Annotated in this window: 51 protein-coding genes and 1 riboswitch (1 of these 52 only partly in view); of the genes, 22 read left to right on the forward strand and 29 right to left on the reverse strand. The window is 73.0% G+C overall.

The genetic code is table 11. From position 1 onward, the window contains the following. Positions 1-108: 108 nt before the first annotated feature. On the reverse strand, positions 109-1707 hold the full coding sequence (locus tag ACFY0I_RS24015) for an ABC-F family ATP-binding cassette domain-containing protein (protein WP_388899331.1): 1599 nt from the start codon (positions 1705-1707) through the stop codon (positions 109-111). Positions 1708-2011: 304 nt separating this feature from the next. On the opposite strand from ACFY0I_RS24015, the gene ACFY0I_RS24020 reads away from it, so the two are divergent. Together ACFY0I_RS24020 and ACFY0I_RS24025 are read left to right on the forward strand one after the other, a co-directional pair. Continuing rightward, on the forward strand, positions 2012-2902 hold the full coding sequence (locus ACFY0I_RS24020; RefSeq protein WP_388899334.1) for a neutral zinc metallopeptidase: 891 nt from the start codon (positions 2012-2014) through the stop codon (positions 2900-2902). 76 nt (positions 2903-2978) lie between these two features. Then, positions 2979-3374, forward strand: a complete 396-nt coding sequence (locus ACFY0I_RS24025; RefSeq protein WP_388899337.1) for a VOC family protein — start codon at positions 2979-2981, stop codon at positions 3372-3374. 45 nt (positions 3375-3419) lie between these two features. Here ACFY0I_RS24025 and ACFY0I_RS24030 read toward each other — a convergent pair whose 3' ends face one another. Both ACFY0I_RS24030 and ACFY0I_RS24035 read right to left on the reverse strand, forming a co-directional pair. Then, entirely contained in the window at positions 3420-4850 is a 1431-nt protein-coding gene (locus ACFY0I_RS24030) for a hypothetical protein (protein ID WP_388899340.1), read from the reverse strand. A gap of 153 nt (positions 4851-5003) precedes the next feature. Continuing rightward, the gene (locus ACFY0I_RS24035) at positions 5004-6134 is read right to left on the reverse strand and encodes an alpha/beta hydrolase (protein WP_388899343.1); all 1131 of its coding nucleotides are present in this window, start codon (positions 6132-6134) and stop codon (positions 5004-5006) included. 396 nt (positions 6135-6530) lie between these two features. On the opposite strand from ACFY0I_RS24035, the gene ACFY0I_RS24040 reads away from it, so the two are divergent. The 7 genes from ACFY0I_RS24040 to ACFY0I_RS24070 all read left to right on the forward strand — a co-directional run bounded on the left by ACFY0I_RS24040 (position 6531) and on the right by ACFY0I_RS24070 (position 15169). Beyond that, on the forward strand, positions 6531-7802 hold the full coding sequence (locus tag ACFY0I_RS24040; RefSeq protein WP_388899346.1) for an anion permease: 1272 nt from the start codon (positions 6531-6533) through the stop codon (positions 7800-7802). A 28-nt stretch (positions 7803-7830) separates the two neighbouring features. Beyond that, entirely contained in the window at positions 7831-8052 is a 222-nt protein-coding gene (locus tag ACFY0I_RS24045) for a hypothetical protein (RefSeq protein ID WP_388899349.1), read from the forward strand. A 161-nt stretch (positions 8053-8213) separates the two neighbouring features. Next, a riboswitch (cobalamin riboswitch) is annotated at positions 8214-8300 on the forward strand. A 58-nt stretch (positions 8301-8358) separates the two neighbouring features. Beyond that, positions 8359-9321: a cobalamin biosynthesis protein gene (locus ACFY0I_RS24050; RefSeq protein WP_388899352.1), complete on the forward strand. Its 963-nt coding sequence runs from the start codon at positions 8359-8361 to the stop codon at positions 9319-9321. Next, entirely contained in the window at positions 9318-10880 is a 1563-nt protein-coding gene (locus ACFY0I_RS24055; protein ID WP_388899355.1) for a cobyric acid synthase, read from the forward strand. Before ACFY0I_RS24050 ends, ACFY0I_RS24055 begins: the two co-directional genes overlap by 4 nt. 154 nt (positions 10881-11034) lie before the next feature. Next, positions 11035-13185: a putative cobaltochelatase gene (locus ACFY0I_RS24060; protein WP_388899358.1), complete on the forward strand. Its 2151-nt coding sequence runs from the start codon at positions 11035-11037 to the stop codon at positions 13183-13185. Beyond that, positions 13185-13784 carry a cob(I)yrinic acid a,c-diamide adenosyltransferase gene (cobO, locus tag ACFY0I_RS24065; RefSeq protein WP_388899361.1) on the forward strand — a complete coding sequence of 200 codons (600 nt, stop codon included), beginning with the start codon at positions 13185-13187 and terminating at the stop codon, positions 13782-13784. Before ACFY0I_RS24060 ends, cobO begins: the two co-directional genes overlap by 1 nt. Beyond that, positions 13784-15169, forward strand: coding sequence for a cobyrinate a,c-diamide synthase (locus tag ACFY0I_RS24070; protein ID WP_388899364.1), 1386 nt, complete (start codon positions 13784-13786; stop codon positions 15167-15169). The genes cobO and ACFY0I_RS24070 overlap by 1 nt, the downstream gene beginning before the upstream one ends. A 13-nt stretch (positions 15170-15182) precedes the next feature. Here ACFY0I_RS24070 and ACFY0I_RS24075 read toward each other — a convergent pair whose 3' ends face one another. Further along, on the reverse strand, positions 15183-15908 hold the full coding sequence (locus tag ACFY0I_RS24075) for a ZIP family metal transporter (protein ID WP_362878122.1): 726 nt from the start codon (positions 15906-15908) through the stop codon (positions 15183-15185). A 161-nt stretch (positions 15909-16069) separates the two neighbouring features. Between ACFY0I_RS24075 and cobC the strand changes: the two genes are divergently transcribed. Both cobC and ACFY0I_RS24085 read left to right on the forward strand, forming a co-directional pair. After that, a complete protein-coding gene (gene cobC / locus ACFY0I_RS24080) occupies positions 16070-17491 on the forward strand; it encodes an Rv2231c family pyridoxal phosphate-dependent protein CobC (RefSeq protein ID WP_388899367.1) in 1422 nt (473 codons plus the stop codon). A 391-nt stretch (positions 17492-17882) separates the two neighbouring features. After that, positions 17883-19118 carry a CapA family protein gene (locus ACFY0I_RS24085; RefSeq protein WP_388899370.1) on the forward strand — a complete coding sequence of 412 codons (1236 nt, stop codon included), beginning with the start codon at positions 17883-17885 and terminating at the stop codon, positions 19116-19118. A 16-nt stretch (positions 19119-19134) separates the two neighbouring features. On the opposite strand, the gene ACFY0I_RS24090 is transcribed toward ACFY0I_RS24085, so the two are convergent. Next, positions 19135-20079, reverse strand: a complete 945-nt coding sequence (locus tag ACFY0I_RS24090; protein ID WP_388899373.1) for an SCO1860 family LAETG-anchored protein — start codon at positions 20077-20079, stop codon at positions 19135-19137. 301 nt (positions 20080-20380) lie between these two features. Then, positions 20381-21472, reverse strand: a complete 1092-nt coding sequence (locus tag ACFY0I_RS24095) for an amidohydrolase family protein (RefSeq protein WP_388899883.1) — start codon at positions 21470-21472, stop codon at positions 20381-20383. A gap of 82 nt (positions 21473-21554) precedes the next feature. Between ACFY0I_RS24095 and ACFY0I_RS24100 the strand changes: the two genes are divergently transcribed. Beyond that, complete coding sequence (locus ACFY0I_RS24100; RefSeq protein ID WP_388899376.1) at positions 21555-22625, forward strand: pyridoxal-phosphate-dependent aminotransferase family protein; 1071 nt, start codon at positions 21555-21557, stop codon at positions 22623-22625. A 207-nt stretch (positions 22626-22832) separates the two neighbouring features. On the opposite strand, the gene ACFY0I_RS24105 is transcribed toward ACFY0I_RS24100, so the two are convergent. The 7 genes from ACFY0I_RS24105 to ACFY0I_RS24135 form a co-directional block, all read right to left on the reverse strand. Next, positions 22833-23891, reverse strand: a complete 1059-nt coding sequence (locus ACFY0I_RS24105; RefSeq protein WP_388899379.1) for an aminotransferase class V-fold PLP-dependent enzyme — start codon at positions 23889-23891, stop codon at positions 22833-22835. A 126-nt stretch (positions 23892-24017) separates the two neighbouring features. Beyond that, positions 24018-24719: a DsbA family oxidoreductase gene (locus tag ACFY0I_RS24110; RefSeq protein WP_388899381.1), complete on the reverse strand. Its 702-nt coding sequence runs from the start codon at positions 24717-24719 to the stop codon at positions 24018-24020. Between the two features lie 64 nt (positions 24720-24783). Continuing rightward, positions 24784-25275: a GNAT family N-acetyltransferase gene (locus tag ACFY0I_RS24115; protein WP_388899384.1), complete on the reverse strand. Its 492-nt coding sequence runs from the start codon at positions 25273-25275 to the stop codon at positions 24784-24786. Between the two features lie 138 nt (positions 25276-25413). Beyond that, positions 25414-26862 (reverse strand): peptidoglycan D,D-transpeptidase FtsI family protein, encoded by a 1449-nt coding sequence (locus ACFY0I_RS24120; RefSeq protein WP_388899387.1) that lies wholly within the window; start codon positions 26860-26862, stop codon positions 25414-25416. A gap of 62 nt (positions 26863-26924) precedes the next feature. Next, positions 26925-27590, reverse strand: a complete 666-nt coding sequence (locus tag ACFY0I_RS24125; RefSeq protein ID WP_388899390.1) for a response regulator — start codon at positions 27588-27590, stop codon at positions 26925-26927. Continuing rightward, the gene (locus tag ACFY0I_RS24130; protein ID WP_388899393.1) at positions 27587-29008 is read right to left on the reverse strand and encodes a sensor histidine kinase; all 1422 of its coding nucleotides are present in this window, start codon (positions 29006-29008) and stop codon (positions 27587-27589) included. The genes ACFY0I_RS24125 and ACFY0I_RS24130 overlap by 4 nt, the downstream gene beginning before the upstream one ends. A 324-nt stretch (positions 29009-29332) precedes the next feature. Further along, positions 29333-30202, reverse strand: a complete 870-nt coding sequence (locus tag ACFY0I_RS24135) for an IclR family transcriptional regulator (RefSeq protein WP_388899396.1) — start codon at positions 30200-30202, stop codon at positions 29333-29335. Between the two features lie 137 nt (positions 30203-30339). On the opposite strand from ACFY0I_RS24135, the gene ACFY0I_RS24140 reads away from it, so the two are divergent. The 4 genes from ACFY0I_RS24140 (at position 30340) to ACFY0I_RS24155 (ending at position 33864) form a co-directional block, all read left to right on the forward strand. Beyond that, positions 30340-31863 (forward strand): aldehyde dehydrogenase (NADP(+)), encoded by a 1524-nt coding sequence (locus ACFY0I_RS24140; protein ID WP_388899399.1) that lies wholly within the window; start codon positions 30340-30342, stop codon positions 31861-31863. Positions 31864-32065: 202 nt separating this feature from the next. Beyond that, positions 32066-32287 (forward strand): hypothetical protein, encoded by a 222-nt coding sequence (locus tag ACFY0I_RS24145; RefSeq protein WP_388899402.1) that lies wholly within the window; start codon positions 32066-32068, stop codon positions 32285-32287. Between the two features lie 62 nt (positions 32288-32349). Continuing rightward, positions 32350-33588, forward strand: coding sequence for a TerD family protein (locus ACFY0I_RS24150; protein WP_388899404.1), 1239 nt, complete (start codon positions 32350-32352; stop codon positions 33586-33588). Between the two features lie 102 nt (positions 33589-33690). After that, entirely contained in the window at positions 33691-33864 is a 174-nt protein-coding gene (locus tag ACFY0I_RS24155; protein ID WP_388899407.1) for a hypothetical protein, read from the forward strand. A gap of 37 nt (positions 33865-33901) precedes the next feature. Here the strand turns inward: ACFY0I_RS24155 and ACFY0I_RS24160 are convergent, their stop codons facing one another. Beyond that, complete coding sequence (locus ACFY0I_RS24160) at positions 33902-35341, reverse strand: alkaline phosphatase PhoX (RefSeq protein ID WP_388899409.1); 1440 nt, start codon at positions 35339-35341, stop codon at positions 33902-33904. Positions 35342-35647: 306 nt separating this feature from the next. Next, positions 35648-37174, reverse strand: coding sequence for a hypothetical protein (locus ACFY0I_RS24165; RefSeq protein ID WP_388899412.1), 1527 nt, complete (start codon positions 37172-37174; stop codon positions 35648-35650). A 378-nt stretch (positions 37175-37552) separates the two neighbouring features. On the opposite strand from ACFY0I_RS24165, the gene ACFY0I_RS24170 reads away from it, so the two are divergent. Then, positions 37553-39394 (forward strand): endonuclease/exonuclease/phosphatase family protein, encoded by a 1842-nt coding sequence (locus tag ACFY0I_RS24170; protein ID WP_388899414.1) that lies wholly within the window; start codon positions 37553-37555, stop codon positions 39392-39394. Positions 39395-39666: 272 nt separating this feature from the next. Then, positions 39667-39921, forward strand: coding sequence for a hypothetical protein (locus ACFY0I_RS24175; RefSeq protein ID WP_388899417.1), 255 nt, complete (start codon positions 39667-39669; stop codon positions 39919-39921). Positions 39922-40030: 109 nt separating this feature from the next. Here the strand turns inward: ACFY0I_RS24175 and dapD are convergent, their stop codons facing one another. Further along, the gene (gene dapD / locus ACFY0I_RS24180; protein WP_388899420.1) at positions 40031-41011 is read right to left on the reverse strand and encodes a 2,3,4,5-tetrahydropyridine-2,6-dicarboxylate N-succinyltransferase; all 981 of its coding nucleotides are present in this window, start codon (positions 41009-41011) and stop codon (positions 40031-40033) included. 9 nt (positions 41012-41020) lie between these two features. Continuing rightward, the gene (locus ACFY0I_RS24185) at positions 41021-42277 is read right to left on the reverse strand and encodes an MFS transporter (RefSeq protein ID WP_388899423.1); all 1257 of its coding nucleotides are present in this window, start codon (positions 42275-42277) and stop codon (positions 41021-41023) included. A gap of 77 nt (positions 42278-42354) precedes the next feature. Between ACFY0I_RS24185 and ACFY0I_RS24190 the strand changes: the two genes are divergently transcribed. Beyond that, positions 42355-43230 carry a winged helix-turn-helix transcriptional regulator gene (locus ACFY0I_RS24190; protein WP_388899427.1) on the forward strand — a complete coding sequence of 292 codons (876 nt, stop codon included), beginning with the start codon at positions 42355-42357 and terminating at the stop codon, positions 43228-43230. A gap of 39 nt (positions 43231-43269) precedes the next feature. Here ACFY0I_RS24190 and ACFY0I_RS24195 read toward each other — a convergent pair whose 3' ends face one another. The 12 genes from ACFY0I_RS24195 to ACFY0I_RS24250 all read right to left on the reverse strand — a co-directional run bounded on the left by ACFY0I_RS24195 (position 43270) and on the right by ACFY0I_RS24250 (position 53337). Next, the gene (locus tag ACFY0I_RS24195; RefSeq protein ID WP_388899430.1) at positions 43270-43800 is read right to left on the reverse strand and encodes a TetR/AcrR family transcriptional regulator; all 531 of its coding nucleotides are present in this window, start codon (positions 43798-43800) and stop codon (positions 43270-43272) included. After that, a complete protein-coding gene (locus ACFY0I_RS24200) occupies positions 43800-44123 on the reverse strand; it encodes a DMT family transporter (protein ID WP_388899433.1) in 324 nt (107 codons plus the stop codon). Before ACFY0I_RS24200 ends, ACFY0I_RS24195 begins: the two co-directional genes overlap by 1 nt. Positions 44124-44244: 121 nt before the next feature. Next, on the reverse strand, positions 44245-45660 hold the full coding sequence (locus ACFY0I_RS24205; protein WP_388899436.1) for a DUF3616 domain-containing protein: 1416 nt from the start codon (positions 45658-45660) through the stop codon (positions 44245-44247). A 182-nt stretch (positions 45661-45842) separates the two neighbouring features. Beyond that, complete coding sequence (locus tag ACFY0I_RS24210) at positions 45843-46187, reverse strand: metal-sulfur cluster assembly factor (protein ID WP_053681645.1); 345 nt, start codon at positions 46185-46187, stop codon at positions 45843-45845. Beyond that, entirely contained in the window at positions 46184-46645 is a 462-nt protein-coding gene (gene sufU / locus ACFY0I_RS24215; protein ID WP_362878157.1) for a Fe-S cluster assembly sulfur transfer protein SufU, read from the reverse strand. Before sufU ends, ACFY0I_RS24210 begins: the two co-directional genes overlap by 4 nt. 36 nt (positions 46646-46681) lie before the next feature. Beyond that, entirely contained in the window at positions 46682-47938 is a 1257-nt protein-coding gene (locus tag ACFY0I_RS24220; protein WP_281206618.1) for a cysteine desulfurase, read from the reverse strand. Continuing rightward, positions 47935-48699, reverse strand: a complete 765-nt coding sequence (sufC, locus tag ACFY0I_RS24225) for a Fe-S cluster assembly ATPase SufC (RefSeq protein ID WP_388899441.1) — start codon at positions 48697-48699, stop codon at positions 47935-47937. The genes ACFY0I_RS24220 and sufC overlap by 4 nt, the downstream gene beginning before the upstream one ends. Before the next feature lie 7 nt (positions 48700-48706). Next, positions 48707-49036: a bifunctional 3-phenylpropionate/cinnamic acid dioxygenase ferredoxin subunit gene (locus tag ACFY0I_RS24230; protein WP_388899444.1), complete on the reverse strand. Its 330-nt coding sequence runs from the start codon at positions 49034-49036 to the stop codon at positions 48707-48709. Continuing rightward, on the reverse strand, positions 49036-50214 hold the full coding sequence (sufD, locus tag ACFY0I_RS24235) for a Fe-S cluster assembly protein SufD (protein ID WP_388899447.1): 1179 nt from the start codon (positions 50212-50214) through the stop codon (positions 49036-49038). Before sufD ends, ACFY0I_RS24230 begins: the two co-directional genes overlap by 1 nt. Positions 50215-50276: 62 nt before the next feature. After that, complete coding sequence (gene sufB, locus ACFY0I_RS24240; protein ID WP_388899449.1) at positions 50277-51692, reverse strand: Fe-S cluster assembly protein SufB; 1416 nt, start codon at positions 51690-51692, stop codon at positions 50277-50279. After that, a complete protein-coding gene (locus ACFY0I_RS24245; RefSeq protein WP_388899452.1) occupies positions 51689-52444 on the reverse strand; it encodes a helix-turn-helix transcriptional regulator in 756 nt (251 codons plus the stop codon). Before ACFY0I_RS24245 ends, sufB begins: the two co-directional genes overlap by 4 nt. A 101-nt stretch (positions 52445-52545) precedes the next feature. Next, complete coding sequence (locus ACFY0I_RS24250) at positions 52546-53337, reverse strand: formate/nitrite transporter family protein (protein ID WP_388899455.1); 792 nt, start codon at positions 53335-53337, stop codon at positions 52546-52548. A 122-nt stretch (positions 53338-53459) separates the two neighbouring features. Between ACFY0I_RS24250 and ACFY0I_RS24255 the strand changes: the two genes are divergently transcribed. The 3 genes from ACFY0I_RS24255 to ACFY0I_RS24265 all read left to right on the forward strand — a co-directional run. After that, on the forward strand, positions 53460-54386 hold the full coding sequence (locus tag ACFY0I_RS24255) for an ABC transporter ATP-binding protein (protein WP_388899458.1): 927 nt from the start codon (positions 53460-53462) through the stop codon (positions 54384-54386). Next, positions 54383-55165: an ABC transporter permease gene (locus ACFY0I_RS24260; RefSeq protein ID WP_388899461.1), complete on the forward strand. Its 783-nt coding sequence runs from the start codon at positions 54383-54385 to the stop codon at positions 55163-55165. Before ACFY0I_RS24255 ends, ACFY0I_RS24260 begins: the two co-directional genes overlap by 4 nt. Before the next feature lie 84 nt (positions 55166-55249). Further along, positions 55250-56182, forward strand: partial view of a hypothetical protein gene (locus tag ACFY0I_RS24265; RefSeq protein ID WP_388899464.1) — the 5' portion only. The gene runs 204 nt beyond the window's last position; 933 of the gene's 1137 nt are visible here — the first part of the coding sequence; it begins with the start codon at positions 55250-55252; its stop codon lies off the right edge, out of view.

A 56182-nucleotide genomic window follows, 5' to 3' on the forward strand; every position in this document is an offset into this window, starting at 1 on the left:
CCGGGGTCGGCGTACAGCGCGCAACGGTACGAGACCGTCTCACTCAGATGATGGATCACGCCTGAGCCGAATGATCCATAAGGAACTGGATCAACGCTTCTGCGCCGGTCAGGCGAGCGCGACCAGGTCCCGGTAGTCCGGGCCCCACAGGTCCTCGACGCCGTCCGGGAGCAGGATGATGCGCTCCGGTTCCAGCGCCTCCACCGCGCCCTCGTCGTGGGTGACGAGGATGACGGCGCCCTTGTAGGTGCGCAGGGCGCCCAGGATCTCCTCGCGGCTGGCCGGGTCGAGGTTGTTCGTGGGCTCGTCGAGGAGCAGGACGTTCGCCGAGGAGACGACCAGGGTGGCCAGGGCCAGCCGGGTCTTCTCGCCGCCGGAGAGCACGCCCGCCGGCTTGTCGACGTCGTCGCCGGAGAACAGGAACGAACCGAGCGTCTTGCGCACCGCGACCAGGTCCAGGTCGGGCGCGGAGGAACGCATGTTCTCCAGGACGGTGCGCTCGGGGTCGAGCGTCTCGTGCTCCTGCGCGTAGTAGCCGAGCTTGAGGCCGTGACCGGGGACGACGGTGCCGGTGTCCGGCTTCTCCGTGCCCGACAGCAGGCGCAGCAGCGTGGTCTTGCCGGCTCCGTTGAGGCCGAGGATGACGACGCGCGAGCCCTTGTCGATGGCCAGGTCGACGTCGGTGAAGATCTCCAGCGAGCCGTAGGACTTCGACAGGCCCTCGGCGGTCAGCGGGGTCTTGCCGCAGGGCGCCGGGTCCGGGAAGCGCAGCTTGGCGACCTTGTCGGAGACGCGGACGGCGTCCAGGCCGGCGAGCAGCCGGTCGGCGCGCTTGGCCATGTTCTGCGCGGCGACCGTCTTGGTGGCCTTGGCGCGCATCTTGTCGGCCTGGGAGTTCAGGGCCGCGGCCTTCTTCTCGGCGTTCTGGCGCTCGCGCTTGCGGCGCTTCTCGTCGGCCTCGCGCTGCTGCTGGTAGAGCTTCCAGCCCATGTTGTAGACGTCGATCTGGGCGCGGTTGGCGTCCAGGTAGAAGACCTTGTTGACGACGGTCTCGACGAGGTCGACGTCGTGGGAGATGACGATGAAGCCGCCGCGGTAGTTCTTCAGGTAGTCGCGCAACCAGACGATCGAGTCGGCGTCGAGGTGGTTCGTCGGCTCGTCGAGGAGCAGGGTGTCGGCGTCCGAGAAGAGGATCCGGGCGAGCTCGACACGGCGGCGCTGACCACCGGAGAGGGTGTGCAGCGGCTGGCCGAGGACCCGGTCGGGCAGACCGAGGGCGGCCGAGATGGTGGCGGCCTCCGCCTCGGCGGCGTAACCGCCCTTGGTCAGGAACTCGGTCTCCTGGCGCTCGTACTGCTTCATCGCCTTGTCGCGGGTGCCGCCGGAGCCGGAGGCGATGCGCTCCTCGTTCGCGCGCATCTTCTTGATCAGCACGTCGAGTCCGCGCGCGGACAGGATCCGGTCGCGGGCCAGTACGTCGAGGTCGCCGGTGCGCGGGTCCTGCGGCAGGTAGCCGACCTCACCGGACCGGGCGATGGACCCGGCTGCGGGCTGGCCCTCGCCCGCGAGGCACTTGGTGAGGGTGGTCTTGCCCGCTCCGTTGCGGCCGACGAGGCCGATGCGGTCGCCCTTGGCGACGCGGAAGGAAGCGGACTCGATGAGGATGCGGGCGCCGGCACGCAGCTCGATGCCGGTTGCGGTGATCACGGAAATACTCCAGGGCGGTGGGGACGGCGGAAGGGGGGCAGGACGCTCGATGCTTCGACGCCGCTAATCCGCAAGGAGATTTGCCATGCGGACCATTCTACCGGGGGTGCGCAACCACTTTTGGGGGCACCCGACGGTCGGGGACCCCTCGACCGGTACGCCGGGCCGTCCCCCGTTCGGCCCACGGACCGGGCGGGCGCGCCGGGGCGCGTACCAGGATGAACGGGTTGATACTCGCCGCAGGGGCGGATGCGCGGCCCCCTTGGCTGCACGAATGGCTGCACGAAGACAGAGGCGGTGCGGGATGCAGTTCGACGACAACGCCCATCTGGACACGTCCGAGGTGAACGACGTGCGCGGCAGCCGCATCCCCGGCGGGAGGGCCACGATCGGCGGCGGTCTCGTCGGCATCATCGCGCTGATCATGGGGTTGCTGTTCGGTGTGGGGCCGGAGCAGTTGGGGCTGTCCTCGGGCAACGAGGAACCGGCGCCGTCCTCCTCGTCCGTCAACCAGGTGCAGCAGAGCTGCCGGACCGGGCAGGACGCCAACACGCGCGAGGACTGCCGGCTGGTCGCCGTGGTGAACAGCACACAGGACTTCTGGCGGCAGGAGTTCCAGCGGCGCGGCGGCCAGTACAGCCCGGCGCAGACGGTGTTCTTCACCGGCCGGGTGGGGACCGCCTGCGGGGCGGCCACCTCGGCGGTAGGGCCCTTCTACTGCCCGGCCGACCGCAAGGTCTACCTGGACCTGGGCTTCTTCGACGACCTGCGGACGAAGTTCGGGGCGAGCGGCGGCCCCTTCGCCCAGGCGTACGTGGTCGCCCACGAGTACGGGCACCACATCCAGAACCTGACCGGCACCCTCCAGCGGGCCCAGGACGGGCAGCAGGGCGCGAACAGCAACGCCGTCAAGGTCGAGCTCCAGGCCGACTGCTACGCGGGGGTCTGGGCGCACAACGCGACGAGGACCCCGGACGAATCCACGGGACGGCCGCTGATCACCACCCTGACCGACCAGGACATCCAGGACGGGCTGGACGCCGCGGCGGCGGTCGGCGACGACCGGATCCAGGAGAAGTTCCAGGGCCGCGTGACCCCCGAGTCCTGGACGCACGGCTCGGCCGAGCAGCGCCGGCAGTGGTTCTACCAGGGCTACCGGACGGGCGACATGGCCCAGTGCAACACCTTCCGCTGACGGTCGCGGGCGCCTGCCATGCTGTGGTGCGGGTCACATCGACGCACCGGCCCGTCCACGAGAGGGAGTGATCGTCATGGCAGGCGTTCCGTCCATCGTCCCGACCCTGCTCTACCGCGACGCGAAGGCGGCGATCCAGCAGCTGACGGAGGCGTTCGGCTTCACCCGGGTCTCGGTCTACGAGGGGGACGACGGCGCCGTGGTGCACGCCGAGCTGTCGTACGGGAACGGCGCGGTGATGCTCGGCAGCAAGGGTCGCGGCGGCGCCTTCGACAAGGCCATGGAGGGCGCCGGCCCGGCCGGGGTCTACGTCGTCGTGGACGACGTGGACGCGCACCACCGACGGGCCGTCGAGCACGGGGTGGAGATCCTCATGGAGCCGACCGACCAGGACTACGGCTCGCGGGACTACATGGCGCGCGACGCCGAGGGCACCATCTGGAGCTTCGGCACGTACGCGCCGCAGGTCTGACCCGCGGCGCGCGGCTCCCGTCCGTACGTCCCCGCCGCCCGCCGGCTACACGCCGCCGGTGTGGACCTGGAAGGCCGCCCGGCGGACGGCTTTGGCCAGGGCCGGGTCGGGGTGGGCGGCGGCCAGCGCGACGAGGACCTGCACGGTGCGGGGGTGCCCCACCGCGCGGACCTCGTCGAGCAGCCGCGGGACGGTCGTGCGGACGGCCGAGTCGAGGTGGCGGGCCAGCAGGTCGGCCTCGCCGTGGTCGGCGATGGCGGCCGCCGTGTCCACCCAGAGCCAGGTCGACTCCTCGGCGGTCAGGACGTGCTGGGCCTCGTCGGGATCGACCCCGTCGTGCTCGGCGAGCCAGAGCAGGGCGTAGGGACGCAGGGCGGGTTCGCGTACGGCGGCGCGGACCTCGCCCTCGGCGGGGGCGCCGACCACGCGCAGCGCCTCGAAGGCCAGGCCGCGCAGGAGGGCGTCCTCGCCCCGGGCCGCGTGCAGCAGCTCGCTGACGGCGTGGCCGACGGGCCGGGCGGCGAGCCAGGCCTGGTACTCGGCGCGGGCCGGCCCGGGGGTGAGCCGGGCGCAGCCGTGGAGCATGGCGGCGGCGGACTGCTCGATGTTCCCGGCCGGGCTCTGCGCGGCGACGCAGATCTGTTCCAGCTTGACCCAGACGGCCCAGCTGCCGAGCGGGGTGAGGGTGGCCCGTGCGGGGCCGAGGGTGACCGCGTCGACGGCGGCGAGGCCGCCGAGCGCCCAGCGCAGCAGCCGGGCGAGGGGCAGGGGCCGGGATTCGGCGGGTGCGGCCTCACCGGCGGCCTCCCGGGATCCGGCGGGCTCCCCCGCGTACGGGACCTCGCAGCGCTCGTCGCGCAGTTCGGTGACGCGCTGGCCGAGGAGGTCCAGCAGGTCGGGGACGGTGACGGGGCCGGCCGACAGCTGGAGGAGGGAGAGCAGCTGGGGCATCGCCTCGACGACCTCGGCGACGGTCCCGGGGGCGATGTCGGCGGGGGCGGGGTGGACGAGGGACCAGGCGTCGAAGAGGGCCACCCAGCCGCGCAGGACGGCGGTGTCGTCCCGGTCCCAGGCGCGCAGGCGCCAGCCGGGCCGGGCGTGTCCGCCGTGCACTTCGACGAGACCGGAGAGTCGGGCGCGGTCCCAGCCGACCCGGATCTGGCCGTGCGTCAGGCGCAGTTCCGCGGCGGCCCGTTCCACGTCGGAGGCGGGCAGCGCGCCCGCTGTCGCGGGGCGTCCGCCGTCACCCGCCCCGAGGTTCAGCTCGGCCCAGCGGGCGAGCCGTACCGCGTCGGCGAGGGAGGCGCGGGCCCGGTTCGCCAGGTCTGCCGTGGCGGGGGTTCCCGCCGGTGGCCGGGGGGCCGGCCGGGTTCGCCGGTCGGTCACCGCCTTGCGCGCCGTGGCGACGGAGCGCGGGGAGACGAGTCGGAGTCTGGAGTCGCGAGCCAACTGCTCATCAGGCTTTCGGGACGTCACGGATGCAGTCTCGCCCGTCACTGGCCGAAAGCCCAAACGGAACCAGCCGTTTCCACAGGTCAAGCAGTGGATGAACCGGGACAATCCACCCGGCGGGTCCTGTCCTGCACCACCCCTTCACCGCCGGGCGCGCCACGCGCGCCCGGCGGCACGTCACATGAGGGGGGTGAGGAAGCGGCGCAGCGCCTCCTCGTACCCGGCGGGGTCGACGTTCCACATCGCCCCGTGCGGGGCGCCCCGCACGGTGTGCAGGGTGACCAGGTCGGGCCGGGCGGCGGCCAGTCGCCGGGAGGGCTCCCAGGGGGCGAGGGTGTCGTCGGGCCCGTGCAGGATCAGCACCGGTACGCGCAGGGACGCCGGGTCCGATCCCGGCGGCCGACGGTCTGCGCGCAGGCCTGCCCGGCCCTCGGCGGCCCGTACCGCGAGCGGGATCAGGGGGCCCGGGGTGCCGCGGGCGGCGGCGAGGGCGCGCAGGGTGGTGTGCCAGTCCATGACGGGCGAGTCCAGCACCAGTCCGCAGATCCGGTCGGCCAGGGCGGAGCGTTCGACGGCGTGCAGGGCCATGGTGGCCCCGGTGGACCAGCCGTGCAGGACGACCCGTCGGGCTCCGTAGCGCAGGGCGTAGCGGATGGCCGCGTCCAGGTCCCGCCACTCCGACTCGCCGAGATGGCCGAGGCCGTCCGGGGAGGCGGGGGCGCCGAGGTCGCCGCGGTAGGCGAGGTCCAGGACGGGGAGCCGGTGGCGGTGCAGGAAGGGCATGACGACCATCGGGTGCTCCCGGCCGGCGCCGAGCCCGTGGACGGTGATGACCCAGGTGTCCCGGGCGGCGGGCACGAACCAGGCGGGCAGCGCCCCGAGCTCGCCCGGAACGTCCACGTCGGCGTGGTCGAGGCCGAGGGCGGTGCGCGGGTTCCCCAGGTGCACCTGGGGGGTGAGCGTGACCCGGGCGCGCGGGGCGAGGCTGCCGTGGGTGACGGCGAGGAGGCTGCGCACGACGGCGTCCGGGTCGTGCGGGACGTCGGGCAGGACCGGGCCGACCACGGCGTGCACGCCGGGCGCGGACAGGCCCCAGGTGCCGGGGAGCAGGGAGGCGAGCGATCGGGTGAGCGTCACCCGGCCCTCGGCGGTGGAGTGGACGCTCAGCCGGGGCCCGCCGGGCAACGGGCGCCCGGGTTCGGGCCGCAGGGCGGCGTCGGCGGCGTACCGGCCGGCCGCGACCGCGGCTGCTCCGGCACCGATCAGGGTCGTCGTGACGGCCGCTGCCGTCGCTGTGGCGGTACGCACGGCTCCAGTGTCGGCGCGTACCGGCGGGCGGGCCACCGGAGGTGATCCTCGCGCGCGGCCGTCCGGCGGAACCGGAACGCGAACGGGACGCGGCCGGAACCCGGTCGCGGCGGCGGCCGGAACGGATCCGGCGGGCGGCGCGGGAGGGGGTCGGCGCGTGATCTGGGTCTCTTCGTCACCCTCCCGGGCAGGGACCGGCGGCCGGAAGTACTTCCGGAACAGGCGTGTTCGCCCCGCTCTGACGTGCACGAATCGCTATATTCACGGAAGAAACGGGAGGTAGGTCCCGATCACGCCCGACGCCGGGACACCACTCCGCCCAACTCAGTTCACCTTCCGTTCATCCAGGTTGCCTACGGTCGCCGAGCCAATGACGTCAAACAGAAGCCTGGGTAAATGGAGCACATAACGCTTCTCCTCGGGATCGTGATCATCACCGCTCTCGTGTTCGACTTCACGAACGGTTTCCACGACACGGCCAACGCGATGGCCACCACCATCTCGACCGGCGCCCTCAAGCCCAAGACCGCGGTCGCCATGTCCGCCGTGCTGAACCTCGTCGGCGCTTTCATGTCCGTGGAGGTCGCCAAGACGATCTCCAAGGGCCTGGTCAACGAGGAAGGCATTCAGCCGGAGGTGATCTTCGCGGCCCTGGTCGGCGCGATCCTCTGGAACCTCGTCACCTGGCTGGTCGGACTGCCCTCCAGCTCCTCCCACGCCCTCATGGGTGGCCTCATCGGTGCCGCGGTCGCTTCCGCCGGCCTCGACGCGGTCAACGGCAGCGTCGTCGTGACGAAGGTGCTGATCCCCGCGATCGCCGCCCCGCTCGTCGCCGGTGTGGCCGCCATGCTGGCCGCGAAGCTGACGTACAAGCTGGGCAACCAGGTCGGCGAGAAGACCTCCGCCAAGGGGTACCGCGCCGGTCAGATCGCCTCGGCCGGTCTCGTCTCCCTCGCGCACGGCACCAACGACGCGCAGAAGACGATGGGCATCATCACCCTGGCGCTGATCGCCGGCAACGCCCTGCCCGCCGGCGCCAACCCGCCGGTCTGGGTCATCGTCTCCGCCGGTCTGGCCATCGCGATGGGCACCTACCTGGGCGGCTGGCGCATCATCCGCACCATGGGCAAGGGCCTCACCGACCTCCAGCCGCAGCAGGGCTTCGCCGCCCAGACCTCGGCCGCGAGCGTCATCCTGGCCTCCTCCACCCTCGGCTTCTCCCTCTCCACCACCCACGCGTGCTCCGGCGCCGTCATGGGCGCGGGCCTGGGACGCAAGGGCGGCGTGGTCCGCTGGTCCACCGCCACCCGCATGTTCATCGCCTGGGGCCTGACCCTGCCGGCCGCCGCGCTCGTCGCGTCCGTGGCCGAACTGGTCATGCGCACCGGTGACATCGGCATCGCCGCCGTCACGGTCTTCCTGGTCGCCTCCTGCTTCGCCATCTGGGTCATCTCCCGCCGCCAGGTCGTCGACCACACCAACGTCAACGAGGTGGAGACCGCCGGAGCGACGGACGAGCCCGGTGTCGTCACCACGGCCATGGCCGCCGTCACCGTCCCGCCGACGACCGCCGCGGCCGGTACCACCGCCGCCGTGACCGACGAGGACCTGAAGGCCACCATCCCGGCCTCGACCACGACCCCCGCGGCTCCGGCCGCGGCGGTCTGACCCCGAGAACGACAGAGGAATCAGCGGTATGAAGATCGACTGGGCATCACTGGGCTCCGTCTTCGGAGTCAGCCTCACCGCCACGGTCGCCCTCGTGGCCCTGTTCACCCTGGGCCTGGTGGGCCTGTCCAAGCACGAGGCCGCCACCGAGCGGGGTGGCGCCGCGGTCATGGCCCGCAGCGGTGCCTACGCCTGCTTCGCGCTCTGCACGGCGGCCGTGTCGTACGGGATCTACCTGATCGTCGCCTGAGACGGTGCGTCCGAAGCTCCCTCCGGTCTCCGGGGGGAGCTTTCGCATGCCCCGGCGCACACCCCGCCCCACCCCCGGCCGCGCACCCGCCGCAGGTCAACGGCAAGTTGACGGGCGTTCGCGGTGCGTGGTGGACTGCGCGAGCCAATACGGCGGCATGGAAGAGGAAGTCCGGTGCGAATCCGGCGCGGTCCCGCCACTGTCACCGGGGCGGCGCACGAGGTGCGCGCCCCGGGAGCCAGGAACTCTCGCCGCCGGACACGTCGAACCAGGGCGCGGACCCTGAGTGAGGACCTACCTGCCACCATGCGTGCCGATCGCGTGTTCGCGTACGGCGCCGCGGCGGGCCTGATCGGCGACCGGATCCTCGGGGATCCGCGCCGGGGGCACCCCGTGGCCGCCTTCGGGAGAGCCGCCGCCGCCGTCGAACGCGCCCTGTGGCGCGACGACCGCGCCCGCGGCGTCCTGCACACCCTGGTGTGCGTCGGGGGCGCGACCGCCGTCGGAGCGCTGGCCGCCCGCGCCGTGCGCTCGCGGCCCGCCGCCGCCCGCGTCGCCCTGACCGCCGCGGCCACCTGGGCCGTCGTCGGGGGCACCTCGCTGGGTCGGGAGGCCCGCGCCATCGGTGGGGCCCTCGCCGTCGGGGACACCGACGTCGCCCGTGAACGGCTGCCCCACCTGTGCGGGCGCGACCCCCAGTCCCTGGACGGGCAGCAGATGGCCCGGGCGGTCGTGGAGTCCGTCGCCGAGAACACCTCCGACGCGGTCGTCGGGGCACTGGTGTGGGGGGCCGTCGCCGGGGTCCCCGGGCTGCTGGCCTTCCGCGCCGTGAACACCCTGGACGCCATGGTGGGCCACAAGTCCCCCCGCCACCTGCGCTACGGCTGGGCCTCCGCCCGCCTCGACGACCTGGCCGGTTGGCCCGGGGCCCGCCTGACGGCGCTCGCCGCCGTCGTGGCCGGCCCCGACCGGCGGGGAGCCGTCCGCGCCTGGCGCGCCGACGCCGACGCCCACCCCAGCCCCAACGCCGGCCCGGTGGAGGCCTCCTTCGCGGGGGCGCTCGGGGTCCGGCTCGGCGGAACCCTGTCCTACGGCGGCCGGACCGAGCACCGTGCCGTACTCAACGGGGAGACCGGGCGGCCCGTGGAGGTCGCCGACATCGAACGGGCCGTACGCCTGTCGCGGCAGGTGACCTGGCTGGCGCTGGGCACCTGCGTCGCGGCCCGGCTGCTGGTCTCCCGTACCGGGCGGAAGGGGCGGCGCGGATGAGCGGCGCGAGGCGCGGCGGCGGAATGCTGGTCGCCGGCACCACATCGGACGCGGGCAAGAGCGTGGTCACGGCGGGCATCTGCCGGTGGCTGGCCCGCCAGGGGGTGAAGGTGGCCCCCTTCAAGGCGCAGAACATGTCGCTGAACTCGTTCGTGACCCGTGAGGGCGCCGAGATCGGCCGGGCCCAGGCCATGCAGGCCCAGGCGGCCCGGGTGGAACCGACGGCCCTGATGAACCCGGTGCTGCTGAAGCCCGGCAGCGACCGCAGCAGCCAGGTCGTGCTGCTGGGCAAGCCGGTGGGCGAGATGAGCGCGCGCGGCTTCTTCGGCACGGCGGGCCCCGACCGAATCCCCGGGTCGGCCGTGTCCGGCGGTCACCGGGAGCAGCTCCTCGGCGTCGTCACGGACTGCCTGGAGCAGCTGCGGGGCACGTATGACGCCGTGATCTGCGAGGGGGCGGGCAGTCCGGCCGAGATCAACCTGCGCCGGACCGACATCGTGAACATGGGCATCGCGCGGGCCGCGCGGTTCCCCGTCGTCGTGGTCGGCGACATCGACCGGGGCGGCGTCTTCGCGTCGTTCTTCGGGACCACCGCGCTGCTGTCCCCGGAGGACCAGTCGCTGATCGCCGGCTACCTGGTCAACAAGTTCCGGGGCGACGTCTCCCTGCTGGAGCCCGGCCTGGAGATGCTGCGCGGGCTCACCGGCCGGGCGACGTACGGGGTGTTGCCCTTCCAGCACGGGCTGGGCATCGACGAGGAGGACGGCCTGCGGGTGTCCCTGCGCGGGGCCGTACGGGAGTCCGTGGTGGCCCCGCCGGTGGGCGAGGACGTGCTGCGGGTCGCGGTGTGCGCGGTGCCGCTCATGTCGAACTTCACGGACGTGGACGCCCTCGCCGCCGAACCGGGCGTGGTCGTGCGGTTCGTGGACCGTGCCGAGGAGCTGGCCGACGCCGACCTGGTCGTCGTACCGGGCACGCGCGGCACCGTGAAGGCGCTCGCCTGGCTGCGGGAGCGGGGGCTCGCCGACGCGCTGTCTCGGCGGGCCGCCGAGGGCCGCCCGGTGCTCGGCATCTGCGGCGGCTTCCAGCTGCTCGGTGAGCACATCGAGGACGAGGTCGAGTCGAAGGCCGGCTCGGTGGACGGCCTCGGGCTGCTGCCCGTACGGGTCCGCTTCGCCCGGGAGAAGACCCTGGACCGGCCGGTCGGCACGGCGCTGGGCGAGCCCGTCGAGGGGTACGAGATCCACCACGGCGTGGCCGAGGTGCTGGGCGGGGAGCCGTTCCTCGACGGCTGTCGCGTCGGAGCCGTGTGGGGCACCCACTGGCACGGTTCGCTGGAGTCGGACGGCTTCCGGCGGGCCTTCCTGCGCGAGGTGGCCGCGGCCGCCGGCCGCCGGTTCGTACCCGCCCCTGATACCTCGTTCGGGCTGCTCCGCGAGGAGCAGCTCGACCTGCTGGGCGACCTGATCGAGGAACACGCCGACACCGCCGGGCTGCTGCGGCTCGTCGAATCGGGCGTCCCGGACGGGCTGCCGTTCCTGCCGCCGGGTGCGCCGTGACGGCGCCGCGCGTCCCGGGGCGCGGCCCCTCGTACGCGGGGAGCGCAGCGGTGGACCGGCCCCGGACGCACCGGGAACACAAGACCCCCATGGCCGACGGCCGTCGCGGCTCGATGAGCGACCGGCCCAGTCCACTCGAAGGAGTGATCAGCGGATGAGCAGCACCCACTTCCCGTTCACGGCGGTGGTCGGGCAGGACGACCTGAGGCTGGCGCTCCTGCTGAACGCCGTCAGCCCGGCGGTCGGCGGCGTGCTCGTGCGCGGTGAGAAGGGGACCGCCAAGTCCACCGCCGTGCGCGCGCTCTCCGCGCTGCTGCCGCAGGTGGACGTCGTACCCGGCTGCCGGTTCTCGTGCGCGCCCGCCGCGCCCGACCCGGCCTGCCCGGACGGCCCCCACGAGCCCGGTCCCGGCAGCGCCCGTCCCGCGCGGATGGTGGAGCTTCCGGTCGGTGCCTCGGAGGACCGGCTCGTCGGCGCCCTCGACATCGAACGGGCCCTCTCCGAGGGCGTGAAGGCCTTCGAGCCGGGCCTGCTCGCCGACGCGCACCGCGGGATCCTGTACGTCGACGAGGTCAACCTGCTGCACGACCACCTCGTGGACGTCCTGCTGGACGCCGCCGCGATGGGCGCCTCGTACGTGGAGCGCGAGGGCGTCTCCGTGCGCCACGACGCCCGTTTCCTGCTCGTCGGCACCATGAACCCCGAGGAGGGCGAGCTCCGGCCGCAGCTCCTGGACCGGTTCGGGCTGACCGTGGAGGTCGCGGCGTCCCGCGAGCCCGCCCTGCGGGTCGAGGTGGTGCGCCGCCGGCTCGCGTACGAGGACGATCCCGCGGGCTTCGCCGGCCGCTGGGCCGGGGACGAGCGCGAGGTCCGGGCCCGGGTGGTGGCCGCGCGGGCCCTGCTCCCGAAGGTGGTGCTGGACGACACGGCGCTGCTGCGGATCGCCGCCACCTGCGCCGGTTTCGAGGTGGACGGCATGCGCGCCGACATCGTGATGGCCCGCACGGCGAGCGCCCTGGCGGCGTGGGCGGGGCGGACGGTCGTCCGCAAGGAGGACGTCCGGCAGGCGGCCCTGTTGGCGCTCCCGCACCGGCGCCGCCGCAACCCGTTCGACGCGCCCGGCCTGGACGAGGACAAGCTCGACGAGATCCTGGACCGCTTCCCCGACGACGAGCCGGACCAGGAGCCCGAGCCCGACCCGGAGCCCGAGGGCCCGGACGACGACGGCCCCGAGGGCGGTCCCGACGGCGGCGGCGCTCCCCCGCACGACGAGGGTCCCGGTCAGCCGGACCAGCCGGCTCCGCCCGCGCCCGAGGACGCCGCGGACCCGCGGTCCCCCGACGCCGAGCCGTCCGAACCCCAGCCCTCGGAGCCGCAGCCCGCGCAGGGAGACGCCGGCGCCGACGGGCCCGAGCAGGCCGCCGTACGGGCCTCCGAGCCGTTCCGCACCCGGATGCTCAGCGTGCCCGGCCTCGGCGAGGGCGGCGCGGCCGGTCGGCGCTCGCGCGCCCGAACCGCGCACGGCCGGACCACCGGCGCCCGGCGGCCCCGGGGCCAGCTGACGAAGCTGCACCTGGCGGCGACCGTGCAGGCCGCGGCCCCGCACCAGCGGGCGCGCGGGCGCAGCGGAACCGGTCTGGTGGTCCGCAAGGACGACCTGCGGCAGGCGACCCGCGAGGGCCGCGAGGGCAACCTCGTGCTGTTCGTCGTCGACGCCTCCGGCTCGATGGCGGCCCGGCAGCGGATGAGCGCGGTCAAGGGCGCGGTCCTGTCGTTGCTGCTCGACGCCTACCAGCGCCGGGACAAGGTCGGTCTGGTCACGTTCCGGGGCGCGGCGGCCGAGCTGGCACTGCCGCCGACCTCCTCCGTGGACGCGGCGGCGACCCGGCTGGAGCGGCTGCCCACCGGGGGCCGTACCCCGCTGGCCGCCGGGCTGCTGAAGGCGCGTGAGGTGCTGCGGATCGAGCGGCTGCGCGATCCCTCGCGGCGACCGCTGCTCGTGGTCGTCACCGACGGCCGGGCCACCTCGGCCGGCGGCGTCGGCGGTTCGGCGCAGGGCACGCCCCGCGAGCTGTCCGAGCAGGCCGCGCTGCTGCTGCGGGCGGAGGGGGTCACGTCCGTCGTCGTCGACTGCGAGGCCGGCCCGGTCCGGCTGGGGCTGGCCGGGGTGCTGGCCGCGGACCTCGGTGGCCCGTCGGTCACCCTCGACGGGCTGCGGGCCGACGCGCTGGCCGGGCTCGTGAAGAACGTACGTACCTCGGCGGCGTCCACCGCCGGGCACAGCAGCAACAGGAGGGTCGCGTAATGCCCCAGGGACAGCCGTCCGTCGTTCCGGACGACGGGCTCACGACGCGTCAGCGCCGCAACCGTCCGCTCGTCTTCGTCCACACCGGCCCGGGCAAGGGCAAGTCGACGGCCGCCTTCGGTCTGGCGCTGCGCGCCTGGAACCAGGGCTGGCCGATCGGGGTGTTCCAGTTCGTCAAGTCGGCGAAGTGGAAGGTCGGCGAGGAGAACGCGCTGAAGGCGCTCGGGGAGACCGGCAAGGGCGGCAGCGTCGTCTGGCACAAGATGGGCGAGGGCTGGTCCTGGGTCCAGCGCGACGCCCAGCTCGACAACGAGCAGGCGGCCAAGGAGGGGTGGGAGCAGGTCAAGCGCGATCTGGCCGCCGAGACCCACACGTTGTACGTGCTCGACGAGTTCGCGTACCCGATGCACTGGGGCTGGATCGACGTCGACGAGGTCATCGAGGTGCTGCGGAACCGGCCCGGGACCCAGCACGTGGTCATCACCGGCCGCAACGCCCCTGAGAAGCTGGTGGAGTTCGCCGATCTGGTCACCGAGATGACCAAGGTCAAGCACCCGATGGACACCGGCCAGAAGGGCCAGAGGGGCATCGAGTGGTGATGTCCGTGAACGTGCCCCGGCTGGTCATCGCCGCGCCGTCCTCCGGCAGCGGCAAGACCACCGTGGCGACGGGCCTGATGGCGGCCTTCGCGGAGCGCGGCCTGGCCGTGTCCCCGCACAAGGCCGGGCCCGACTACATCGACCCGGGTTACCACGCGCTCGCCACCGGCCGCCCGGGCCGCAACCTCGACGCCTTCATGTGCGGGCCGGAGCTGGTGGCGCCGCTGTTCGCGCACGGCTCCGCCGGCTGCGACCTGGCCGTGGTCGAAGGCGTGATGGGGCTGTACGACGGGGCCGCGGGGCGCGGTGAGCTGGCTTCGACGGCGCAGGTCGCGAAGCTGCTGCGGGCGCCGGTGGTGCTGGTGGTGGACGCCTCCTCGCAGTCGCGTTCGGTGGCGGCGCTGGTCCACGGCTTCGCCTCGTTCGACCCGCTGGTCCGCCTGGGCGGGGTGATCCTCAACAAGGTGGGTTCCGACCGGCACGAGGTCATGCTCCGGGAGGCGCTGGAGGAGGCCGGGATGCCGGTCCTCGGCGTCCTGCGGCGGGCTCCCCAGGTGGCGACCCCGTCCCGGCACCTGGGGCTGGTCCCGGTCGCGGAGCGGCGTACGGACGCCCTGGCCGCGGTGGCGGCGCTGGCGGAGCAGGTCCGGGCCGGCTGCGACCTGGAGGCGCTGATGGCGCTGGCCCGGACGGCGCCGGCCCTGGAGTGCGAACCCTGGTCGCCCGGGGCGGCCCTGGCCGAGGAGACCGGGGCCGCGGCCGCCGGCCCGCTCGACGGGCGGCCCGTGGTGGCCGTCGCGGGCGGGGCGGCGTTCACGTTCTCCTACGCCGAGCACGCGGAGTTGCTCACCGCGGCGGGCGCGCGCGTGGTCACCTTCGACCCGCTGCGGGACGAGGCGCTGCCGGACGGTACGGCAGGCCTGGTGATCGGGGGCGGGTTCCCCGAGGTGTACGCGCCGGAGCTGTCGGCGAACGAGCCGCTGCGCAAGGCCGTCGCCGCGTTCGCCGAGGCGGGCGGGCCGGTCGCCGCCGAGTGCGCGGGGCTGCTGTACCTGGCCCGGAGCCTGGACGGGAAGCCGATGTGCGGGGTCCTGGACGCGGACGCCCGGATGTCGGAGCGGCTCACGCTGGGCTACCGCGAGGCGGTCGCGGTGTCGGACAGCGCCCTGGCGGCGGCCGGTACCCGACTGCGCGGGCACGAGTTCCACCGGACGGTGATCGAGCCGGGCGCCGGCTCCGCTGCGGCGTGGGGGTTCACCCATCCGGAGCGCCGCGTCGAGGGCTTCGTCCTGGACGGGGTGCACGCGAGCTACCTGCACACCCACTGGGCGGCCCGGCCGTCCGTGGCCCGCCGGTTCGCGGAAGCCGCGGCGCGGCACCGGTGACCGGCAGGTGAGTTCACTCCGCGAGGCCCACGACGAGCCAGATCCCCGCCACCCCGCCCACGGTGCACATCAGTGTCGACAGGGCGGGGTGTTCGTGGTGCGCCTCGGGCAGGATCTCGGCCGCCGCCAGGTACAGCAGGACCCCGCCGAAGAAGCCGAGGTACGCCCCCAGAGGTTCCTCCGGAAGGGTGAACAGCAAGGTGGACGCGGCGCCCACGACGGGTGCGGCGGCGTCCGCGAAGAGCATCAGCACCGCCTTGCGGCGGGCGTTGCCGTACAGCCGGGTGAGCGTGTACGTGTTGAACCCGTCGGCGAAGTCGTGGGTGATGACGGCCAGCGCCACGGCGACGCCCATGCCGCCGCCGACCTGGAAGGCGGCGCCCAGCGCCACCCCGTCGGCGAGGCTGTGGCCGACCATCGCGGCGGCCGCCGTGAGCCCGACCTGGGGGACCCGGGCGCCGTCCTCGGCGCCGTGGGCGGCCTGACGTACGGCCAGCAGGCGTTCCACGACGTGGCCGACGAGGAAGCCGGCGACGAACAGCAGCAGCGCGAGGGGCACGCCGAAGACCTCGCTGCCCGCCGCGTGCATCGCCTCGGGGAGCAGGTCGAGGCCGACGACGCCGAGCATCAGCCCGCCGGCCAGGCCCAGCACGAGGTGGCGGCGGTCGGTGACGCGTTGCGCCGTCCAGCCGCCCGCCAGCGTCATCAGGAACGCTCCCAACGCCACGATCACCGCCATGGGCCCCTGAATACCGATTGTGGGGCGCGGGCGCACTTCCGGGTGCGGGCGGCGGATGACGCCGTGTTGACGCGGGAACCCGGTCGTCGACGAGGGTCGACGGGGGTACGGACGGACGGCCGACGGGTGACCGTGACCATGACGAAGGAGGCAGGATCCCGGTGGGCGACTACGTGACGCGGCTGGTGGTCGGGGTCGGCGGACGCGCGGGGGTCTCCGTCGCGGAGGTCTGCGCGCTGATCGAGGAGACGCTGCGGGGGGCAGGGCTCACCGCGGAGGCGGTGGCGGCGCTGGCGACCGTGGAGGCCAAGACGGCGGAGCCGGGTCTCGTCGGCGCGGCGGAACGTTTCGGCGTGCCGTTGGTGGGCCATCCCGCCGAGGAACTCGCGCTGATCTCCGTACCGCACCCGTCGGGGGCCGTGCGCGAGGCCGTCGGGACCGGGTCCGTCGCGGAGGCGGCGGCTCTGGCGGGCGGCGGGGAGCTCCTCGTGCCCAAGCGCCGGTCGATGGCGGCGACCTGCGCCGTGGCCACCCTCCAGCCGCACGACCTGCGCCACCACGGGGACGCGGAGGTGCTGGACGCGGGCGGCTCGCTGGTCGACCTGGCGGTCAACGTACGGGCGGACACGCCGCCGGCGTGGCTCAAGGAGCGGATCGCGGCCTGCCTCGGGGACCTCGCCGCGTATCCGGACGGTCGGGCGGCCCGCGCGGCCGTGGCCCGACGGCACGGGCTACCGGCGGAGCGGGTGCTGTTGACGGCGGGGGCGGCGGAGGCGTTCGTACTGATCGCGCGCGCCCTGGACGCGGTACGGCCCGTGGTGGTGCATCCGCAGTTCACCGAACCGGAGGCGGCCCTGCGGGACGCCGGGCACCGGGTGGAACGGGTGGTGCTGACCGCCGCCGACGGCTTCCGGCTGGACCCGGCGGCGGTGCCCGAGGACGCCGACCTCGTGGTGATCGGGAACCCGACCAACCCGACGTCCGTCCTGCATCCGGCGGCGGGCCTGGCCGCGCTGGCCCGGCCGGGCCGGATCCTCGTCGTCGACGAGGCGTTCATGGACGCCGTCCCCGGCGAGCGGGAGGCCCTCGCCGGGCGGCTCGACGTGCCGGGCCTGGTGGTGCTGCGCAGCCTGACCAAGACGTGGGGGCTGGCCGGACTGCGGATCGGCTACGTCCTGGCGGAGCCGGAGGTGATCGCGAAGCTGGCGGCCGCGCAGCCGCTGTGGCCGGTGTCGACCCCGGCGCTGGTCGCGGCCGAGGCCTGTCTGGAGCCGGCCGCGCTGGCCGAGGCGGAGGCGGCCGCGGGGCGGATCGCCGTGGACCGGGCGCACCTGCTGGCGGGGCTCGCCGAGTTCGACGAGATCACGGTCGTCGGCGAGGCCGAGGGGCCGTTCGTCCTGATCCGGGTGGAGGGCGCGATGGAGGTACGAACCCGGCTGCGCGCGCTCGGCTTCGCCGTACGGCGCGGGGACACCTTCCCGGGCCTCGACGGGTCCTGGCTGCGCCTTGCCGTCCGCGACCGCGCGACGACGGGACGTCTCCTCCAGGCCCTGGACCACGCCCTGGCCCTGGCCGGGCGGTAACCGGCGGCGGGCGGACCCGGGACCGGTTACGGGCCGGAAGGCCGAGGGGGGCGACGGTCGGCCGGACCGGTAACGGGCCCGAAGGCCGGGGGCGCGACGGCCGGCGGGCCGGCCGGACCGGGACCGTCCGCGGCGTGCGGCCAGGGCCCACCGGGGTCCGGGCCTCGATCGACAGCGCGCGGACCGCGAGGTCCGGACGCCCGGTCGACCGCGCCGGACTCAGGGCGTACGGCGCCCGGCGGCGCCCCGGGGTCGGGTGGCCCCTGCGGGGCAGGGCGCGGTCCCCGGCGCCGGAGCCCCGGGGGTCGCGGCGGCAGGGCGCGCGGGGCGCGCCTACGATGGCGACGTCGACAGGTGTGCCGACAGCGTGTGACGACAGGGGGCGGCTGCCGTGAAGGCTTCCACAATACGAATAGGCGTGGTCCTGGCGGGGCTGGTGGTGGCGGGCGGAGCGGCCGTGTACGCGGTCCCCGGCCTGCTGGACAACGGCGGCGACGCCGCGACCGACCAGCGTTTCCAGGGCCGGCCCGGGGGGACCGAACCCGGCCCGTCGGCGGGCGGAGGCGGCTCGGGAAAGCCGTTCACCCTGGTGGCGACGGGCGACATCATCCCGTACCCGTCGATCATCCAGCGGTCGGCGGACGACGCGGGCAAGGCCGGCGAGTACGACTTCCGGAAGATACTCGCGGGGGTCAAGCCCGTGGTGTCCGCCGCCGACCTGGCGATGTGCCACCACGAGATACCGTACGGGCGGCCCGGCGGCCCCTACACCGGCTACCCCACCTTCAAGGCACCCCACCAGTTGGCCGACGCCCTCAAGGACGCCGGGTACGACAGCTGCTCGACCGCCTCGAACCACACCCTGGACGACGGCTACGACGGTCTCGTCCGCACCCTCGACCACCTCGACCGGGTCGGGATCCCCCACGTCGGTTCCGCCCGCAGCGCCGAGGAGGCCAAGGCCCCCGCCCTGGTCTCGGCGGGCGGCGCGAAGGTCGCCCAACTGTCGTACACGTACGGCACCAACGGCATCCCGCTCCCCGCGGGCAAGCCCTGGGCGGTCAACCTCATCGACCAGCAGCGGATCATCGCCGACGCCCGGGCGGCCCGGGCCGCCGGCGCGAACGTGGTGGTGCTCAGCATCCACTGGGGCACCGAGTGGCAGACCGCCCCCGACCAGCAGCAGCGCGATCTCGCGCAGGCGTTGACCGCCTCCCGCTCGGCCGACGGCCTCGCCGACATCGATCTGATCATCGGCACGCACAACCACGTGCCCCAGCCCTACGAGAAGATCAACGGCACCTGGGTGGTCTTCGGCATGGGCGACCAGGTCGCCAGCTTCGTACCGGCCGACAAGCTGCGCGGCAACCAGTCCTCGATCCCCCGCTTCACCTTCTCCCCCTCGGCGGCGCACAAGGGCCGCTGGGAGGTGGTGAAGGCCGAGTACCTCACGCAGTACTCGGACATGGGGCCCCCGTTCCGGGTGGTCTGCGCCTCCTGCTCGGCCTCCGACACCGCGCTCCCGGCGGCGAAGCGCGCCGAGTACGGGCGCATCGACCGCCAGGTCACCGAGGCCGTCACCTCGCGCGGGGCGACCGCCCAGGGCCTGGAGCACGCAGGCCGCTGAGCCGGTCGGCGCCGGATCACGAACCCTGCGGGGCCTTGCCGCGCCGGGTGACGACGAGCGCGCCGCCGCCGATGCCGAGCAGGAGCAGTGCGCCGCCCGCCACGTACGGGGTCACCGAACCGGCGCCGGTCTCGGCGAGGTTGGCCTGGGCGGCGGGCTTGCCGCCCGGCGCGGTCTGCGGCTTGACGCCGGCGACGGCCGCCGGTGTGGTCTCCGGCTTCGCCGCGGGCTCGGTGCTCGGGGCCGGGCCCGCCGGGGCGGTGCAGTGCGCCTCGGCGAGCACGATCTCGCCGTCGACCTCCGCGACGTTCAGCTTGGCCGGGTTCACGGCCACCTTGAGCCGCAGCGCCGTCGCGGCGGCCGTGGTGGAGGTGGTCTCCGTGGCGGACAACTGGAGGGTGACCGAGCCGACGCCGGGCACGTCCACCACGGTGGGGCCGGCGGCGGACAGGGTGGTCCTCTTGCCCAGGGCGGTCACCGAGCCGAGGACGTTGGAGGTGGCCACGGGCTTCTTGCCGGCTTCACAGACGGCCTTGGAGGTGACCTTCTCGACCTCGATGAGGGAGAGGCCCGGCAGCCCCGGGACGTGCACGCGGGCCTTGGCGAGGTTGGCCTCGGCCTCGGCCCGGTTCTTGTCGGCGGTCGCCTTGGACGTGGCGACGTCCGCCTTCAGGATGCTGACCGGCTGCCCCTGCTCGACGCCGTCGAGGGTGACGGTGAGGGCCGTCTTCTGAGCCGTCTGCGGCGCGCTGACCTCGTTGAGCGAGGTCTTCAGCGGTACGTTCACGGTCTTGTTGAGCAGGCTCACGTCCAGTCCGGCCCGCAGCACGACGGCGCCGGAACTGCCCTCGCCCCCACCCCCGGTGCCGCCCGTGGCGAGGGCGGGCGGAGCGGCGAGGAGGGCGACCGCTCCCGCGGCGAGCAGGGCGGCCGCGGGCATGCGGAAGGTGTTGCTGTTCAAGGTGGTGGAACCCCCGGGGAGATGGGAGCCGTCGCGCCGCCAATGGGGGACATTGCGCGCGCCGACGGCCTCGACCCTGGGAATTTTTACGCACTCCGGGTGAACGGGCGGAAACCTGGAGGGAGTTCACCCCAACGGGTGGTTTCCACGCACACATTCGATTCATTGCGCCCCGTACGGCCCACGCATGCTCCCCCGCACCGCCCGCAGGGCCTTCCACCTCCCTGACAGGGCATTTCAAACGACGGACGGGCCGCGACGTCACGGCCCGTCAACCCGGCGCGCGCGGCTGCCGGGCCCTTCAGGCGCGGACCGTCCCGTTCACGATCACCCGCTCCGGCTGCGCCAACACCCTTACGTCGGCCCGCGGATCGGTGCCGTAGACCACGAGGTCGGCCGGCGCGCCCTCGGTCAGACCGGGTCTGCCGAGCCACTCGCGTGCCGCCCAGGTCGTCGCCGAGAGGGCGTCCCGGGCCGGGATCCCGGCCTTGACGAGTTCCATGACCTCGGCGGCGACCAGGCCGTGCGGCAAGGAACCCCCCGCGTCGGTGCCGACGTACACCGGGACGCCCGCGTCCCAGGCCGCCCGGACGGTGTCGTACCGCCGCTCGTGCAGCCGCCGCATGTGCGCCGACCAGCGGGGGAACTTGGCCTCGCCGCCCGCGGCCATCTTCGGGAACGTGGCGATGTTGACGAGGGTCGGCACGATGGCCACGCCGCGCTCCGCGAACAGCGGGATGGTGTCCTCTGTGAGCCCGGTGGCGTGTTCCACGCAGTCGATGCCGGCCTCGACGAGGTCCCGCAGGGAGTCCTCGGCGAAGCAGTGAGCGGTGACCCTGGCGCCCAGTCGGTGCGCCTCGGCGATGGCCGCCTCGACCTCGGCGCGCGGCCAGCAGGCCGTCAGGTCGCCGACCTCACGATCGATCCAGTCCCCCACCAGCTTGACCCAGCCGTCGCCGCGCAGGGCCTCTCGACCGACGTACTCGACGAGGTCGGCCGGCTCGATCTCGTGGGCGTAGTTGCGGATGTAGCGCCGGGTGCGGGCGATGTGCCGGCCGGCCCTGATGACCTTCGGCAGGTCGTCCCGGTCATCGATCCAGCGGGTGTCGGAGGGCGAACCGGCGTCGCGGATGAGGAGGGTGCCGGCGTCCCGGTCGGTGAGGGCCTGCCGTTCGGCGGTCGGCGCGTCGACGGCGCCGTGGCCGTCCAGGCCGACGTGGCAGTGCGCGTCGACCAGGCCCGGCAGCGCCCAACCGGTGACCGTGGTGACCTCGCGGGCGGTGCGCGGCCGCTCGTAGGAGATCCGGCCGCCGACGATCCAGAGTTCGTCGCGCACCTCGTGGGGCCCGACGAGCACGCGTCCCTTCACATGCATGACTGCGCCGTCATGCATGGCCATTGCATCGGTCATGTCGGCACTGTACGTGCGTGCTGGGTACGCTCGACCGGTAACCCCGGACGAAGAGAGCACCCCTGTGACCCATCCCCTCCTGGACCTTCCGCCGCTCACCGCCGAGCACTTCGCGTCGATCGAGCGGGGGGTCGCGCGGCTCCTCGACACCCGGCAGGACGTGGTGATCACCCAGGGCGAGGCGCTGCTCCCGCTGGAGGGGTGCATCCGGTCGGGGGCGCGGCCCGGCTCGACGGCGCTGAACATCGTCACGGGCCCGTACGGGACCACGTTCGGCAACTGGCTGCGCGACTGCGGGGCGAGCGTGGTGGACCTGGCGGTGCCGTTCGACACGGCGGTGACGGGCGCGCAGGTGGCCGAGGCGCTCGCCGAGCACCCGGAGATCGACTTCGTGTCGCTCGTGCACGCCGAGGCGGCCACCGGCAACACGAACCCGGTCGCCGAGATCGGTGAGGCCGTACGGGCCCACGGGGCGCTGTTCATGCTGGACGCGGTCGCTTCGGTGGGCGCGGAACCGCTGCTGCCGGACGCGTGGGGCGTCGACCTGTGCGTGATCGGCGCGCAGAAGGCGATGGGCGGCCCGGCGGGCGTCTCGGCGGTGTCGGTGTCGGAGCGCGCGTGGGCGCGGTTCGCCGAGAACCCGGCGGCGCCGCGCCGCTCGTACCTCTCGCTCCTGGACTGGAAGGAGCGTTGGATCGACGGGGGCCGTACGACGCTGCTGCACGCGCCCGCGCAGCTGGAGATGCTGGCGCTGGAGGCCTGCCTGGAGCGGATCGGGGCCGAGGGCCTGGACGGGGTCCTGGCCCGGCACGCGGGCGCGGCCCGGGCGACGCGGGCGGGCGCCGCCGCGCTGGGCCTCTCGCCCTGGGTGCGGGAAGCCGCGCAGGCCGCTCCCGTGGCGACGACGCTGCGGGTCGCGGACGCCTCGTCGCTGGTGGCGAAGGCCCTGGCGGCGGACCCGACGGCCCCGCTCGCCGCGGGCGGCGGGGCGCTGGCCTCGGAGATGATCCGGGTCAACCACTACGGTCCGGCGGCCTCGCCGGAAGCGGTCGACGCGTCACTGCGCGCCCTGGCCGCAGCCCTCACCGCCGACCCGACCCCGGCCCTCAAGGCCGCGGAGGCGGCCTGGCGGTAGGGGCCGGGGCGCGAGCCCGACCCGGCGGACGCGGCGGCCCCGCCCGGCGCGTCCGGGCCGGGCGGGGCCGGCGTGTTCGGGCCGCCGCGTCCGTGCCGGGACCGGCGCGTTCGGGCCGGGACCGGCGGGTGCGGACCGGCTCGGTCGGCGGGTGCGGGACCGGCCGACAGTGCGGGCTCGGGTCGGCGGTGGCGGTGGCGTTGGCGGTCAGCCGGCGAGTACGTCGAGGAGGCGGTCGACGTCCGCCTCCGTGTTGTAGAGGTGGAAGGACGCCCGCAGGGCGCCCGCGCGGGCGGCGGTGGACACGCCGGCGGCGAGCAGTTCGGGCTGACGGGAGGCCAGGCCCGGGACGGAGACGATCGGGGCGGTGCCCGGCACGGGTTCGTGGCCGAGGCGGGCCAGGCCGGCCCGGTAGCGGTCGGCGAGGGCGGTGTCGTGGGCGTGGACGGCCTCGATGCCGATCCGTTCCAGCAGCGCCAACGAGGGCTCGGCGGCGTGGTAGGAGAGGAAGGCCGGTGACTCGTCGAAGCGGCGCGCGTCGCGGGCGAGTTCCGGCATCGGCCCGTAGGTGGCGTCCCACATGGACTCCGCCGCCACCCACCCGGCGTGCAGCGGCGTCAGGTCCTGTTGGGCCTCCTCGGACACCGTCAGGTACGACGCCCCGCGCGTGCCGAGCAGCCATTTGTAGCCGGCGGTCACGGTGTACTCGTACGGCGCCGCGTCGAACGGCAGCCAGCCCGCCGCCTGGGTCGCGTCGACGAGCATGCGCGCGCCGTGGGCGCGCGTGGCCTCGCGGACGGCGGCGAGGTCGGCCGTACGTCCGTCCGCGGACTGCACGGCGCTCAGGGCCACCAGGGTCGTCTCCGGGCGGACGGCCGCGGCCATCGCTTCGAGGGGCGCGTAGCGGACCTTGAGGTCGCCGCGCACGACGAAGGGGTTGATGACGGAGGCGAACTCGTTCTCGGGGCAGAGGACTTCGGCGCCGGGCGCGAGGGAGGCGGCGACCAGTCCGACATGGGTGGCGACGGCCGAGCCGACGGCCACCCGGGCCGGGGCGACCCCGACCAGTCGGGCGAAGGATGCCCGTACCCGGTTCACCCGGTCGAAGTCGCCGAAACCGGCGGGCTCCGCGGCCCCGGCCGCGTCGGCCATGGCCCGTACCTCGGCGACGGCCGCCCTCGGGAGGATCCCGCAGGTGGCGGTGTTCAGGTAGGTGGTGGAATGCGCGAACTCGGCGCGGGACACGTCGGAGAGCGAAAGACCCATGCCGTCAACTCTGCGCCAGGATCAGCCCAAAGTCCATTGTCGATTTCTACGCGTCCACCCCAAGGTTGCCTTATGTGCAACGCGGGTCGGGCAGGCGGGCCGGGGTCCCGGCCCGACCCGCCCCTCCTACTGCGGGACGGCGCAGGAGCCGTCGGGCTCGCACGCGTCGGCCGCGGCCGGCTCGGCGACCTCGCGTCCGGCCCAGGCCTGCTCCAGGGCCCGGGTGAACACCTCGGCGGGCTGCCCGCCGGAGATGCCGTAACGGCGGTCCAGGACGAAGAACGGCACCGCGTTGGCGCCGAGTTCGGCCGCCTCCCGCTCGTCGGCCCGGACCTCGTCGGCGTAGGCGGAGTCGTCGGCGAGGACCGCGCGGGCCTCGGCCTCGTCCAGTCCGGCCTCCACGGCGAGGGCCACCAGCACCTCGGGGTCGAAGACGGAGCGCTCCTCACCGAAGTTGGCGAGGTAGGCCAGGTCGAGCAGTTGCTCCTGCCGACCGCGGGCGGCGGCCAGGTGCAGGAGGCGGTGGATGTCGAAGGTGTTGCCGTGGTCGCGGCCCTCGGTCAGGTACGTCAGTCCCTCGGAGCGGGCGGCGGAGGCCACCTGCTCCTCCATGCCGCGGGCCTCTTCGAGGGTCCGGCCGTACTTGCGGGAGAGCATCTCCACGACGGGCGCGGTGACGCCCTTGGCGCCGCCCGGGTCGAGTTCGAAGGACCGGAAGGCGATCTCCACCTCGTCGCGGTGCGCGAACTCGGCCAGGCCCTTGGTGAAACGGGCCTTTCCTATGTAGCACCAGGGACAGGCGATGTCCGCCCAAATCTCGACGCGCATGTTCCTTCTTCTCTCCGGGTCCGGGGGGTGAACGGTTTGAGCTTCAACCGTTCGCCGCGGCGTCTCATTCCCCGGACACGTGCGGCACGCGCAGCAGGAGCGTGAGGTGGGAGCCGGAGCGGCCGGAGCGCGGCTCCGGTTGCCAGCCGTGGGCCGCGTAGAAGGCCTGGGCACGGAGGTTGTGTCCGAAGACCTCCAGGCGGACCTGCTTGATCCCGGCCCGGCGCCAGGCGTCGAGGCAGGCCTCGTGGAGGGCGGCGCCGGTGCCCCGGCGCCAGTGGTCGGGGTCGACGTGGAGCTGGGTGAGGGTGGTCTCGCCGTCGGCGTTGCGGAACGCGGCTACTCCGGTGACCTCGCCGTCCCGCTCGGCGCACAGGACCTCACCCTCCGGCGTGGTGCGGGCCACGGCGCGGGACCAGGCCTCGCGGGCCCGCGCGAGCGCGACGTCGCCCGCGTAGGTCTCCTCCGGTACCCGACCCTCGTAGTAGGTGGCCCGGGCCCGGACGTGGAGGGCGGCTATGGCGTTGACGTCGGCGGCGCGCGCGTTCCTGATCATGGCAGGGAAAACGCGCCGGGAACCAGGTCGGTTCCCGGCGCGCAGGCCGTGAAGGTGGGGGCGACGCCGCCCCTCCGGGCGGCCCGGCCCGGTGGGTGGTCCGGCCCGGTGGGCGGTCCGGCCCGGCCCGGCCCCGGGCTACTTCTTCACCCAGGCCGCCATCATCTTCTGGGCGATGGGCGCGGCCAGCTTGCCGCCGCCGATCTCGGTGCGGTCGGTGTCCGAGTTCTCGATCATCACGGCCACCGCGATCTGCTTGTCCCCGGCCTTGGCGTACGAGGTGAACCAGGCGAGCGGCGGGATGCTGTTGTTCACACCGCGCTGGGCGGTACCGGTCTTGCCGCCCACCTCGGCGCCCGCCACCTGGGCGGGCTTGCCGCCGCCCTCGGTGGCGACCGTGCGCATCGCGTCCGCGAGCATCGACGCCGTCTTGCCGCTCATGACCTCCTCGGACTTCGGGTCCTTGAAGCTCTCCAGGACGTTGCCGTCCGCGTCGGTCACCTCCGAGACCATGTGCGGGGCGACCAACTTGCCGCCGTTTTGGATCGCGGCGGTCACCATGGCCATCTGGAGCGGGGTGGCCTGCACGTCGAACTGGCCGATGCCGGTCTGCGCGACCTGGTCGACGGACATCTTCTTCGACGGGTACTTGCTGGGCGGGTTCGTCCGGACCGGGGTGTCGATCTGGACGTTGAAGCCCAGCTTCTCGGCCATCGCGCGCATCTTGTCCTGGCCCAGCTTGGAGGCCAGTTCCGCGAACACGTTGTTGCAGGACAGCTTGAGCGCGGTACGTGCGGAAACGTTGTTGCAGGCCGCGTCCCCCGCCTCGCTGGGCAGGTTCGTGCGGGTGCCGGGGATCGTGTACGGCGCCTGGATCCCGGTCGGCTGGTCGATACCGGTGATCAGCCCGTTCTCGATCGCCGCGGCGAGGGTGACCAGCTTGAAGGTGGAGCCGGGGGCCTGCGGCTTGCGCAGGGCGACGTTCTCCATGGCCTTGCCCTTGTCGGCCGAGAGCTCCTGCCAGGCGGCCGAGTCGTTGGCGCCGGAGATGCGCCCCGGGTCGTAGGACGGGTTGTTCACGATGGCGAGGATCGCGCCGGTCGCCGGGTCGATCGCGACGGCCGAGCCCTGCTTGCCGTTGAGGGCGTCGTACGCGGCCTTCTGGACGCCCTTGTCGATCGTGGTCAGGACGTTGCCCGGGTCGGCCCGCTTGTTGGTGAGCATGTCCATCACGGTCTTCAGCCGGGTGTCCGAGCCGTTCAGGATGTTCTTGTAGACACCCTCCAGCATGCTCGTGCCGTAGGCCTGCGAGCTGTAGCCGGTGATCGGTGCGTAGAGGGGACCGTCGGCATAGGTCCGCTTGTACGCGAAGTCCTTGCCGCCCGTCTTCTCCGAGCCGGTGATCGCCTCCCCGCCCACGATGATGTTCCCCAGCGGGTTCTCGTACTGCCCGATGAGGTTGCGCCGGTTGTGTTTGTCGTCTGCGAGGGCCTGGCCTTGGTATGCCTGCACCCAGGTGACCCGCACCAAAAGGGCCAGCACCAGAAGCAGACAGAAGACCGACGCACGCCTGATCGTCTTGTTCATCCCCCAGAAGGACGTACCAATGGCCCCGGGCGTTCCACTCTGCCCCGATTGTGGCGGGGTTCTCAGCCTTTCTTCATGAGGAATCCCCCCTCGTACGCCGCGATGACCGCCTGGGTCCGGTCCCGGGAGCCGGTTTTGGCGAGGACGGAGGCCACGTGCGTCTTGACGGTCTGGGGTCCCACGCCGAGCCGCTCGCTCAGCTCCTGGTTGGACAGGCCGGTGGCCATCAGGCGCAGCACGTCGGCCTCCCGCCCGGTCAGCCGGGCCGCCCAGCTCGGTTCGGCCGGCGAAACGGTCGCCGCGTGCGCGGCGGCCAGGGTGCGGACGGCCGCCGGGAAGAGCAGCGAGTCCCCCCGGGCGACGAGGCGGACCGCGCCGATCAGTTCGTCCGGGTCGGCCCGTTTGAGGAGGAACCCGGCGGCGCCCGCGCGCAGCGCGTCGTACACGTGGGCATCGTTCTCGAAGGTGGTGACCACCACGATCCTGGGCGGCAGCGCCATGGTCCGCAGGATCTGTTCGGTGGCCCTGATCCCGTCGATCTCGGGCATCCGGACGTCCATCAGCACCACGTCGGGGGCGAGCGAGCGGACGAGCGCGACGGCCTCGGCGCCGGAGGCCGCCTCGCCGACGACCTCCAGGTCCGGTTCGGCCTCCAGGATGACCCGCAGGGCGGTGCGGACCATGCGCTCGTCGTCGGCGAGGACGATGCGCAGCGGCGGCCGGCTCATCGCGCGGCCCCGCCGAGCGGCAGGACCGCCCGCAGCCGCCAGCCGCCCTCGTGCGGGCCGGCCTCGACGAGTCCGCCGAGGAGCGCGGCCCGCTCGCCGGAGCCGCGCAGTCCGCGGCCGCCGCCCGTACGCGGCTCCGAATCCACCTCCCCGAGCGGGGCGCAGGGGTCGGCCGGTGGATTGGTCATGGTGATCTCCAGTGCTCGGTGCGCTTCGCGGACGCGGACGACGATCAACAGGACGACGGGGCCCGCTCCGTGGCGCAGGGCGTTGCTGAGGCCCTCCTGAACGATGCGGTACGCCTCGCGGGAGGTGATGGCGGGCAGGTGAGCCCAGTCGCCGGCCGGTCCGGGGTCCTGGTGGGCGGTGACGGTGGCGCCGCCGGCCCGGGTACGGGCCAGCAGCCCGGCGAGATCGGAGGCCAGGGTCGGAGCGGGGACGATCTCGGCCCGGGCCGGATCGCCGTCCCGCAGCAGGCCGAGGACCGCGTCCAGCTCGCCGACCGTGCGCCGGGCGGTGTCCTCGATCGCGGCGAGCGCCTCCCGGACGAACTCCGGGTCGCGGTCGAGGACCCGGCGGGCCGCGCTCGCCTGGAGGGTGACGGCGCTCAGCGCGTGCCCGACGGCGTCGTGCAGTTCCCGGGCCAGCCGGTTGCGCACCGCCAGGTCGGCGGCCCGTTCCTCGGCGGCGGCCAGCCGGTCGGCCGCGGTCGGCCCGAGCAGCAGGGGGGCGCACCGGGCCAGCAGCGCCCCCGACCAGCCGGCGCACAGGATGAGCCCGATCAGCGCTCCCGCCCCGAACAAGGGGGCGGTGTACGCCGAGTCCCCGATGCGGAACCAGCCCCCTTCGGCCCATTCCCGCAGTCCCTGCGAGAACGGCAGCAGCATCAGCAGCGTCGCCATCGGCGGTATCGCGAGGCTGAGCCCGCTGACCAGCGCGCCGATCCCCAGGTGCAGGGTCCACCAGGCCGAGGTCCGCCACCGCGCGGCCCAGGACCGGGCCGGCCCGTCGGCGAGCCGCTCCCCCGGCACCCCGCACATGGCCCGCACGGCGGCCGCCGACAGCGGGCGGACCGGCCCGAACAACGCCGTGGCGGCGGCCACCGGGAGCGCGACGCCGTACGAGAGGAGGGCCCTCGGCAAGGAACCCAGCACCCGGCCCCCGCCGAAGGCCGTGCTGAGGCCCACCTCGGCGAGGAAGAAATAGGGCATCAGCATGGCGCCGCCGAGGATCAGGTGCACCCACCGCAGCCGAACCCGCGCCCCCGGCGTTCCCCGAAGCCACGGGCCGCCCGCCCCCGTACCCCGCCCGGCCCACTCCCGTACGTCCGGCCCCCCGGCCGTCGTGGCGTGCTGTCGATCCGTGCCGCCCCCGGCTGTCGTCGTGGCGCGGTGCCCGCCCGTGCCGGCTCCGGTCATCGTTCCCTCCCCTTCGGGCCGCGTGGTCCGAGCCGAGGTGTCGGAGGCGGACGGCGGCCACGAGCAAGCCGGTGAGCGCCCGGCCGGCATGGTCAACACGATCATGCCGGTGGGCGGTTCGGCCGGGGCGAAGTCCAGACAGCTCGTCTGCTCATGCGCCAACGGTCCCGCGACGGTCCCCCCGCCACCTCCCCCACGAAGGTGAACCGTCTCCCCCACGTGGGGGAGACGGGCCCACGGCACCGACGCCTCACCCCCGACGCGTCACCGCTCGCGTGCCGCCCACCACCCCGTCACGACGTCCGCGCCACGGTCGTCGCCCCCTCACATGCGCCGCGTCACCACGGACAGCCGGTCCCGGGCCTCGAAGAGCGCGGCCTTGATCACCTGCTCGTGACCGGCCGTCAGTCGAGCCACCGGCACCGAGCAACTCACCGCGTCCCGCGCCGGAGTGCGGTACGGCACCGCCACCCCGAAGCAGCGCAGCCCGAGCGTGTTCTCCTCGCGGTCCACGGCGTACCCCTGCTCCCGCACCAGCGCCAGTTCCTCCACCAGCCGCTCCCGGTCGGTGATGGTGTGTTGCGTGACCGCCTCCAGTCGCCGCGGCAGCAGCCTGCGCACCTCCTCGTCGGTGTGCGTGGCCAGCAGCGCCTTGCCGAGCGCCGTCGAGTGGACGGGCAGTCGCCGTCCGACGCGGGTGAAGGGCCGCAGGTAGTGCTGCGACTGGCGGGTGGCGAGGTAGACCACGCTCGTCCCGTCCATCCGGGCCAGGTGGATGGTCTCGGTGGTGTCGTCGGAGAGCCGGTCCAGGGTGGGCCTGGACGCGGCGACGACCTCGTCCCCGTCGATGTACGAGCTGCCGACCAGCAGGGCGCGCACGCCGATGCCGTACCGGGTACCGGTGGCGTCCGTCTCCACCCACCCCAGGCTCACCAGGGTGCGCAGCAGCATGTAGAGGCTCGACTTCGGCAGGCCGAGGTCGTTCTGGATGTCGGCGAGGCTGTGCAGGCCCGGTCGCGCCGCGAAGTGTTCCAGCAGCAGGACGGTGCGGACGGCCGACTTCACCGGCGCCGCCTGGGCGGCGCCGGGCCCGCCCGGCCCCTCCGCGCCCTCCGCACCCTCAGCGCCTTCAGCGCCTTCAGCGCCCTGCGCACCCTCCGCCGGGGCAGGGCCCTCCGTCTCGGCTGTCGTCATACGCCTCGTTCCCCTCTGGTCGGCTCTGATCGCCTCTTGTCACGCGGTGGACGCGGAAATAGGCTCCGCAGCAGAAGTGATCATTCATCCACCGGAACGGCGTTCAGAATACTGAACGATCCAGGAGGTAGCGGGCGATGGCAGCGACACCAGTCTGGAGTGTGGACCCCCGCACCGGGAAGCGGCTCGAACGGGTTGCGGTGGAAGCCACACCCCGCGAGGTGGACGACGCCGTGCGCGCGGCGCACGCCGGCCGCGGCGCCCTGGCCGACGCCACCGCCCGCGCCGCCTTCCTGCGCGGAGCCGCCGACCTGCTGGACGACGCCGCCGACCTCGTCGTCGGGGCCGCAGACGCCGAGACCGCGCTGGGCGGCGCCCGGCTCACCGGCGAGCTGGCCCGCACCACCGGCCAGCTGCGGGCGTTCGCCGACGCCGTCGACGAGGGGGCGTACCTCGACGTACGGATCGACCGGGCCGATCCGGCCCTCACCCCGCCCCGCCCCGAACTGCGCCGCTACAAGGTGCCGCTGGGCGTGGTCGCCGTCTTCGCCGCCTCCAACTTCCCGCTGGCCTTCTCCGTGCCCGGCGGGGACACCGCGAGCGCCCTGGCCGCGGGTTGCCCCGTCGTCGTCAAGGCCCACCCCGACCACCCCGCCACCTCCGAGCTGTGCGCCTCGCTGCTGCGCCGGGCGGCGGTGGCGGCCGGGCTGCCCGCCGACGTGATCGCCCTGGTCCACGGTTTCGACGCCGGTCCGGAGCTGGTCCGCCACCCGCTGGTCTGCGCCGCCGGGTTCACGGGCTCCGTCCGGGGCGGCCGGGCCCTGTTCGACGCGGCGGCGGCGCGCCCCGTACCGATCCCCTTCCACGGCGAGCTGGGCTCCCTCAACCCCGTCGTCGTCACCCCGGCGGCCGCCGCCGAGCGGGCCGAGGAGATCGGCGCCGGTCTCGCCGGGGCCGTCACCCTGGGCGTGGGCCAGTTCTGCGTCAAACCCGGGCTGGTCCTGGTGCCCGAGGGCCCGGACGGCGACCGGCTCACCGGCGCGCTCGCCAAGGCCCTCGCGCAGAGCGCGCCGGGCGTGCTGCTCGACCACCGGATGCGGGAGAACTTCCTGGCCGGGGTCGGCGGCCGGGCCGCCCTGCCCGGGGTCACCGCCCCGGTCGCCGCGGGCCCCGACGGCGACCACGCCGTCGTCGCGGGCTTCCTGGACGTGGACGCCCGCGCGCTGCTGGAGGGCGCGGAGCACGAGCTGCTGCTGGAGGAGTGCTTCGGCCCGGTCACCGTCGTCGTGCGGTACGCCGGGCAGCACGAGGCGACCGACGTGCTGGGGCGCCTCGGCGGGAACCTGAGCGCCACCCTCCAGCTGTCCCGCGCCGAGGGCGAGGGCGCGCCGGGTCCGGCCGCCGAGCTGATCGAGCGGGTCACGCGGCTCGCGGGCCGGATCGTGGTGAACGGCTGGCCCACCGGGGTGGCCGTGGCCCCGGCCCAGCACCACGGCGGGCCCTACCCGGCTGCCACCTCCCACTCCACCTCGGTCGGCGGCACCGCGATCGAGCGCTGGCTGCGCCCGGTGGCCTACCAGGCGGTACCGGACGCCCTGCTCCCCCCGGAACTGCGCGAGGCCAACCCCCTCGGCGTACCCCGCCGCGTGACCGGCGCCTGAACCGGCGCCCGGGCCGGGACAGCCGCGCGCCACGTGACGGCGCCCGAGCCGGGACAGCCACGTGACGGCGCCCGAGCCGGGACAGCCGCGCGCCGCCGTCCCGGCCTCGGCCCGCCGCCCCGGCCGGGACCACGGGCGCCCCGCCTGCCCCGGCGCCGGTAATTGCGTTGCCGCCCCGGCCGCGCCCCGGCAGGCTGCCCGCATGCCGAAGCCACAGGGATTCACGTACGAGACGCACCGCGACGGCACCGTCGTCATCACGCACCGGGGCCGCGACGCGGGCACCCTGCGCGGCGGGCGGGCCGCCAAGTTCCTGGCCGAGGTGGAGTCCGGCGACGCGCAGCTCGTGATGGCCCGCTGGACCGGCGCCTACAAGTTCGGCAACGAGCGCATGGCGAAGAACCACCCGCGCAACCGGCACTGAAATTGGCCCCGAGGGTAAGGGAACGGCAAAGCCCCTCCGGTCGTTCACCCGGCATGACCGCTATGACCCCTGGTTCCAACCTGCCGCTCCATACCGCCCGAGTGACGGTCGACGTGGCTGCCCCGGTGCGGCTCGACGTGTCGGGACTCCTCCTCACGGCGGACGGCAAGGTGCGTTCCGACGCCGATTTCATCTTCTACAACCAGCCGTCCGGCCCCGGTGTCACCTACCGGTCCGGCGGCGGGTCGGCGCCCGACTCCATCACGGTGGACACCGCCGCGGTGCCGCCGGGCATCGAGCGCATCGTGGTCACGGCCAGCCCCGACGCCGCCGGGCAGACCTTCCAGGGCGTCGAGCCCACCGCCACCGTGCGGGACGCGGTCGGCGGTGCGGTGATCGCCACCTTCACCCCGCCGCAGCTCGGCTCCGAGACGGCGCTCGTGGTCATCGAGGTGTACCAGCGGGGCGGCGCGTGGAAGGTCCGCGCGGTCGGCCAGGGATACGCCAACGGCCTCGCCGGGATCGCGACCGACTTCGGGGTCTCGGTGGAGGACGAGCCGGCCCCGGTGGCCGCTCCCGCGCCCGTCGCGCCGCCGGCTCCCCCGACCCCCCCGACCCAGCACGCCCCCTCCCCCTGGCTCGGCGGACCCACGACGCCGGCGGCCCCTCCCGTCCCCCAGGCGGCCCCGTCCGCCCCGCCGGTCGCCGCCGCGCCCGGCGCCGGGAAGATCAACCTCGACAAGGGCCGGGTCACCCTCCAGAAGAACCAGACGGTGTCCCTCGTCAAGGGCGGCCGTCCGCTGTTGTCGCAGGTCAAAATGGGACTGGGCTGGGAGCCCGCGTTCCGCGGCCGGGACATCGACCTCGACGCGTCCGTCATCGCGTACGGCCCGCAGCGCAACCACCTCGACAGCTGCTACTTCGGCAAGCTGTCCATCCTGAACGGCGCCATCAAGCACTCCGGCGACAACCTGACCGGTGAGGGCGCCGGGGACGACGAGGTGATCGTCGTGGACCTCGGCCGGCTCCCCGCCGACGCCACCGGCCTCGTCTTCACGGTCAACTCCTTCTCCGGGCAGAAGTTCACCGAGGTCGCCAAGGCATACTGCCGGTTGATCGACGCGGCGAGCGGCGAGGAGCTGGTGCGCTTCGACCTCACCGGCGCCGAACCGCAGACCGGCGTCATGATGGCGAAGTTGATCAAGCAGTTCTCCGGCGAATGGGAGATGACGGCCCTCGGAGACTTTGTGAAGTCCCGCACAGTGCGCGGCATGGTGAAGCCCGCTTCCCAGGCACTCTGAGCAGGTGGGCGGGCACATGGCGCTACGAACGGCCGTACCGGGTGATCGACCCCACCCGTAATACGGAAGTCCGCGCCGGTGCCCGCCCGTAGCCTTGGACGCATGCAGAAGACACTCCGGCCCACGGGTCCCGCGCGCCCGTCCGCCGCCGAGGCGAACGAGGCGATCCGGCACCTCGTCGAGACCGGGGTGGACGGCGAGTGGCCCGCGGACGCGTACGAGTTCCTGCTGGAGGAGTGGGCCACGGCCGCCCGCGCCGAGGGAACCGCGCCCTAGACGGCCCGTCCGCCCACCCCTCACCCGTCGCGCGGGCTCAGCGCCCGCGCCGCCACGGTCCGGTGACGGCCAGCATGATGCCCGGGTCCTGGATGTTGGCGTACAGGGTGCGGCCGTCCGGGGAGAAGCACACCCCGGTGAACTCCGAGTACTCGGGCTCCTCGGCCGATCCGATGTTCAACTCGTTGCGCGCCAGCGGGTAGGTGCGGCCCGATTCGGTGGCGCCGAAGAGGTGCTGGAGCCCACTGCCGTCCTCGGCGATGACCAGCCCTCCGTACGGCGAGACGGTGATGTTGTCCGGGCCGTCGTATCCGCCCTCGACCGACGGGTCGGCGTTCACCCCGAGGAGGACGGTCAGTCGGACCGTCCGCCGCTTGGGGTCGTAGAACCACACCTGGCCGTCGTGCGCCGCGCCCGGGCTCTCCTCACGCGCGTAGGACGAGACGAAGTAGGCGCCGCCGTCGGCCCACCACATGCCCTCCAGCTTGCGCCCCCGGGTCACGGCGCCGTCGGTGAACTGCTTGCGGACGGGCACCGTCCGGGCGTCGCGGTCGGCCACCGGCACCCAGTCGACCCCGTACACCGTGCCGATCCGCGTCGCGCGGGAGAGGTCGTCCACGAAACGGCCCGAACTGTCGAAGCACTTGGCGGCGGCGAGGACACCGGCGTCTGCGGCGAGCGTACGCAGCCTGCCGCGCCCGTGCCGGAAACCGTGCGGCGGGGTCCAGCGGTAGAGCAGCCCGTTGGGGCCGGAGGCGTCCTCCGTGAGGTAGGCGTGACCGTGGCGCGGGTCGATGACCACGGCCTCGTGGTCGTACCGGCCGAAGGCCTTGACCGGACGCGGTTCGCGGTTGGCCCGGCGGTCGTGGGGGTCGACCTCGAAGACGTAGCCGTGGTCCTTCGTCATGCCGTTCCGGCCGGCCAGGTCCGAGTTCTCCTCGCAGGTCAGCCAGGTGTCCCAGGGGGTGGAGCCGCCCGCGCAGTTGGTGGAGGTGCCGGCGATGCCGACCCATTCGGCGACCTCGCCACCGCGCCGGACCTCGACGACCGTGCAGCCGCCCGCGGCGGCCGGGTCGTAGACGAGGCCCTCGGTGAGGGGGACGGGATGCTTCCAGCCGGTGCGCGGGCCCTTCAGTTCGTGGTTGTTGACGAGCAGGGTGACCCCCCTGTGGCCCGCGAAGGCGGCCGTGCCGTCGTGGTTGGAGGGGGTGCTCTCGCCGGATTCGAGGGTGGTGACGCCGCTGTGGGTGATCACCCGGTAGGTGAACCCGGCGGGCAGCGCGAGCAGTCCGGCCGGGTCCGGGAGGAGCGGGCCGTAGCCGGGGCCGTGCGGCCGGCCCCGCTCGTCCTGCCGCGAACCGTCACCGGCCGCCAGCGCTCCGGGGGCGGTGGCGAGCGCGCCGACCGTTCCCGTCAGGGCGACGCCCGCGCCGGCGAGGGCGGTACGGGTGGTGAAGTCTCTACGGCTGAGGGGCATCGGGTCTCCAGGGGTGGGGAGGTGGCGCCTGACGTACGGTCGTCGGCGCACACGCTCCCGCCCGTACGTGAACGGCCGCTGAACTACCCAGAAATGCGGGACGTCCCCTTGAGAGGCCCCGGAATGGCGAACTCCGACCCGGGAAAAGGCCTGTTGTGCATCCCCGGATCGCAGTCCCCCGGTCGCGCCCGCCACCCGGCGGCCGCCCGGTCGCGCCCGCCGGGTGTCAGGGCCGCCCGGTGTCAGGGCCGCCGGGTGTCAGGGCTGCCGGGTGTCAGGGCCGCCGGGTGTCAGGGCCGCCGGGTGTCAGGGCCGCCGGGAGCGGGCCTTGAACGCGGCCTTGCGGGCCTCCTTCGAAGCCTTCTTGTCCGGGTGCAGCCGACCCATCGCCTCCAGGACGTACGCCGTCGCGGGGTGCTCCACCCGCCAGACCTGGTCGAAGAAGCCCGTGTGGTGCTCGGTCAACGACTGCATCAACAGCGGGAGTTCCTCGGTCTCGCCGTCCGCCGCGAGCTGCGCCGCGATCGTGTCGACCGTCAGCCAGAACACCATGGCCCCGTCCGGAGCCGGTACGCCGGTCACCCCGCGCTCGGCCAGCCAGACCCGGGCGAGCCCGCCGAGCTCCGGGTCGTCGAGCACGGCCCGGACCGCCTCCTCGGCCTCGACTCCGGCGGGCGCGAGCGCCTGCTGGCAGCGCAGTCGGCGCAGCGGGCCGCCCTCGTCCACCCCGCGGGCCGCGGCCAGCAGTTCGGCGACCGCGGCGGGCAGCTCGCGCCCGGCCAGCCACTGTTCGATCTCGGCCTGGGCGGCGCTCTCCGGGTAGAAGGAGACCGTGTCGAGGAGGGTGTCCGCGCCCTTGTCGGCGAGGTCTCCGATCGCGGGGGCCTCCACCCCGGCCTCCAGCATGCGGGCGCGCACGCCGTACAGGCCGAGCGGGGTCAGTCGGACCATGCCGTACCGGGACACGTCCTCGTCATCGTCGTCCCAGCCGGCGGAGTCCGCGCCCGCCGCCGGGGCCTCGGCGCCGTCGGTCCCGGGGAACTCCTCGGCCTCCATCATGAGGGCCTCGTCGACCGGCCGGAACTCGACCAGCCCGATCGGTTCCAGCTGCCGGAACTGGTCGTCGAGGCGCATCATCGCGTCCGACACCTGCTCCAGCACGGCGTCGCTGGGCTCGCCCATGTCGTCGGGCACGATCATCGACGCGGCGAGCACGGGCAGCGGCACCGGCGCCTCGCCCGCGCCTCCCTCGGCGACGCTGAGCAGGTAGAGGTTGGCGAGGACACCGTCGAGGAAGTCGGCCTCGCGCTGGGGGTTCCAGTCCAGCCGGTCGAAGTCGATCTCGCCGCCCGCGTCCATGGCGTCGACGAGGTCGTCGAGGTCGGGCACGGCCGCGTCCGCGAGGACGGTGTCCAGGGCCGCCAGCCACAGGTCGAGCACGTCGCCGGGTGCCCCGCCGGCCAGCAGCGCGAGGTCCTCACCCGGTGCCGCGGTGCCGTACTCCGGCTCCCCGCCCTCGGCTCCGGCGCCGTCGCCGTTGTCCTCCTCGGGCTCGGTCACGTCGACCAGCCCGGTGTCCACGGCCACCCGCCAGGCCTGGCTCGCGTGGACCGGGCCGTCCTCGTCGGCGGCGTCGAGGCCGAGTACGGCCGCGGCCTCGGGAAGTTGGTCGGCGACGAGTTCACCGCCGACGTCGACGCGGGTGTCGGGCCCGGCCCAGCGGGCCAGCCGGACGGCACGGGCGAACAGCGGGGCGACGAGGGCGTCGCGGGCCAGCTCCGCATCGGAGTGCAGCCGTACCGGCGGCAGCGTGGGGTGCGGCTCTGCGGACATGGGGTGGTTCTCCTCGGACACGACGGGACGGTGGGGCGGTGGGGCGGTGGGCTGGTGACTCGACCGGACGGTGGGGCGGGTGGCTCGACGGGGGCGGCGGCCCGACGGGACGTCCTCGCGGGCGAGCCCCCGCGGGGACCCGGTCCCGGGGTCGATGCCGGGGTCGATGCCGGGCCGTCAGGCCTCTTACGGCGACCCAGCGTAGACGCAATCCGGGCAGCTCCGGGGGGCCATCGCCTTTGGTTCATCCCACAGTCGGCTGCCGTATCCCCTGGAGGCCTTGACAACGTCATTGGTCAACCAGGAAATTGACGCGCGTAGATGTATCGGGACCCTCAGGGTTCACCCTCCACCTCCTCCACACACCGGAGTTCCTGCATGCGCTCCTCGCATCCCCGTTCCGCCGCCGTCGCGGCCCTCGTCGCCTCCGCGCTGGCCACCGGCCTGCTCGTCGGTACCGCCGACGCGGCCGAGGGCGCCGTGTCCGCCGATCCGATACGCATTCACGACGTCCAGGGCACGACCCGCATATCCCCGTTCAACGGCAAGGCCGTCGCCGACGTCGAGGGCATCGTCACGGGCGTGCGCACCTACGGTTCGCGCGGCTTCTGGATCCAGTCCGCCGACGCCGACGACGACGCCGCGACCAGCGAGGGCGTCTTCGTCTTCACCAGTTCGGTACCGACCGTCGCGGTCGGCGACGCCGTGAAGGTCTCGGGCACGGTCGGCGAATACGTCCCCGGTGGCGTCAACTCCGGCAACCAGTCGGTCACCCAGATCGCGAAGCCGACGGTCACCGTGGTCTCCTCGGGCAACGCGCTGCCCCAGGCCACCGCCATCAACGAGTACACGGTTCCCGCCGCGTACGCCCCGGCAGGCGACACCACCGCCGGCGGCAGCATCAACGCCCTGACCCTGGACCCCTCGCGCTACGCGCTCGACTTCTACGAGTCGCTGGAGGGAATGAACGTCAAGATCGGCACCTCGCGCGTCGTCGGCGCCACCGACCCGTACTCCGAGCTGTGGGTCACGGTGAAGGGCTGGGAGAACACCGCCAAGCGCGGCGGGACCATCTACGGCTCGTACGAGTCCCAGAACACCGGCCGCCTCCAGATCCAGCAGCTCGCGCCCGTCGCGCAGCAGCCCTTCCCGGTCGCCAACGTCGGCGACAAGCTGACCGGCACCACCGAGGGCCCCCTGGACTTCAACCAGTTCGGCGGCTACACGCTGGTGGCCCGCACCCTGGGCACCGTCAAGGCGGGCACCCTCGCCCCCGAGAAGACCAAGGCGCAGGCGGCGAACGAGCTCGCGGTGGCCACGTACAACGTGGAGAACCTCGACCCGAGCGACCCGCAGGAGAAGTTCGACGCGCTGGCCAAGGCGGTCGTGGAGAACCTCGCCTCCCCGGACATCCTGGCCCTGGAGGAGATCCAGGACGACAACGGCGCCAAGAACGACGGCGTCGTCGCGGCCGAGCAGACGCTGACGAAGTTCACCACGGCGATCGCGGCGGCCGGCGGCCCGGCCTACCAGTGGCGGACCGTCAACCCGGAGAACAACAAGGACGGCGGCGAGCCCGGCGGCAACATCCGTCAGGTGTTCCTCTTCAACCCGGCGCGGGTCTCCTTCACCGAGCGCGCCCCGGGCGACGCGGTGACGGCGACCGGGGTGACCTCGGTCGACGGCAAGGCGGCGCTGACCCACTCCCCCGGTCGCGTCGACCCGGCGAACCCGGCCTGGGCCGACAGCCGCAAGCCGCTCGCGGGCGAGTTCTCCTTCAAGGGCAAGCCGGTCATCGTGATCGCCAACCACTTCGGTTCGAAGGGCGGCGACGAGGGCCTGACCTCGCACCACCAGCCGCCGGTGCGCTCCTCGGAGGCCAAGCGACTGCTCCAGGCCCAGGCGGTGAACGGTTTCGTCAAGGACGTCCTGGCGGTCCAGAAGAACGCCAACGTGCTCGTCCTCGGTGACATCAACGACTTCGAGTTCTCGGCCACGACCGAGGCCCTCGCGGACGGCGGCGCGCTGTACCCGGCGATCAAGTCGCTGCCGAAGGCGGAACGGTACTCCTACGTCTACCAGGGCAACGCGCAGGTGCTGGACCAGATCCTGACCAGCCCGGCGATCAAGTCCTTCACGTACGACAGCGTGCACATCAACGCGGAGTTCGCGGCGCAGAACAGCGACCACGACCCGCAGGTGCTGCGCTTCCGCCCGTAACACCCGCGGACCGCAGGGGGCCCGGGCGCCGTCCCGCCCGGGCCCCCTGCCCCGTTTCCGGCCGGATGCGGGGCCGACGGCCGGTGGGCGGGACGCCGTCGGGTCGGGCCGATCGCGCGGGCATTGCCGGACAACTGGGGACTTTCGGCCCTGGCGTGACCCTCACCACATCTTTCCCGAATGGGCCGGTTGTGGTGGTTGAGTATGCGCACGCCCGATCTTTGACCCGTGTTCGTACCGGCTCGTCCCGCTCGCACCCCGCGGAGGACCGCGTGTTCCCCTCCATCTCGCCCGCCCAGGAAATCGGCCTCGCGATCCTGTTCGTGGCCGCGCTCGTCTGGATCGTCGGCCTCGGCCACATGCTGTGGGACAGCCGTTTCCACCACCCCGAGCCGGCCGCGTACGAGGGCCTGTCGGCCATCCCGGCCCAGCGCGGCCCCAAGGGGCACCCGATGGAGTCGGTGGAGCTGACCGAGGCCGAGCAGCAGGCCTTCGCCGGCCTGGTCCGCACGATCCCGCTCGGCTGAGCCCTACCCCGGCCCGCACGCACGCAACGCCCGCGAGCACCCCGGACATGCGAAACGGCGCCCCCGCCCGACAGATGGGGAGGGCGCCGCTCGTACCGGCCCGCGCGGGTCAGTTGTGGCTGTGCAGGACCTCGTTGAGGCCGCCCCAGGCCGCCTTGTAGGGGCGGGCCTCGACGGCGCCGGTCACCGAGTTGCGGCGGAAGAGGATGTTGTCGGCGCCGGAGAGCTCCAGGGCCTTGACGATCTGGCCGTCCGGCAGGGTGACGCGGGTGCCCGCGGTCACGTACAGGCCCGCCTCGACGACGCACTCGTTGCCCAGCGCGATGCCGATGCCCGCCTCGGCGCCGATCAGGGTGCGCTCACCGATCGAGATGATCTGCTTGCCGCCGCCCGAGAGGGTGCCCATCGTGGACGCGCCGCCGCCGATGTCGGAGCCGTCGCCGACGACGACGCCCGCGGAGATGCGGCCCTCGACCATGGAGGTGCCGAGGGTGCCGGCGTTGAAGTTGACGAAGCCCTCGTGCATGACGGTGGTGCCCTCGGCGAGGTGCGCGCCCAGGCGGACCCGGTCCGCGTCGGCGATGCGCACGCCCTTGGGGGCGACGTAGTCGGTCATGCGGGGGAACTTGTCGATCGAGGTGACCTGGAGGTGCAGGCCCTCGGCGCGCGCGTTCAGGCGGACGGTCTCGACCTGGTCGACGGCGACCGGGCCCAGCGAGGTCCAGGCGACGTTGGTCAACAGGCCGAAGACGCCGTCCAGGTTCTGGCCGTGCGGCTTGACCAGGCGGTGGCTCAGCAGGTGCAGGCGCAGGTACGCGTCGTGGGCGTCGAGCGGCTTGTCGTCCAGGGAGGCGATCACCGTGCGGACGGCTACGACCTCGACACCGCGGACCGCGTCCGAGCGGATGGCCTTGGCCGCGGCGGCGCCGAGGAGCTCCACGGCCTGCTCGGCGGTGAGGCGCTCGGTTCCGGCCGGGCCGGGCTCGGCGGCCAGCTCGGGGGCGGGGAACCAGGTGTCGAGGACGGTGCCGTCGGCGGTGAGGGTGGCAAGTCCGGCGGCGACGGCGCCGGTGGTACGCGTAGCAGTCATGCCCGAAACCTAACCGGCGACGGCCCGCGGTCGCGAACCGGTCTCATGTGACGGTCTCGCGGCGCGTCGGGCCTGTCGCCACGAGAGGGCGATGACGGCCGCGCCCGCCGTGGCCGCCAGCGCCGCGCACAGCGGCCACAGCAGCCCGGGGGCGGCCGCGTAGAGCGCTCCGCCCGCGAGGGGCCCGAGGACGACCCCGCTGACCGAGACCCCCGCGTACAGGCTCTGGAACCGGCCGACGGCGTGGTCGGGGGCCTGGTCGGCGACGTAGGCGGTGGCGGTGGTCTTGTAAAGGATCTCGCCGAGGCTCAGCAGCACCATCATCGTGATGGCGCTCGCCGGCCCGGCGCCCCCGATCAGCGCCGCGTACCCGGCTCCGACGAGTACGAGGCCGGTCCCGATGACCGCGAGCGGCGGCCGGTCGCGCAGGGCGACGGCGGCGGGCAGCTCCAGCAGCAGGACGACGGCCCCGTTCAGGGCGATGGCCAGGCCGAACGCGCGGACGTCGAGGCCGTGGTCGGCGAGGAAGACGGGGAAGGTGAAGTACTGCTGCCGGTAGACCACGTCCACCACCAGGATCGCCGCGAGCAGCGCCGGCACGGCGGGACGGGCCCGTAGCTCCGCGAGGACGCCGCGGCCCAGACCCCCGTCCGGGGCCGCGGCGCCCTCGCGGACGGCGCCCCGGGCGGGTACGGCCCGGGCTGTCCACAGGGCGAAGAAGAGGGTGCCGAGGCCGTCGCCGACGAAGAGCCACTCGTACGAGAGGCCGCTCGCGACCAGGGCGCCCAGGGGCGGGCCGAGGGTGAAACCACCGTTGGCCGCGCAGCGTACGACGGCGAACGCCTGTCGGCGGTTCCCGTCGGGGACGGTGACGGCCACCAAGGCCGCGTTGGCCGCGCGGACCACGCCGGACGCGTACTGCGCCAGCGGCAGGGCCGCGTACAGCAGCGGGGTGGGGAGCAGCGGGAAGGCCATCAGGGTCAGGCCGCCGAGGGTGGAGGCGGCGAGCAGGACGCGGCGGTGGCCGAAGCGGTCCCCGTACCAGCCGCCGGTGAAGTTGCCGGCGACCAGGCCGATGCCCCCGACGCCGGTGACGACACCCGCCTCGGCGGCGCCGAGGCCGCGCGGGCCGGTCAGGTAGAGGAAGACGAAGACGAACGTGAAACTGACGACGGCGTTGACGAACACCCCCGCAGCCAGCAGCCACACGACCCTCGGTACGTCCTTGAACCCCTGCAGCACACCGCGTCCCCCGCATCCACGCATTCACGCATGAGTAAGTTCCCTTTAGGAACGGACTATGTCAGCATGACAGCCTGGGGTCAACGGACGAAGGAGTACCCATGGCCCAGCGCACGCACCTCGGCGAGGCGGACTGTTCCATCGCGCAGGCCCTCGACGTCGTGGGCGACTGGTGGACGCTGCTGATCGTGCGCGACACCGCCCGCGGCCTGCACCGCTTCGACGAGCTCCAACGCGAACTCGGCATGTCCCGCAAGGTGCTCACCGAGCGGCTGAAGATGCTGGTCGAGGCCGGGGTGCTGACGCGCGAGCCGTACCAGGAGCGCCCGGTACGGCACGAGTACCGGCTGACCCCGCGCGGGCGGGGGCTGCTGCCCGTCCTGGTGGCCCTCCAGGACTGGGGTGACACCTGGGTCCTGGGAGAGGGAGAGATGACGGCCACGGCGGGGGAATCCTCGAAGGAGGCGGTACGGGTCCACGCGTTGCGCGGCACCCGGCTGCCCGAGTTGCTGCTGCCGGACCGGTTCGGCGAGCTCCGCGACCCGGTCGCGGACACGCCCTTCACCGTCCTGTACTGCTTTCCGGGCGCGTACGCCCGGGCGGAGTCCTACCCGCCCGGCTGGGCGGGGATCCCGGGCGCGACGGGCTGCACCCTGGAGTCGTGCACGTACCGCGACCAGCTCGCGGAGTTCACCGGGGCCGGCGCGACCGTGCACGGGGTCTCGACCCAACGCCCCGACGAGCAGAAGGAGTTCGCGGAGAAGGAGCGGTTGCGCTTCCCGCTCCTGTCGGACGCGGGACTCGACCTGGTGACGGCCCTGCGCCTGCCGACGTTCCGCGCGGCGGGGATGACCCGGCTCAAGCGGCTGACGCTGGTGGTGGATCGGGACCGGACGGTCCGCGAGGTGTTCTACCCGGTCCGGGACATCGAGGCGAGCGTGGCGGCGGCCCTGGCGACGGTCCGCGGAGCGGCCTGAGCCCACCGAGCCGGCGGCCCGAACCCACCGGGCCGGGCCTCAGCCCCTGCCCAGTACCCGGGACAGGACCTCGCGGGCGTACGCCTCGTCGTACGGGAGGTCCGTCAGCAGGACCTGGAGGCAGATCCCGTCGAACACCGCCACCAGCGCCCGCGCGGTCACCGGATCGGTGTGTTCCGCCAGGCCGGCCGCGAACGCCTCGCACCACTGCGCCGCAATCGGCCGCAGCACGGGCCGGCGCAGGGCGGCCAGGTAGAGCTCGTACTCCAGCTCCACCCGCGCCCGGTCGGCCGCCAGCAGCTCGCCCAGCAGCCGGGCGAGCGCGTCCGCCAGGTCCCCGTCCCGCACGTCGGGCGTCAGGGCGAACCCGGCGTTCGCCTGGCGCAGGGCGGCGACCAACAGGTCGTCCAGGGTCTTGAAGTGATAGGTCGTCGAGCCGAGCGGCACGTCCGCCTCGGCCGCCGCGCTGCGGTGGCTCAGCCCGGCGATGCCCCGGTCCGCCACGACCCGGATCGCGGCGTCGATGATCCGCTGTCGGCGGGCCGGGTCGTAGCGGCGCGTCCCGGCCATCAGTGCGCCGCCCCGCCCAGGTTCAACAGGACCACGCCGGCGATGATCAGCCCGATCCCGGCGATCTTCGCCGCGGTGGCCGCCTCCCCCATGAACACCATGCCGATCGCGGCGATGGCCGCGGTGCCGACGCCGGCCCAGATCGCGTACGCGGTACCCACCGACATGGACTTCAGCGTCTGGGCGAGCAGCGTGAACGCGATGAGGTAACCCAGCACCGTGCCCAGGGAGGGCCACAGCCGGGTGAACCCCTCGCTGTACTTCATGGCGGTGGTGCCGGCAACCTCGGCGGCGATCGCCGCGGCAAGCAGTGCGTAGGGCATGCGTACAAGGGTACACATCGATGCGTACGCACGTACACATGAATGCTCGTGCCCGGGCACGTCGGGCCGGGCACGAAAGGCCGGGCACGACGGGCCCGGGCACGAGCCGGGACGGCCCGGATCAGCGCAGGGTGAACCAGGCGGACCGGGACTTCTTCCACTCCGGGTGGCCCAGGTCCTTGGCCTCGGTCCCGTCGCCGTACAGGTCGGCGGCGCCGCTGTCGGTGATCAGCTGGACCCGGGCCCCGCGCCAACGCAGGTCGGGGACGTTCACCACGGCCTCCCAGCCGCCCGGGTCGCCGGTCGGCAGGTCGGCGCGCTTCTTCGGGGCGTGGCCGGCGATCCCGTCCCACTGGTAGAGGGCGTACGGATCGGAGTTGTCGTCGGCCGCCCAGGAGCCGGCCAGGATCAGGTACTGGTCGGCGGCGTTCTTGCGGATGTCGCGCACCGCGAGCCCGCCGAGGTCCATCTCGATCGGCGGGCCGAACACGGCCTTGGCACCCTGCGCCACGACCTTGTCGATGTTGGTGACGGGCACGACCAGCGCCTTGCCGCCCGGCACCGCCGGGGCCAGCGGCGCCCGGAAGCCCAGGTAGGCGGTGGTCCTGGAGCCCGGGGCGAACTCCAGCCCCTCGACGTTGAACCCGTCGATCTGCTTGGGCACCTCGCCGGCGGCCGTCCCGGCGGCGAAGCCGTAGCGGTTGCCGTTCGCCGCGTCCCAGGCGACCAGGTCCTCGCGCAGGCCCTTGTAGGCGGCCTGGAAGGTGATCTCGGTCGCCGCGCCGGAGCCGGTGATCCGGGTGGTGAAGACGGTGTTCCGTTCGGCCTTGTACTTGCCGTCCTTGTTGTTGCCGAGCGAGCCCGTCCAGTAGACGGTGTCGCCGACCCGGGCGGCGCCCTCGATGTCGGCTTCCTTCTTCCAGCCCAGCGCCGGGCCGAGGTCCCAGGTCTTCACGGGCCCGCCCGAGCGGGAACGGTCGTACAGCCGCAGTACGTTGGACTCGTCGTCGGCGACCAGGACGTGCCCGCCGCCGACGTCCACGGCCGCCGAGGCGTCCGAGGAGCCGGTGAGGTAGCGGGTCCCGGCCGCGTCCGCGGTCCGCGCCGAAGCGGCGTAGGAGAGCGTCGCGGTGGCGGTCCTGCCGCCGCGCCCGGTGACCTCGAGGGTCAGGTCGGTGTAGCCCTGGCCCCGGGCGCTCACCGTGAGCCTGCGCTCACCGTTGCGCTCGCGCACCTGGCGTACGTCGCCGACGCGCGCGACGGCCGGGTTGCTGGAGGAGACGACCCTCAGCCGCAGGAAGCCGGCCGGGATGCCCTGCTGCTCCACGTCCACCGTGACGGACGGGTCGCCGAAGGCGCCCACCGCGCCGCTCAGGTGCGTCGCGGACAGCGCGATCGTCGGGGCGGCCCAATCCCGCGCGGGCCCGCTCGCGGCGTGCGCGGACGCGGGTGCGGTGAGCCCGGCGAGGAGCAGGGCCGCGGCGCCGGCGGCTCCGGCGGTGCCCCGGCGGCGTCCCGGTGCAAGGCGAAGGGTCACGGGTGTTCCTCTCGTGTGCTGCGTCACTGCGTGACGGCCGTCGAGAAGGTTCGGCGACTGCGGCGAACTCCCGGTGCACGGTGCCCGTCCGCCCGGAGAACAGAACGTCGGGGGAACGGCGCCTCGGGAACAGGGAGGGCCCCCGGCACGACCGTGCCGGGGGCCCTCCTGGTGTTCGTCGCTCAGACGTTGAAGCCGAGCGCGCGCAGCTGCTCACGGCCGTCGTCCGTGATCTTGTCCGGGCCCCACGGGGGCATCCAGACCCAGTTGATGCGGAGCTCGTTGACGATGCCCTCCGTCGCCGACTTCGCCTGGTCCTCGATGACGTCGGTCAGCGGGCAGGCCGCCGAGGTCAGCGTCATGTCGAGGGTCGCGATGTTCGCGTCGTCGACGTGGATGCCGTAGATCAGGCCCAGGTTGACGACGTCGATGCCCAGCTCGGGGTCGACCACGTCGTAGAGGGCCTCGCGGACCTCTTCCTCGCTGGCCGGCTTGATCGACGCCTCGGGCGTCGCGTTCTCGGTCATGCCGTCTTCCTCTCCGCGTCGCCCAGTGCCTGGGCGGTCGCGTCCTTCCACGCCATCCAGCTCAGCAGAGCACACTTCACGCGCGCCGGATACTTGGAGACGCCGACGAACGCGACCGCGTCCTCCAGCACCTCCTCCATGGCCTCGTCGGGCTCGATCTGGCCCTTGGACTGCATCAGCTCCAGGAACACGGCCTGGATCTTCTGCGCGTCCGCCAGCTCCTTGCCGACGAGCAGCTCGTTCAGTACGGAGGCGCTCGCCTGGCTGATGGAACAGCCCTGCCCCTCGTAGGAGACGTCGGTGAGCGTCTGCCCGTCGTACTTCACGCGCAGCGTGATCTCGTCCCCGCACGTCGGATTGACGTGGTGCACCTCGGCGTCGCCGTCGCGCAGGCCACGCCCGTGCGGGTGCTTGTAGTGGTCCAGGATCAGTTCCTGGTACATCGAATCCAGCTTCACAGCGTCCTCGTCAGCCTCTTGTCGTCCGACTCGTCGTCATCCGAAGAAGTTCCGTACGTGCTCCAGCCCGTCGATCAACGCGTCGACCTCGGCGGGAGAGGAGTACAGGTAGAAAGACGCCCGCGTCGTCGCGGGAATTCCGTACCGCAGGCAGACCGGACGCGCGCAGTGGTGTCCCACGCGGACGGCGATGCCCTGCTCGTCGAGCACCTGGCCGACGTCGTGCGGGTGGATGTCCCCGAGCGTGAAGGAGATCGCGGCGCCGCGGTCCTCGGCCGTGGTGGGGCCGATGATCCGCAGGTCGGGCACCTCCAGGAGGCGCTTGACCGCGTACTCGGTGATCGCGTGCTCGTGCGCGGCGATCTTGTCCATGCCGATCGCGGTCAGGTAGTCCACGGCCGCGCCGAGGCCGACGGCCTGGGCGATCGGGGGGGTACCCGCCTCGAACTTGTGGGGTGCCGGGGCGTACGTCGACGAGTGCATCGACACGGTCTCGATCATCTCGCCGCCACCGAGGAACGGGGGCAGGTCCTCCAGCAGCTCCTGGCGGCCCCACAGGACGCCGATGCCGGTCGGGCCGCACATCTTGTGGCCGGTGAAGGCCACGAAGTCGGCGCCCAGCGCCTGCACGTCCAGCGGCATGTGCGGAGCGGCCTGCGAGGCGTCGATCAGCACCAGCGCGCCGACCTCCTGCGCGCGCCGGACGATGGCGTCGACCGGGTTGACGGTGCCCATGATGTTGGAGACCAGCGTGAAGGAGACGATCTTCGTCTTCTCCGTGATGACCTCTTCGATGTTGGACAGGTCGAGCCGGCCGTCGTCGGTGAGGCCGAACCACTTCAGCTTCGCGCCGGTGCGCTGCGAGAGCAGCTGCCACGGGACGATGTTGGAGTGGTGCTCCATCTCCGTGATGGCGATCTCGGTGTCGTGGTCGACCCGGTAGGGCTCGTCGGCCCAGCCGAGCATGTTCGCGACGAGGTTGAGCGACTCCGAGGCGTTCTTGGTGAAGATCACCTCGTTGCGGCTCGGTGCGTTGATGAAGGCGGCGACCTTGTCGCGCGCGCCCTCGTACAGCGCCGTGGCCTCCTCGGCGAGCACGTGCACGCCGCGGTGGACGTTGGCGTTGTGCTGCTCGTAGTACTCGTTCAGCGCGTCGAGCACCTGGCGCGGCTTCTGCGAAGTCGCCGCGTTGTCCAGGTAAACGATCTTCTTCCCGTCGTGGACCACACGATCCAGCAGGGGGAAGTCCTTGCGGATCGCCTCGATGTCGAGGAGGCCAGGCAGCTGTGTCACGCGGTCGCGCCACCCTTCACGTACTTGTCGTAGCCCTCGGCTTCCAGCTGGTCCGCGAGCTCGGCGCCGCCGGACTCGGCGATGCGACCGTTCGCGAACACGTGGACGAAGTCGGGCTTGATGTAGCGCAGGATCCGCGTGTAGTGCGTGATCAGAAGGGTGCCGACCTCGCCCGACTCGCGGACCCGGTTGACGCCCTCCGAGACGATGCGCAGCGCGTCGACGTCGAGGCCGGAGTCGGTCTCGTCGAGGATCGCGATCTTCGGCCGGAGGAGCTCCAGCTGGAGGATCTCGTGGCGCTTCTTCTCGCCGCCGGAGAAGCCCTCGTTGACGTTGCGCTCGGCGAAGGCCGGGTCCATGTTGAGCTGCTCCATCGCGGACTTGACCTCCTTCACCCAGGTGCGCAGCTTGGGGGCCTCGCCGCGGATGGCGGTGGCCGAGGTGCGCAGGAAGTTGGAGACCGAGACGCCGGGAACCTCGACCGGGTACTGCATGGCGAGGAAGACGCCGGCGCGGGCGCGCTCGTCGACGGACATCTCCAGGACGTCTTCGCCGTCGAGGGTCACGGTGCCACCGGTGATGGTGTACTTCGGGTGACCGGCCAGCGAGTACGCCAGGGTGGACTTGCCGGAGCCGTTGGGGCCCATGATGGCGTGCGTCTCACCCTGCTTGACCGTGAGGTCGACACCCTTGAGGATCTCGCGGGCGCCGTTCTCGGCCTCGACGGAGACGTGCAGGTCGTGGATTTCAAGCGTTGCCATGGATACCTCAGGACTCCTGGGTGAGGGAGGCGCGTACGTCGACAAGGACGTTGCCCCCTTCGATCTTTACGGGGTAAACGGGTACGGGGCGCGTCGCGGGCAGACCGGACGGCTTTCCGGTGCGCAGGTCGAAGGCCGACCCGTGCAACCAGCACTCGATCATGCAGTCCTCGACCTCGCCCTCCGAGAGCGAGACGTTCGCGTGCGAGCAGATGTCGTTGATCGCGAACACCTCGCCCTCGGTGGAGACGATGGACACCGGCGTGCCGTCGAGTTCCACCCGCTTGGGGGTGTCCGCCTCCAGCTCGCTCAGCGCACAGGCCTTGACGTAATTCATCAGACGGAACCCTGGAGCTCGGTCTCGATCTTGGTGAGCAGGCGCTCCTCGATGTCGTCGACACCGATCTGCTGGACGAGCTCGGCGAAGAAGCCGCGCACGACCAGACGGCGGGCCTCGTCGGCCGGGATGCCGCGGGCCTGGAGGTAGAACAGCTGCTCGTCGTCGAAGCGGCCGGTCGCGGAGGCGTGGCCGGCGCCGACGATCTCGCCGGTCTCGATCTCCAGGTTCGGCACCGAGTCGACCCGCGCGCCGTCCGTGAGGACGAGGTTGCGGTTCATCTCGTAGGTGTCGGTGCCCTCGGCGGTCTTCTCGATGAGCACGTCACCGATCCAGACCGCGTGGGCGTCCTGGCCCTGGAGCGCGCCCTTGTAGACCACGTTCGACTTGCAGTGCGGGGCGCTGTGGTCGACCAGGAGGCGGTGCTCCTGGTGCTGGCCGGCGTCCGTGAAGTACAGGCCGAACAGCTCTGCCTCGCCGCCGGGGCCCGCGTAGGTCACGCGGGGGTGCAGGCGTACGAGGTCGCCGCCGAAGGTGACCACGATCGACTTGAACGTGGCGTCGCGGCCGATCAGCGCGTTGTGCTGGGAGACGTGGACGGCGGTGTCGTCCCAGTCCTGCACCGACACGACGGTCAGCTTCGCGCCGTCGCCGACGAGGAAGTCGACGTTGGCGGCGCGCACGCCGTCACCGGTGTGGTCGATGACGATGACGGCCTCGGCGAAGGCCTGGACGTCGAACACGGTGTGGCCGAAGGTGGTGCCGCCCTCGCCGTGCAGCGAAACGCGCACGGGCTCGGTCAGCACGGCCTCCTTGGGCACGGTGACGACCGTGGCCTTGGCGAAGGACGAGAACGCCTGGGCGGCGACCCGGTCCACGGGAGTGCCGGCCTTGCCGATGCGGGCGTCGCCGCGCTCGACGGATTCGATCCTGACGCCCTCGGGCGCGTCGATCTGTGCCTTCATGGTGCCGTTGGCGACCGCGGTGCCGTCGTGCAGACCCTTGAGGCGGGCGAGCGGGGTGAACCGCCACTCCTCCTCGCGGCCGTGCGGAACGGGGAAGTCGGCCACGTCGAAGGACGGGGGCGCGCTCATCCGGGTGGCGACGGTGGACTCGGCGGCCACCGCGATCGCGCCGGCGGTGGTGGAACCGGCCGGAATGTTCTGAGCCTCAGCCATGGCTGTCTTCGTGCTCTCTTTCCTACGTCAAAGAATGTCTGCGGGCGGTCGGGCGGTCGGGACTATCCGACCGACCCCTCCATCTGCAGCTCGATCAGCCGGTTCAGCTCCAGCGCGTACTCCATCGGCAGCTCGCGCGCGATCGGCTCGACGAAGCCGCGCACGATCATGGCCATGGCCTCGAACTCGGTCAGACCGCGGCTCATCAGGTAGAAGAGCTGGTCGTCGGAGACCTTGGAGACGGTCGCCTCGTGGCCCATCGACACGTCGTCCTCGCGGACGTCCACGTACGGGTACGTGTCCGAGCGGGAGATGGTGTCGACCAGGAGCGCGTCGCAGAGCACGTTCGACTTCGAGCCGTGGGCGCCCTCGCCGATCTCCACGAGACCTCGGTAGGAGGTACGGCCACCGCCGCGCGCCACCGACTTGGAGACGATGTTGGAGGAGGTGTACGGCGCCATGTGGACCATCTTGGAGCCGGCGTCCTGGTGCTGGCCCTCGCCCGCGAAGGCGATGGACAGGGTCTCGCCCTTGGCGTGCTCGCCCATCAGGTAGACCGCCGGGTACTTCATGGTGACCTTGGAACCGATGTTGCCGTCGATCCACTCCATGGTCGCGCCCTCGTACGCCACGGCGCGCTTGGTGACCAGGTTGTAGACGTTGTTCGACCAGTTCTGGATCGTCGTGTAGCGGCAGCGGCCGCCCTTCTTCACGATGATCTCGACCACGGCGCTGTGCAGCGAGTCCGAGGAGTAGATCGGGGCGGTGCAGCCCTCGACGTAGTGGACGTAGGCGTCCTCGTCGACGATGATCAGCGTCCGCTCGAACTGGCCCATGTTCTCCGTGTTGATACGGAAGTAGGCCTGGAGCGGAATGTCGACCTTCACGCCCTTGGGGACGTAGATGAAGGAGCCGCCGGACCACACCGCGGTGTTCAGCGACGCGAACTTGTTGTCGCCGACCGGGATGACCGTGCCGAAGTACTCCTGGAAGAGCTCCGGGTGCTCCTTGAGCGCGGTGTCCGTGTCGAGGAAGATGACGCCCTGCTCCTCCAGGTCCTCGCGGATCTGGTGGTAGACGACCTCGGACTCGTACTGGGCCGCGACACCGGCGACGAGGCGCTGCTTCTCCGCCTCGGGGATGCCGAGCTTGTCGTACGTGTTCTTGATGTCCTCGGGCAGGTCCTCCCACGAAGCGGCCTGCTTCTCGGTGGAACGCACGAAGTACTTGATGTTGTCGAAGTCGATGCCCGAGAGGTCGGAACCCCAGTTGGGCATGGGCTTCTTGCCGAACAGCTTGAGGCCCTTGAGGCGGAGGTTCAGCATCCACTCCGGCTCGGACTTCTTCGACGAGATGTCTCGGACGACGTCCTCGGACAGGCCCCGCTTGGCAGCGGCGCCGGCCGCGTCGGAGTCGGCCCAGCCGTATTCGTAGGTGCCCAGGCCATCGAGCTCAGGGTGAGCAGTCTCCGTGGTCATGCGGGGTTCCTCCCGGCCGTACTTGAAGATACTGATGTGTCGGTCTGTGTGGCGCTTCGCGGAATGAACGTCGTGCACACCCCGTCGCCGTGGGCGATCGTGGCGAGGCGCTGCACATGCGTCCCGAGCAGGCGGGAGAAGACCTCGGTCTCCGCCTCGCAGAGCTGCGGGAACTGCTCGGCGACGTGTGCTACCGGGCAGTGGTGCTGACAGAGCTGTTCACCGCTGTGCGGACCGGGAGCGCTCTTCGCCGTAGCAGCGTACCCGTCCCCGGTCAACGCCTTGGCAAGGGCCTCGGCGCGGTCCGCGGGGGCGGCGGCCTCGACGGATTCCCGGTAGGGCTCCGCCTGCGCCTCCATCCGCGCCTTGGCGAAGGCGGCGACGGCCGCCTCCCCCTGCTCCCCGCCGCCGGCGGCCCGCGCGATCCAGCGCAGGGCGTCCGCGGCGAGCGTGTCGTAGGACTGGTCGAAGGCGTCGCGGCCGCAGTCGGTGAGCGCGAAGACCTTGGCGGGCCGCCCCCGCGTGCGCGCACCGTACACACGCTGCTCACGGGGTTCGACCACGTCGTCGGCGACGAGCGTGTCGAGGTGGCGGCGCACGGCGGCCTGAGTGAGGCCCAGACGCTGCGCGAGGTCGGCGACGGTGGACGGACCGTGGTCCAGGATGGAGCGCGCGACCCGGTTGCGGGTTGACCGCTCCCCGGTCACGAGTTCCCCCTGAGGGGTCTCGATCATCCGTTCGCCGTATTTCACAACGCCATTGTTGCGTAATTAACCGAGCGGCGACAAGCCGTGATGGACGCCACCCCTGGTGGCTTCCATCACTAAGGGTTACCTAATTTGTCTACGGAGAGTTAATCGGACCCCGTGATTCCACGCTCTCGGTGAGCACCGCCGGTGAACCAGTAAACGGCTCCCACCAGCAAGCCCCCGCCCACGATGTTCCCGGGAACGGTGAACATCAGGTTCCGGAAAAGGTCACCGAAACCGACTGGGCCATCCAGGATCGCCAGGCTGAAAAGAGCCATGTTCGCGACACAGTGTTCGAATCCGACGGCCACGAAAACGGCCACGGGCAGCCACAGGACGAAAATTTTCGCCGCGTCACCCCGGGCCCGGGTGAACATCCAGATCGCCAGGCAGACGAGCATGTTGCACAGCACCGCCCGCCAGAAGAGCTGACCGCCGCCGAGCTCCGTCTTCGCGTGGACCATCTCGGTCAGCATCGCCCGCGCGGCCGGCGAGGAGGTCACCCCGGAGGCGTGCACCATCGCCCCGAACACGAAGGCGCCGACCAGGTTCCCCGCCAGGGACAGCCCCCAGGACGCGAACAGGTCCCGCGGCCCGGTCCGCCCGGACAGCGCCCCGACCAGCATCACCATCACGTTGCTGGTGAAGAGCTGGGCCCCGGCGAACATGACGATGGTCAGCGCCACCGGGAAGACCGCGCCCTCCAGCAGTTTCACCGCCGCCGAGCCCTTGGCCACGAACGGCGAGATCGCCACGAGCAGCAGCACCTCACCGATGCCGATGTACGCGCCCGCCAGCATCGCCGAAACGAAGTACCGCGGCGGATGCCCCAGGTCGTGGGCCTTGTGCGCGGCCTGCCCGGAAGTGGCTTCGACGTTCTGAGCGATGCTGTTCACCACTCAACGCTAGGGCGGCCGCCCGCCCCCGAGCTCCCGAAAAGGTCACCGACCGGCGGGCCCCCGACCCCGCCACCCCCAGGACCAAGGACCCCTCCCCCCGCTCCGTAGACTCGACCCCCATGAGCAACGACCCCGCCGTGGAGATCCGCGGACTGGTGAAGCGGTACGGCCCCAAAACAGCGGTGGACGGCCTGGACCTCACCGTCCCCGGCGCCTCGGTCACCGCGGTCCTCGGTCCCAACGGCGCGGGCAAGACGACGACGGTGGAGACCTGCGAGGGCTACGTCCGACCCGACGCGGGCACCGTCCGCGTCCTCGGCCTCGACCCCGTCACCCGCGCCGAGGCCCTGCGCCCCCGGATCGGCGTCATGCTCCAGTCCGGCGGGGTCTACTCCGGCGCCCACGCCGTCGAGATGCTCCGCCACATGTCCCGGCTGTACGCGCACCCCCTCGACGTCGACGTCCTGGTGGAACGCCTCGGCCTCGGCGGCTGCGGCCGCACCCCCTACCGGCGCCTCTCCGGCGGCCAGCAGCAGCGCCTCGCGCTCGCGATGGCCGTGGTGGGCCGCCCCGAGCTGGTCTTCCTGGACGAGCCGACCGCCGGCCTCGACCCCCAGGCCCGCCGCGCGACCTGGGAACTCGTACGGGAACTGCGGGCCGACGGGGTCACCGTCGTGCTCACCACCCACCACATGGACGAGGCCGAGCAGCTGGCCGACGAGGTCGCCATCGTGGACGCGGGACGGGTCATCGCCCACGGCAGCCCCGAAGAGCTGTGCCGCGGCGGCGCCGAGAACACCCTGCGCTTCACCGGCCGCCCCTCCCTCGACCTCGCCTCGCTGCTCAAGGCCCTGCCCGACGGTACCCAGGCCGCCGAGCTGACGGCCGGTTCCTACCGGGTCACCGGCGACGTGGACCCCCAGCTGCTGGCCACCGTCGCCTCCTGGTGCGCCCAGCACGGGGTGATGCCGAGCAGCCTCTCCGTGGAGCGGCACACCCTCGAAGACGTCTTTCTGGAACTGACCGGCAAGGAGCTGCGTTCATGAGCGTCGGTACGTTCACCCCCCGGCCGGGGGCCGCGCCGGTGTCCCGGATGATCCTGGCGCAGACCGCGCTGGAGACCCGGATGCTGCTGCGCAACGGCGAACAGCTGCTGCTCACCGTGATCATCCCGGCGCTGCTGCTGACCCTCTTCTCCTCCGTGGACATCATCACCGTGCCCGTTCGAGCGGGCGGCGCCGAGAAGTCCGTCGACTTCCTGGCCCCCGGCATCCTCGCCCTCGCCGTGATGTCCACCGCCTTCACCGGCCAGGCCATCGCCACCGGCTTCGACCGGCGCTACGGGATCCTCAAGCGGCTCGGCGCCTCCCCGCTGCCGCGCTGGGCCCTGATGGCCGCCAAGACCCTGTCGGTGCTGGTCACCGAGGTGCTCCAGATCGCGCTGCTGACCGTGATCGCCTTCGCCCTGGGCTGGTCCCCGCACGGCAACCCGCTCGCGGTGGCCGCCCTGGTCCTGCTGGGCACGGCCGCCTTCTCGGGCCTCGGACTGCTGATGGCCGGCACCCTCAAGGCCGAGGCGACGCTGGCCGCCGCGAACCTGGTGTTCCTGCTGCTGCTCGTCGGCGGCGGTGTGATCGTCCCGCTCGACAAGTTCCCCGAAGCCGTCCAGTCCGTCCTCGGGCTGCTGCCCATCTCCGCGCTGTCCGACGGGCTGCGCGAGGTGCTCCAGCACGGGGCCGCGCCGCCTTGGACCGACACCGCCGTGCTGGCCGGCTGGGCGGTGCTCGGCCTCGGCGCGGCGGCCCGCACCTTCCGCTGGGAGTGAATCCCTTCCCCTGAGCGTTGGCCTGGCGGGAGGATGAGCGCCTCCACACATCAGCGACGCACGAGCAGGATGCCGGGGGCGGGCATGGCGCAGCGGGAAGCCGTTCTGCGGCTGGACGAGCAGTGGGCGCGGATCCGGTCGGGGGCCGCTCAGGCGGACCCCGCCGAGAGCGAGCGGCTGCTCGGCGAACTCATCGGCGCGCTCCGCGAGCCCGCCCGGGCCGACGCCGAATGCGCCGCCCGGCTCGGGCTGCGCCTCGGCGACCTCGCGGCGCGCCGCTTCGCGGCCGGCGACCGGGCCGGGGCCCTGGCCGCCATCGAGGAGGGGCTGCACCACGGGCAGCAGGCGGCCGGCCACGCGCCCGAGTACGCCCGGTGGTACGCCCGGGGCCTGATCAACCAGGGCGTATGGCTGGCCTGGCCGCTCAGCGACGCGGACCGCCTGCCGCGCCACCCGCTCGGCACGGGCTCCGAGAACGGCCCCAACGCGATGGAACGGGCCGCCGGCGAACGCGCCCGCGACCTGACCCGGGCCGCCGTCGAGGTGTGGGCCGGCCTCGACCAGCACGACCCGGTCAACCGTCGGGGGCTGGCCCAGGCCAAGGTCTTCCTCGGCGACCGGCTCGCGGAGCTGGGCTTCGCCGCGGACGCGGTCGCCTGGGCGGTGGACGCCGAGGCCGGGTTCCGCGCCCTGCTGCTCGCCGCGCCCGGCCCGGAGGAGGCGCAGGAGGCCGAGGAGGCCTTGGACCACGTCGGGCGGCAACTGGAACTGCGGCTGCGCTTCCTCGCCTTCGACTCCCTCGCCGGTCTGCGCGCCGACGGGCTGCTGCCCGAACGGCTGTTGCCGCAGGCCGTGGTGGCCGCCCGGATCCAGGGCGTGCCCGCTCCCGAGATCGCCGCCCGGTTGGGGCTGGAGGCCGACCAGGTCTCCACGATGCTGGAGGTCACGCCCTGGCGGGCCGTGTGGCGCGTCGACGTGCGCGGCGCCGACGGACTGTGGAACGTACAGGGACATCCC

This window comes from Streptomyces sp. NPDC001568, assembly GCF_042893755.1.
In the GTDB taxonomy this organism is placed as follows: Bacteria; Actinomycetota; Actinomycetes; order Streptomycetales; family Streptomycetaceae; genus Streptomyces.

Bases quoted from the DNA above. Each gene is read 5' to 3' on its own strand.
- ACFY0I_RS24055 (WP_388899355.1), top strand. From the start codon at position 9,318: ATGAGCGGCGCGAGGCGCGGCGGCGGAATGCTGGTCGCCGGCACCACA.
- ACFY0I_RS24105 (WP_388899379.1), bottom strand. From the start codon at position 23,891: ATGGGTCTTTCGCTCTCCGACGTGTCCCGCGCCGAGTTCGCGCATTCC.
- ACFY0I_RS24075 (WP_362878122.1), bottom strand. From the start codon at position 15,908: ATGGCGGTGATCGTGGCGTTGGGAGCGTTCCTGATGACGCTGGCGGGC.
- cobO (WP_388899361.1), top strand. From the start codon at position 13,185: ATGCCCCAGGGACAGCCGTCCGTCGTTCCGGACGACGGGCTCACGACG.
- ACFY0I_RS24060 (WP_388899358.1), top strand. From the start codon at position 11,035: ATGAGCAGCACCCACTTCCCGTTCACGGCGGTGGTCGGGCAGGACGAC.
- ACFY0I_RS24050 (WP_388899352.1), top strand. From the start codon at position 8,359: ATGCGTGCCGATCGCGTGTTCGCGTACGGCGCCGCGGCGGGCCTGATC.
- ACFY0I_RS24125 (WP_388899390.1), bottom strand. From the start codon at position 27,590: ATGAGCCGGCCGCCGCTGCGCATCGTCCTCGCCGACGACGAGCGCATG.
- ACFY0I_RS24040 (WP_388899346.1), top strand. From the start codon at position 6,531: ATGGAGCACATAACGCTTCTCCTCGGGATCGTGATCATCACCGCTCTC.
- ACFY0I_RS24070 (WP_388899364.1), top strand. From the start codon at position 13,784: ATGTCCGTGAACGTGCCCCGGCTGGTCATCGCCGCGCCGTCCTCCGGC.
- sufB (WP_388899449.1), bottom strand. From the start codon at position 51,692: ATGACCACGGAGACTGCTCACCCTGAGCTCGATGGCCTGGGCACCTAC.
- ACFY0I_RS24140 (WP_388899399.1), top strand. From the start codon at position 30,340: ATGGCAGCGACACCAGTCTGGAGTGTGGACCCCCGCACCGGGAAGCGG.
- ACFY0I_RS24255 (WP_388899458.1), top strand. From the start codon at position 53,460: ATGAGCAACGACCCCGCCGTGGAGATCCGCGGACTGGTGAAGCGGTAC.
- ACFY0I_RS24095 (WP_388899883.1), bottom strand. From the start codon at position 21,472: ATGCATGACGGCGCAGTCATGCATGTGAAGGGACGCGTGCTCGTCGGG.
- ACFY0I_RS24150 (WP_388899404.1), top strand. From the start codon at position 32,350: ATGACCCCTGGTTCCAACCTGCCGCTCCATACCGCCCGAGTGACGGTC.
- ACFY0I_RS24190 (WP_388899427.1), top strand. From the start codon at position 42,355: ATGGCCCAGCGCACGCACCTCGGCGAGGCGGACTGTTCCATCGCGCAG.
- ACFY0I_RS24120 (WP_388899387.1), bottom strand. From the start codon at position 26,862: ATGAACAAGACGATCAGGCGTGCGTCGGTCTTCTGTCTGCTTCTGGTG.
- ACFY0I_RS24200 (WP_388899433.1), bottom strand. From the start codon at position 44,123: ATGCCCTACGCACTGCTTGCCGCGGCGATCGCCGCCGAGGTTGCCGGC.
- ACFY0I_RS24020 (WP_388899334.1), top strand. From the start codon at position 2,012: ATGCAGTTCGACGACAACGCCCATCTGGACACGTCCGAGGTGAACGAC.
- sufC (WP_388899441.1), bottom strand. From the start codon at position 48,699: ATGGCAACGCTTGAAATCCACGACCTGCACGTCTCCGTCGAGGCCGAG.
- ACFY0I_RS24210 (WP_053681645.1), bottom strand. From the start codon at position 46,187: ATGACCGAGAACGCGACGCCCGAGGCGTCGATCAAGCCGGCCAGCGAG.
- ACFY0I_RS24230 (WP_388899444.1), bottom strand. From the start codon at position 49,036: ATGAATTACGTCAAGGCCTGTGCGCTGAGCGAGCTGGAGGCGGACACC.
- ACFY0I_RS24025 (WP_388899337.1), top strand. From the start codon at position 2,979: ATGGCAGGCGTTCCGTCCATCGTCCCGACCCTGCTCTACCGCGACGCG.
- ACFY0I_RS24045 (WP_388899349.1), top strand. From the start codon at position 7,831: ATGAAGATCGACTGGGCATCACTGGGCTCCGTCTTCGGAGTCAGCCTC.
- ACFY0I_RS24145 (WP_388899402.1), top strand. From the start codon at position 32,066: ATGCCGAAGCCACAGGGATTCACGTACGAGACGCACCGCGACGGCACC.
- ACFY0I_RS24185 (WP_388899423.1), bottom strand. From the start codon at position 42,277: ATGCGTGGATGCGGGGGACGCGGTGTGCTGCAGGGGTTCAAGGACGTA.
- ACFY0I_RS24170 (WP_388899414.1), top strand. From the start codon at position 37,553: ATGCGCTCCTCGCATCCCCGTTCCGCCGCCGTCGCGGCCCTCGTCGCC.
- ACFY0I_RS24260 (WP_388899461.1), top strand. From the start codon at position 54,383: ATGAGCGTCGGTACGTTCACCCCCCGGCCGGGGGCCGCGCCGGTGTCC.
- ACFY0I_RS24135 (WP_388899396.1), bottom strand. From the start codon at position 30,202: ATGACGACAGCCGAGACGGAGGGCCCTGCCCCGGCGGAGGGTGCGCAG.
- ACFY0I_RS24155 (WP_388899407.1), top strand. From the start codon at position 33,691: ATGCAGAAGACACTCCGGCCCACGGGTCCCGCGCGCCCGTCCGCCGCC.
- ACFY0I_RS24115 (WP_388899384.1), bottom strand. From the start codon at position 25,275: ATGATCAGGAACGCGCGCGCCGCCGACGTCAACGCCATAGCCGCCCTC.
- ACFY0I_RS24165 (WP_388899412.1), bottom strand. From the start codon at position 37,174: ATGTCCGCAGAGCCGCACCCCACGCTGCCGCCGGTACGGCTGCACTCC.
- ACFY0I_RS24130 (WP_388899393.1), bottom strand. From the start codon at position 29,008: ATGACCGGAGCCGGCACGGGCGGGCACCGCGCCACGACGACAGCCGGG.
- ACFY0I_RS24160 (WP_388899409.1), bottom strand. From the start codon at position 35,341: ATGCCCCTCAGCCGTAGAGACTTCACCACCCGTACCGCCCTCGCCGGC.
- ACFY0I_RS24110 (WP_388899381.1), bottom strand. From the start codon at position 24,719: ATGCGCGTCGAGATTTGGGCGGACATCGCCTGTCCCTGGTGCTACATA.
- dapD (WP_388899420.1), bottom strand. From the start codon at position 41,011: ATGACTGCTACGCGTACCACCGGCGCCGTCGCCGCCGGACTTGCCACC.
- ACFY0I_RS24195 (WP_388899430.1), bottom strand. From the start codon at position 43,800: ATGGCCGGGACGCGCCGCTACGACCCGGCCCGCCGACAGCGGATCATC.
- sufD (WP_388899447.1), bottom strand. From the start codon at position 50,214: ATGGCTGAGGCTCAGAACATTCCGGCCGGTTCCACCACCGCCGGCGCG.